Annotated in this window: 59 protein-coding genes and 1 pseudogene (2 of these 60 cut by a window edge); 33 read left to right on the top strand and 27 right to left on the bottom strand. The window is 35.8% G+C overall.

Annotated elements, in window-relative coordinates; genetic code table 11:
* The 3 genes in view from AYC65_RS12560 to AYC65_RS12550 are tightly spaced (at most 22 nt apart) and all read right to left on the bottom strand, a layout consistent with a single transcriptional unit that may run on beyond the window.
* Positions 1–303, bottom strand: the 5' portion of a protein-coding gene (locus AYC65_RS12560) for a VOC family protein (RefSeq protein WP_034866823.1). 66 nt of this gene lie to the left of the window's left edge; the window shows 303 of its 369 coding nt (coding positions 1–303); it begins with the start codon at positions 301–303; its stop codon lies off the left edge, out of view.
* Positions 304–305: 2 nt separating this feature from the next.
* Complete coding sequence (locus tag AYC65_RS12555) at positions 306–683, bottom strand: nuclear transport factor 2 family protein (protein WP_034866824.1); 378 nt, start codon at positions 681–683, stop codon at positions 306–308.
* Positions 684–705: 22 nt separating this feature from the next.
* Entirely contained in the window at positions 706–1,479 is a 774-nt protein-coding gene (locus AYC65_RS12550) for an MBL fold metallo-hydrolase (protein ID WP_034866825.1), read from the bottom strand.
* 196 nt (positions 1,480–1,675) lie between these two features.
* Between AYC65_RS12550 and AYC65_RS12545 the strand changes: the two genes are divergently transcribed.
* Positions 1,676–2,941, top strand: a complete 1,266-nt coding sequence (locus AYC65_RS12545) for a chloride channel protein (protein WP_034866827.1) — start codon at positions 1,676–1,678, stop codon at positions 2,939–2,941.
* A 14-nt stretch (positions 2,942–2,955) separates the two neighbouring features.
* On the opposite strand, the gene AYC65_RS12540 is transcribed toward AYC65_RS12545, so the two are convergent.
* From AYC65_RS12540 to AYC65_RS12530, 3 genes are all read right to left on the bottom strand, one after another.
* The gene (locus tag AYC65_RS12540) at positions 2,956–3,792 is read right to left on the bottom strand and encodes a GLPGLI family protein (RefSeq protein ID WP_034866828.1); all 837 of its coding nucleotides are present in this window, start codon (positions 3,790–3,792) and stop codon (positions 2,956–2,958) included.
* Between the two features lie 30 nt (positions 3,793–3,822).
* The gene (locus AYC65_RS12535; RefSeq protein ID WP_034866831.1) at positions 3,823–4,065 is read right to left on the bottom strand and encodes a hypothetical protein; all 243 of its coding nucleotides are present in this window, start codon (positions 4,063–4,065) and stop codon (positions 3,823–3,825) included.
* Positions 4,066–4,251: 186 nt separating this feature from the next.
* Positions 4,252–5,742 (bottom strand): aminotransferase-like domain-containing protein, encoded by a 1,491-nt coding sequence (locus tag AYC65_RS12530; RefSeq protein WP_034866833.1) that lies wholly within the window; start codon positions 5,740–5,742, stop codon positions 4,252–4,254.
* Positions 5,743–5,803: 61 nt separating this feature from the next.
* Between AYC65_RS12530 and AYC65_RS12525 the strand changes: the two genes are divergently transcribed.
* The 15 genes and pseudogenes from AYC65_RS12525 (at position 5,804) to AYC65_RS12450 (ending at position 20,060) form a co-directional block, all read left to right on the top strand.
* On the top strand, positions 5,804–6,433 hold the full coding sequence (locus tag AYC65_RS12525) for a hypothetical protein (protein ID WP_034866835.1): 630 nt from the start codon (positions 5,804–5,806) through the stop codon (positions 6,431–6,433).
* Positions 6,408–7,514, top strand: a complete 1,107-nt coding sequence (locus AYC65_RS12520) for an aminotransferase class I/II-fold pyridoxal phosphate-dependent enzyme (protein ID WP_034866837.1) — start codon at positions 6,408–6,410, stop codon at positions 7,512–7,514. The genes AYC65_RS12525 and AYC65_RS12520 overlap by 26 nt, the downstream gene beginning before the upstream one ends.
* Before the next feature lie 215 nt (positions 7,515–7,729).
* A complete protein-coding gene (gene bioD / locus AYC65_RS12515) occupies positions 7,730–8,350 on the top strand; it encodes a dethiobiotin synthase (RefSeq protein WP_034866839.1) in 621 nt (206 codons plus the stop codon).
* A 57-nt stretch (positions 8,351–8,407) separates the two neighbouring features.
* Positions 8,408–9,403 carry a biotin synthase BioB gene (gene bioB / locus AYC65_RS12510; protein WP_034866840.1) on the top strand — a complete coding sequence of 332 codons (996 nt, stop codon included), beginning with the start codon at positions 8,408–8,410 and terminating at the stop codon, positions 9,401–9,403.
* Positions 9,388–10,656 carry an adenosylmethionine--8-amino-7-oxononanoate transaminase gene (bioA, locus tag AYC65_RS12505; protein WP_034866842.1) on the top strand — a complete coding sequence of 423 codons (1,269 nt, stop codon included), beginning with the start codon at positions 9,388–9,390 and terminating at the stop codon, positions 10,654–10,656. The genes bioB and bioA overlap by 16 nt, the downstream gene beginning before the upstream one ends.
* Positions 10,657–10,831: 175 nt before the next feature.
* Complete coding sequence (locus AYC65_RS12500; RefSeq protein WP_034866844.1) at positions 10,832–11,719, top strand: alkaline phosphatase; 888 nt, start codon at positions 10,832–10,834, stop codon at positions 11,717–11,719.
* Positions 11,720–11,844: 125 nt separating this feature from the next.
* Positions 11,845–12,273, top strand: a pseudogene (locus AYC65_RS12495) (RrF2 family transcriptional regulator); the annotation flags it as partial.
* A 494-nt stretch (positions 12,274–12,767) separates the two neighbouring features.
* Positions 12,768–13,544 (top strand): class I SAM-dependent methyltransferase, encoded by a 777-nt coding sequence (locus tag AYC65_RS12485; RefSeq protein WP_034866850.1) that lies wholly within the window; start codon positions 12,768–12,770, stop codon positions 13,542–13,544.
* A gap of 23 nt (positions 13,545–13,567) precedes the next feature.
* Positions 13,568–14,602, top strand: coding sequence for a copper-containing nitrite reductase (gene nirK, locus AYC65_RS12480; RefSeq protein ID WP_034866852.1), 1,035 nt, complete (start codon positions 13,568–13,570; stop codon positions 14,600–14,602).
* A 38-nt stretch (positions 14,603–14,640) separates the two neighbouring features.
* A complete protein-coding gene (locus AYC65_RS12475; RefSeq protein ID WP_034866855.1) occupies positions 14,641–15,465 on the top strand; it encodes a formylglycine-generating enzyme family protein in 825 nt (274 codons plus the stop codon).
* A 14-nt stretch (positions 15,466–15,479) separates the two neighbouring features.
* A complete protein-coding gene (locus AYC65_RS12470) occupies positions 15,480–16,046 on the top strand; it encodes an SCO family protein (RefSeq protein WP_034866858.1) in 567 nt (188 codons plus the stop codon).
* 26 nt (positions 16,047–16,072) lie between these two features.
* Complete coding sequence (locus tag AYC65_RS12465) at positions 16,073–16,477, top strand: c-type cytochrome (RefSeq protein WP_034866859.1); 405 nt, start codon at positions 16,073–16,075, stop codon at positions 16,475–16,477.
* 85 nt (positions 16,478–16,562) lie between these two features.
* A complete protein-coding gene (gene ric / locus AYC65_RS12460; RefSeq protein ID WP_034866862.1) occupies positions 16,563–17,282 on the top strand; it encodes an iron-sulfur cluster repair di-iron protein in 720 nt (239 codons plus the stop codon).
* Positions 17,283–17,303: 21 nt separating this feature from the next.
* Entirely contained in the window at positions 17,304–19,547 is a 2,244-nt protein-coding gene (locus tag AYC65_RS12455; protein ID WP_034866864.1) for a nitric-oxide reductase large subunit, read from the top strand.
* Positions 19,548–19,607: 60 nt separating this feature from the next.
* Positions 19,608–20,060 carry a hemerythrin domain-containing protein gene (locus AYC65_RS12450; RefSeq protein WP_034866867.1) on the top strand — a complete coding sequence of 151 codons (453 nt, stop codon included), beginning with the start codon at positions 19,608–19,610 and terminating at the stop codon, positions 20,058–20,060.
* A 59-nt stretch (positions 20,061–20,119) separates the two neighbouring features.
* Here AYC65_RS12450 and AYC65_RS12445 read toward each other — a convergent pair whose 3' ends face one another.
* From AYC65_RS12445 to AYC65_RS12420, 6 genes are all read right to left on the bottom strand, one after another.
* Complete coding sequence (locus AYC65_RS12445; protein ID WP_034866868.1) at positions 20,120–21,766, bottom strand: alpha/beta fold hydrolase; 1,647 nt, start codon at positions 21,764–21,766, stop codon at positions 20,120–20,122.
* 170 nt (positions 21,767–21,936) lie between these two features.
* Positions 21,937–23,388, bottom strand: coding sequence for a TolC family protein (locus tag AYC65_RS12440; RefSeq protein WP_034866870.1), 1,452 nt, complete (start codon positions 23,386–23,388; stop codon positions 21,937–21,939).
* Positions 23,369–26,491 carry an efflux RND transporter permease subunit gene (locus AYC65_RS12435; protein ID WP_034866872.1) on the bottom strand — a complete coding sequence of 1,041 codons (3,123 nt, stop codon included), beginning with the start codon at positions 26,489–26,491 and terminating at the stop codon, positions 23,369–23,371. Before AYC65_RS12435 ends, AYC65_RS12440 begins: the two co-directional genes overlap by 20 nt.
* Before the next feature lie 32 nt (positions 26,492–26,523).
* Entirely contained in the window at positions 26,524–27,612 is a 1,089-nt protein-coding gene (locus AYC65_RS12430; RefSeq protein WP_034866874.1) for an efflux RND transporter periplasmic adaptor subunit, read from the bottom strand.
* A gap of 58 nt (positions 27,613–27,670) precedes the next feature.
* A complete protein-coding gene (locus tag AYC65_RS12425; RefSeq protein ID WP_009088791.1) occupies positions 27,671–28,000 on the bottom strand; it encodes a hypothetical protein in 330 nt (109 codons plus the stop codon).
* Positions 28,001–28,377: 377 nt separating this feature from the next.
* Positions 28,378–29,154, bottom strand: a complete 777-nt coding sequence (locus AYC65_RS12420) for a DeoR/GlpR family DNA-binding transcription regulator (protein ID WP_034866876.1) — start codon at positions 29,152–29,154, stop codon at positions 28,378–28,380.
* A gap of 189 nt (positions 29,155–29,343) precedes the next feature.
* On the opposite strand from AYC65_RS12420, the gene AYC65_RS21190 reads away from it, so the two are divergent.
* The 10 genes from AYC65_RS21190 (at position 29,344) to AYC65_RS12380 (ending at position 38,447) form a co-directional block, all read left to right on the top strand.
* Complete coding sequence (locus AYC65_RS21190; RefSeq protein WP_255025533.1) at positions 29,344–29,469, top strand: hypothetical protein; 126 nt, start codon at positions 29,344–29,346, stop codon at positions 29,467–29,469.
* A 168-nt stretch (positions 29,470–29,637) separates the two neighbouring features.
* Positions 29,638–31,839 (top strand): peptidase domain-containing ABC transporter, encoded by a 2,202-nt coding sequence (locus AYC65_RS12415; RefSeq protein ID WP_034866879.1) that lies wholly within the window; start codon positions 29,638–29,640, stop codon positions 31,837–31,839.
* A 74-nt stretch (positions 31,840–31,913) separates the two neighbouring features.
* The gene (locus AYC65_RS20765; protein WP_157757831.1) at positions 31,914–32,087 is read left to right on the top strand and encodes a hypothetical protein; all 174 of its coding nucleotides are present in this window, start codon (positions 31,914–31,916) and stop codon (positions 32,085–32,087) included.
* A gap of 246 nt (positions 32,088–32,333) precedes the next feature.
* Complete coding sequence (locus tag AYC65_RS12410; protein ID WP_108721193.1) at positions 32,334–32,537, top strand: hypothetical protein; 204 nt, start codon at positions 32,334–32,336, stop codon at positions 32,535–32,537.
* Between the two features lie 33 nt (positions 32,538–32,570).
* Entirely contained in the window at positions 32,571–32,768 is a 198-nt protein-coding gene (locus AYC65_RS12405; protein ID WP_034866883.1) for a hypothetical protein, read from the top strand.
* Positions 32,769–33,022: 254 nt separating this feature from the next.
* Positions 33,023–33,205, top strand: coding sequence for a hypothetical protein (locus AYC65_RS12400; RefSeq protein ID WP_034866885.1), 183 nt, complete (start codon positions 33,023–33,025; stop codon positions 33,203–33,205).
* Between the two features lie 94 nt (positions 33,206–33,299).
* Positions 33,300–34,604, top strand: a complete 1,305-nt coding sequence (locus AYC65_RS12395) for an HlyD family secretion protein (protein ID WP_034866886.1) — start codon at positions 33,300–33,302, stop codon at positions 34,602–34,604.
* A 61-nt stretch (positions 34,605–34,665) separates the two neighbouring features.
* Entirely contained in the window at positions 34,666–36,180 is a 1,515-nt protein-coding gene (locus tag AYC65_RS12390) for a vitamin K epoxide reductase family protein (protein ID WP_034866887.1), read from the top strand.
* Between the two features lie 201 nt (positions 36,181–36,381).
* The gene (locus AYC65_RS12385) at positions 36,382–37,914 is read left to right on the top strand and encodes a M20/M25/M40 family metallo-hydrolase (RefSeq protein ID WP_034866889.1); all 1,533 of its coding nucleotides are present in this window, start codon (positions 36,382–36,384) and stop codon (positions 37,912–37,914) included.
* A gap of 137 nt (positions 37,915–38,051) precedes the next feature.
* Positions 38,052–38,447 carry an RDD family protein gene (locus AYC65_RS12380; protein WP_157877530.1) on the top strand — a complete coding sequence of 132 codons (396 nt, stop codon included), beginning with the start codon at positions 38,052–38,054 and terminating at the stop codon, positions 38,445–38,447.
* Positions 38,448–38,477: 30 nt separating this feature from the next.
* Here AYC65_RS12380 and AYC65_RS12375 read toward each other — a convergent pair whose 3' ends face one another.
* The 10 genes from AYC65_RS12375 to AYC65_RS12330 form a co-directional block, all read right to left on the bottom strand.
* Positions 38,478–39,509: a serine hydrolase domain-containing protein gene (locus AYC65_RS12375; protein ID WP_052114600.1), complete on the bottom strand. Its 1,032-nt coding sequence runs from the start codon at positions 39,507–39,509 to the stop codon at positions 38,478–38,480.
* Positions 39,510–39,599: 90 nt separating this feature from the next.
* Positions 39,600–40,409: a glycoside hydrolase family 25 protein gene (locus AYC65_RS12370; RefSeq protein ID WP_059333902.1), complete on the bottom strand. Its 810-nt coding sequence runs from the start codon at positions 40,407–40,409 to the stop codon at positions 39,600–39,602.
* A gap of 44 nt (positions 40,410–40,453) precedes the next feature.
* Positions 40,454–40,918 carry a DUF2589 domain-containing protein gene (locus tag AYC65_RS12365; protein ID WP_034870419.1) on the bottom strand — a complete coding sequence of 155 codons (465 nt, stop codon included), beginning with the start codon at positions 40,916–40,918 and terminating at the stop codon, positions 40,454–40,456.
* Positions 40,919–40,923: 5 nt separating this feature from the next.
* Positions 40,924–41,121 carry a hypothetical protein gene (locus AYC65_RS12360; RefSeq protein ID WP_034870420.1) on the bottom strand — a complete coding sequence of 66 codons (198 nt, stop codon included), beginning with the start codon at positions 41,119–41,121 and terminating at the stop codon, positions 40,924–40,926.
* A gap of 4 nt (positions 41,122–41,125) precedes the next feature.
* Positions 41,126–41,659: a DUF2589 domain-containing protein gene (locus AYC65_RS12355; RefSeq protein WP_052114731.1), complete on the bottom strand. Its 534-nt coding sequence runs from the start codon at positions 41,657–41,659 to the stop codon at positions 41,126–41,128.
* A gap of 70 nt (positions 41,660–41,729) precedes the next feature.
* Positions 41,730–42,374, bottom strand: coding sequence for a DUF2589 domain-containing protein (locus AYC65_RS12350; protein WP_034870421.1), 645 nt, complete (start codon positions 42,372–42,374; stop codon positions 41,730–41,732).
* Positions 42,375–42,470: 96 nt separating this feature from the next.
* Positions 42,471–42,842, bottom strand: a complete 372-nt coding sequence (locus tag AYC65_RS12345) for a hypothetical protein (RefSeq protein ID WP_034870422.1) — start codon at positions 42,840–42,842, stop codon at positions 42,471–42,473.
* A 314-nt stretch (positions 42,843–43,156) separates the two neighbouring features.
* A complete protein-coding gene (locus AYC65_RS12340; protein ID WP_034870423.1) occupies positions 43,157–43,897 on the bottom strand; it encodes a LytR/AlgR family response regulator transcription factor in 741 nt (246 codons plus the stop codon).
* Positions 43,898–44,036: 139 nt separating this feature from the next.
* Positions 44,037–44,243, bottom strand: a complete 207-nt coding sequence (locus tag AYC65_RS12335; protein ID WP_131828163.1) for an ATP-binding protein — start codon at positions 44,241–44,243, stop codon at positions 44,037–44,039.
* A gap of 414 nt (positions 44,244–44,657) precedes the next feature.
* Positions 44,658–44,840: a hypothetical protein gene (locus AYC65_RS12330; protein ID WP_059333901.1), complete on the bottom strand. Its 183-nt coding sequence runs from the start codon at positions 44,838–44,840 to the stop codon at positions 44,658–44,660.
* A gap of 260 nt (positions 44,841–45,100) precedes the next feature.
* Here AYC65_RS12330 and AYC65_RS12325 point away from each other — a divergent pair, with 260 nt between their 5' ends.
* Positions 45,101–45,304 (top strand): hypothetical protein, encoded by a 204-nt coding sequence (locus tag AYC65_RS12325; protein ID WP_034870915.1) that lies wholly within the window; start codon positions 45,101–45,103, stop codon positions 45,302–45,304.
* A 58-nt stretch (positions 45,305–45,362) separates the two neighbouring features.
* On the opposite strand, the gene AYC65_RS12320 is transcribed toward AYC65_RS12325, so the two are convergent.
* Complete coding sequence (locus AYC65_RS12320; protein WP_034870916.1) at positions 45,363–46,271, bottom strand: type II CAAX endopeptidase family protein; 909 nt, start codon at positions 46,269–46,271, stop codon at positions 45,363–45,365.
* Positions 46,272–46,417: 146 nt separating this feature from the next.
* Between AYC65_RS12320 and AYC65_RS12315 the strand changes: the two genes are divergently transcribed.
* Both AYC65_RS12315 and AYC65_RS12310 read left to right on the top strand, forming a co-directional pair.
* Positions 46,418–46,990, top strand: a complete 573-nt coding sequence (locus AYC65_RS12315; RefSeq protein WP_034870917.1) for a helix-turn-helix domain-containing protein — start codon at positions 46,418–46,420, stop codon at positions 46,988–46,990.
* 87 nt (positions 46,991–47,077) lie between these two features.
* Entirely contained in the window at positions 47,078–48,574 is a 1,497-nt protein-coding gene (locus AYC65_RS12310; protein WP_034870918.1) for a serine hydrolase, read from the top strand.
* 73 nt (positions 48,575–48,647) lie between these two features.
* Here the strand turns inward: AYC65_RS12310 and AYC65_RS12305 are convergent, their stop codons facing one another.
* The gene (locus tag AYC65_RS12305; RefSeq protein WP_034870919.1) at positions 48,648–51,512 is read right to left on the bottom strand and encodes a TonB-dependent receptor plug domain-containing protein; all 2,865 of its coding nucleotides are present in this window, start codon (positions 51,510–51,512) and stop codon (positions 48,648–48,650) included.
* A gap of 291 nt (positions 51,513–51,803) precedes the next feature.
* Between AYC65_RS12305 and AYC65_RS12300 the strand changes: the two genes are divergently transcribed.
* Positions 51,804–52,322: a hypothetical protein gene (locus tag AYC65_RS12300; RefSeq protein ID WP_034870920.1), complete on the top strand. Its 519-nt coding sequence runs from the start codon at positions 51,804–51,806 to the stop codon at positions 52,320–52,322.
* A gap of 58 nt (positions 52,323–52,380) precedes the next feature.
* Here AYC65_RS12300 and AYC65_RS12295 read toward each other — a convergent pair whose 3' ends face one another.
* The 3 genes from AYC65_RS12295 to AYC65_RS12285 form a co-directional block, all read right to left on the bottom strand.
* Positions 52,381–52,896 (bottom strand): hypothetical protein, encoded by a 516-nt coding sequence (locus AYC65_RS12295; RefSeq protein ID WP_034870921.1) that lies wholly within the window; start codon positions 52,894–52,896, stop codon positions 52,381–52,383.
* Positions 52,897–52,978: 82 nt separating this feature from the next.
* Entirely contained in the window at positions 52,979–54,379 is a 1,401-nt protein-coding gene (locus AYC65_RS12290; protein WP_034870922.1) for an aminotransferase-like domain-containing protein, read from the bottom strand.
* Positions 54,380–54,513: 134 nt separating this feature from the next.
* A complete protein-coding gene (locus AYC65_RS12285; RefSeq protein WP_034870923.1) occupies positions 54,514–55,062 on the bottom strand; it encodes a hypothetical protein in 549 nt (182 codons plus the stop codon).
* Positions 55,063–55,262: 200 nt separating this feature from the next.
* Between AYC65_RS12285 and AYC65_RS12280 the strand changes: the two genes are divergently transcribed.
* From AYC65_RS12280 to AYC65_RS12270, 3 genes are all read left to right on the top strand, one after another.
* Positions 55,263–55,922 (top strand): tetratricopeptide repeat protein, encoded by a 660-nt coding sequence (locus AYC65_RS12280; protein ID WP_034870936.1) that lies wholly within the window; start codon positions 55,263–55,265, stop codon positions 55,920–55,922.
* Between the two features lie 63 nt (positions 55,923–55,985).
* Entirely contained in the window at positions 55,986–57,107 is a 1,122-nt protein-coding gene (locus AYC65_RS12275) for a lactonase family protein (RefSeq protein WP_034870924.1), read from the top strand.
* A 79-nt stretch (positions 57,108–57,186) separates the two neighbouring features.
* Positions 57,187–57,671, top strand: the 5' portion of a protein-coding gene (locus tag AYC65_RS12270; RefSeq protein ID WP_034870925.1) for a hypothetical protein. It continues 220 nt past the right edge of the window; 485 of the gene's 705 nt are visible here — the first part of the coding sequence; it begins with the start codon at positions 57,187–57,189; the stop codon falls past the right edge of the window.

The raw sequence follows: 57,671 nt of genomic DNA, 5'->3' as shown, positions 1-57,671 counted from the left end.
TTCATTGTAATGAATTTCTTTTTCTATTGCTGCATTCAGAATTTTGGCGTTTTCTAAGATGCTATTGATATTACTGACTCTGAAAAATAAAATAAGACCGTTGCCATTTTCTTTTTCTGCCTCCAGCATTGTAGGGTGGTCATGCTCACCCCATTTATGAAGACACAAGATTACGGTATCGTTATCTTTTAGTATTTCGAAAGTTTCTCCACCATGAGCGCTGCTACAGTTTAATAATTTCTGGTAGAACTGTGAACTTTTGGATACATTTTTTACGGCAATTATGGTTTCTGTTCTTACCATACTTAGCTTATATCTGTTAGTTCAATTATTCTGTCATCTGAAAATTTAAAAATGGATTTGCCCGTTAATTTGAGTTCATTTCCTTTTTTTAATCCGTTTGGCATATCTGTAGCCAAAACAGCGTAGTGATCTATTTCGATCTCAGTTTGATCTTCGGCGTGTTTTACAGATATGATATTTTGTTGTCTTTCGGTGAAGTAAGTTTTAGTAAGTTCAGCCTGTTGTCTGAACTCTTTTTTTCCTTGTAAAAGCAGGTTAGTTTCCCCATCCTGAATATTTTTAAAAATAATATTGTCGTGGAGGTTAGCTACCATTCCGGGAATGTCAAACTGGTTGTAAGCATTAATATAACTTCTGATAATATGTTCTTTTCTGCTCATATGATTGGGTGTTTCTCTTAGATTAGTGTACTGTTTCAGGGGTATAGCGTCTGAACTCTTCTATGTCATGATAGCCAAATACTTCAATTTCAGGATGTTCTTCAATTAGCTTTCGTATTTTGCTGATACTCACCAGACGCAGGTCATCATTTTCAGCACGCATTCTGGCTAATTCATTTACAGGATGACTGCTGTCGCTTAACTCTGCTCTCAGATAATAAGCATCTGCAATGTAAAATATCCATTTATTGTTCGCTTTTATAGCAATACCACAATGTCCTGTAGTATGTCCAAAAAGAGGAATGAGGTAAATTTCGGTTTCGGTATTTACATCAATTTTTCGTGCTTCAAAGCCATACCATTCATCGGTTTTTTCAGCATATGTTTTAACGGCTGGTTGATTAGCCATTGGCAATTTCAGGTATCTTGGATTTCCGGAATTAAAACTTTCATATTCTTCAGACCCTATATGTACAGTTGCCAGAGGAAAATCGGCAACACCGCCAATATGATCGTTATCCATATGAGATATAATACAATCGGTCACCTGTTTTGGATCAAAACCCAAACCTTCAATTTGTCGTATAACAGTCATATCTTCGCTAAAACGATAACCTACCATATCAATAAGCTGCTGACCTATTCTTTCCACGGGATTTTGTGTGTCCAAAAGCCCGATACCTGTATCAATAAGGATAAGTTTGTTGTTTTCTTTTATAAGCAAACAGTGTCCACATACATTATCATGAAGTGGAGAAACAATTCGTACACAGTTTAGGTGGTGTATTTCGGTCATATATTTTGCTTATTATTAAATGCAGCCGGCCATGTCTGACTGTATTTGCAATTTACTGAAAATTCATAAATTTTATGCAGTTATTTTTCTGAATAACAATGCTTTTGCTGAATATAGATATTGTTTCTGTATATTTTGAAAAAAAATATGATTGTTGTAATTTTGCAGAGCATTTTTCAATGCATAAATCTTTGACATGGAAAGAAAAAAGGTCATTATTCGACATTACTTCAGACTTGTATTATTATCATTGTTGGTGGGACTAATATGTGCATTGCTGGCTTTCTCTCTAAAGCATATTACTGAACATCTTGAAGAAAAACTTTTTTCTCTGGCAAAAGAGTATAACTCTTTATTATTTATTGTGCTACCTACTATTGGTATTACGGCAATTTATTTTCTTAGAAAATATTTTTTTCAGAACAGAAAAAATAAAGGGATTACAGAAATTTATAAAACACTGGATCAACGAAAAGATCATTTACCTTTTTTCAAAATACCATCTCATTATCTGAATGGTTTTCTTACGGTAATCTTCGGAGGTTCTACAGGTGTTGAGGTTTCCACTGTTGTTGCTACAGCGACTGTTGGTAATATGGCTTATGAACGAGGTTTTTCTGCAAAAATGTATAAACGCGAACTGATCTGTGCCGGAGTAACTGCCGGAGTAGCCATTTTGTTCGGGAGCCCACTGGCTGGTTGGTTATTTGCGATGGAAGTTATAGCCCGCAGGATCAATAAATCACTGGCAATAAGCTGCACAGCATCCGCTCTTATTGCAGGATTATTCATCTTTTTATTCGATAGTAAACCTTTACTGGATATTAGTATTAGTGGTTGGAAATGGTCGGCATTACCGTTTTTTGTGATACTAAGTTTACTGGGTGGGATTTTGTCAGTTTATTTTACCGTTTTGGTTATCCGTATCAAAGACTTTTTCTCAAAGATTGATAATAATTTTCTTCGCGTAAATCTGGGCGCTCTTATTGTGGGAAGTATGATTTTCTTTTTGCCTGTATTGTACGGTGATAGCTACCATGGACTTAAAGGTATTCTGAATCAGGCTTTACATCATAAAGAAGTATCCATGCTTTTACTTTTAGTTCTGGTATTTCTGAAGCCTGTAGCATCTTCTTTAACTCTTGGTGCTGGTGGCGATGGTGGTGTATTTGCACCGAGTATTGTTTCGGGTGCATTGCTGGGATTATTATTTGCTTTGGCATGTAATACTTACCTTCATACAGATCTTATTCTTATCAATTTTGTCTTGGTTGGGGCTGCAGCAACTTTGTCTGCATCAATCTATGCTCCATTAACAGCTCTTTTTCTGGTTTGCAGTTTAGTGCCTAATGGTTATTTATTATTTTTTCCTTTGCTGTTGGGAAGCTTTGTTTCGAAGTTTTTTGCACAGCGCTTACTACCTTACAATGTATATACTTATGGAATGAAAGCAGGTAAGTGATGGGTGTTTTGGATTTATTCAGGATAAGTAACAGCTTTGTCTAACTCCAAAGGGTTATAGTATTTCTTTATTCTGCTTTGTTCATTAGTCTTCGCCTCTCTTAATTCTTGTGTTTTTGTATATTCTTTTTTAATGGTAACGTCATAAAGACTGAAACTTTCACTACTCAACAAGTGTTTATAGGGTTCGATATAGTGGTCTAATAATAGTCTCTGATAAATAGCCAGTGTAATGTCTATTGGTTTTTTACCTCTTTGTCTCTCAAGTATATTAGTTGTCTCTGAAGCTTTTGAAAGCTTCGTTACTTTGGTTAGTTCATAGTGATAATGGTTCTGAGAATCATATATTTCTACAATCAGCCCAGGTAGACCGCTGAACTTATAGGGGCCTTCGGGAATGGGAATATTCTGTGTGAACCATGCTGTCCATTTCCTCCCTCCGAAATTGGTAACAGCTTTTTGTAATTGGTATCCCTTCTCATTCTTTTCTTCTTTTGTGATCTCCCAGTTGAACTGATCTTTAGACTGTAATCGATAAAAATCGTCATAGGCGATATTGTGAAAGGTCTGGTTGATTTGATCTGATTTTGATTTCAGTAAGTTCTGATCAAAACCTGTATTCATATATCCGCTTCCTCCTTTCTTGACCAGAATAGAATCATGTTGGTAAATATCCATATCATAAAACTTTTTTACACTTGGTGTTATTTCCAAGGCCGTATTGAATTTTTGAGGGTACTTGCTTAGTGTATCTTCTATCTGACTTAATTCATATTCAAAACGTATTGACTGAGCTTTAGTATGTATAGGAAAAATAATAACGGATAGTAAGAGTAGTAATACTTTTTTCATATTCAAAATAATAATGAAAAGCCATTTTTTCTAATAATCAATATCTTGATTTGCTTTCGTTTCTTTATTTTCTTTGTCTGTTTTAGGACAAATATTTGTTTCCCAGGAACCTCCACCATTACATCCAACATGTTTTCCATCTATGCTGGAACACCCTGCAGGGCATGTAACTTCAATGTTTTTACCATTAGAACATGTAGTAGAACAAGTCGAATTGAAACCTCCTATTACGGTTCTAAGGGCATTCCTTGAAAGAGATTTGAAATTTTCCATATCAAAATTTTTTCTGATTAATGATTTAAAATTAAATAATATTTTCAGATAAAAATGGTAAATTATTATTAATATTTTAATAATTAATGTAAAATAATCTTAATTTATGTATTTGCTGGGGATGTGAATAATAAACCTGGGAATGATATAGATGAAATGGGAATAGTGTATTAAATAATATGTTAATTATTTCTTCAGTGACTCATTTGCTTGGCGAAGGATTTGTAATGATTTATTCATTTCATCTTCTTCTAAATGGCCGTAGCCCAATCTGAGAGCAGTAAAGTCTTTGTTTTGATATAATAATGTACGGGGAATAAAAAGATCATGTTGCTGGCAGTGAGCACTTAGCTGAAAGAGATTGACTGGTGACTGCCATTCCATCCATACCGCCAGTCCGCCGGAAGGAATGCTGAACTTTATCTGACCTCCAAGATGTTCCTGAAGTAAGTTCGTGAACAAGTCTCTTCGTTCTTTATATATTTTCGCAGATTTCTTCAGATGCCGGTTAATTTCTCCTTCAGCAATCATTTCGCCCAACGCCTGTTCCATAATAATATCTCCTTGTCTGTCTATAATCCCCAGATATTTACGCATTTCTGTCATCAGGTTTTCAGGTGCTACAATAAAACCGGTACGGAAACCCGGGGCCAGAGATTTACCAAATGAACCTACATAGATTACCATGCCATCGGTATCCGAACTGGCCATAGGCAATATCGCAGAATTGTCATAATGAAATTCGAAATCATAGTCATCCTCTACAATGGCGAAACCATACTGTGAAGCCAGAGACAGTAATTCAATACGTCGCTGGGCACTAAGAGGTACTGTAGTCGGATAGTGGTGGTGAGGCGTAAGGTAAAGCATTCTAATCTTGGTCTTTTTACAAAGCTCTTCTATAAGGTCGGTACGAATGCCCTCCTCATCTACCGGAATAGTTTTAATAACAGCGCCGGATTTCTGAAAGATCATATTTACGGCAAAATAGCTGGGATCTCCTACAACGACCATATCGCCTTCGGATAGAAGAATTTCAGAGATAATGTAAATGCTCATTTCCGTACTTCTGGTAATGAGAAGATTGTTTTTACTGATATGAAGACCCCTGCTCAGGTTAAGATACTGAGCAAGATGTTCTTTAAAGTATTCGCTGCCTTCAGTATTATAATAACCTATTTTTTTATAACTACTTTTACGCTTCAGATTCGCACTGTAAAAGCTGGAATAGTTTCCAATCTGCGATAATCGTGTATCTGGTACACCATCGTTAAAAATATAAGTACACGACGAATGTTCAAAAGGATTGTCCAGAAGATTACTTTGGCGAAAACTAAAGCCTGTCTGTTGTGGATAAGTTGCAAGATCCTGTCTTTTCGGCGTCTTTATATTAATGTTTTTGGTGCTTCCGCTTTCAATGACGAATGTACCTTTGTTCGGAATTGTCTCTACCCATCCCTGTGCATCCAGTTCTTCATATGCGGCAATAACCGTTTTCCGGTGCACTTCCAGAATAATACTCATATTTCTGGTTCCCAGTAATTTCATTCCTTTCATCAGATAGCCCCGCTGGATAGCATTGATCATCTGATGAACAATCTGTAAATATACAGGTCGTGACGATTTTTTATCTATATAGATTATTTTCTTATATAAAAACTGATCCGGACTACTCATTATTTTAAATCTGGTACCATTTAAGGTCCGGCAAGATAATAATTTTGCTTCAAATAATAATATGCAAAAAATAATAGAAGCAATTATCCGGAACAATGAGATGCATGCGAAATGGCTGAATACACTTTCCTTTATGGAAAATGCTGGTGCCCGGAAAATATCTGCCTGTGAAGATCCGGTAACGGTAGATCTTATACAGCTAAAGCATGCTGCAGAAGAACACCGTCATGCTTATTATCTGAAAAAACAAATCCTGAAGCTGATACCGGACTACTGTATTAATTATAAAGCAGATGAAATGCTGGCACAGGGATATACCCGACAATATCTTCACAGATTGGATATGCAGGCCAGTCGTTTTCTGAAAGATACTTTTCAGTTAGACGGAAAAGCACTTCGATATGCCTCTTACCTGTTCGTAACTTATGCAATAGAAGTAAGAGCAGATGAGCTTTATCCTGTTTATCAGGAAGCATTGGATAAAGCGAAATCCAGAGTAATGGTGAAGTCTATTATTCTGGAAGAAGAAGGTCATCTGGAGGAAATGATTCAGCAGCTGGAACGTTTCCACGAGAACTGGGAAAGCTATGCCGATGAAGTTCTGAAAATAGAGAATGAACTATTTCAGGACTGGATCAATGCGGTGGGAAGAGAAGTATTATCTTATGAATCAGCCGGAGCATTGGCATAAGGTATTAGCGGACAGGCGGGAAAATGGAAATTACCGCAGTCTGAAAATACAGGAAGAAGGTGTTGATTTTTTTTCCAATGATTATCTGGGAATTGCAGGTAACAAAGCTTTTCAGCAACATTTACTCGAATTGTTAAATATAAATCCGGAACTGCTTTCCGGAGCTACAGGATCACGATTGATTAGCGGTAACAGTCTTGTTTATGTACAAGCGGAAGAGTTTATTGCCAAAATCCATCAGTTAGAAAATGCCTTATTGTTTCCGTCAGGATACAAAGCGAATCTCGCATTGTTTTCCTGTATTGCAGGCAGGAATCAGACCATATTGATAGATGAGCTGGTACACCGTTCTGTATACGATGGTTGTGCTTTGTCTTATGCTCAGAAAAAGAAATTCAGACATAATGATCTAAATCATTTAGAGTATTTATTATCCCGTGCAACAGGACCCGTATTTATCGCTGTGGAAAGTCTGTATTCCATGGATGGAGACTTTGCTCCGCTAGAAGAAATTGTTACACTGGCAGAACGATATGGTGCCTGGGTAATTGTGGATGAAGCTCATACAGTAGGAGTATTTGGAAAAGGATTAGTTCACCGGCATAATTTACAGAACCGTGTTCTTGCTACAGTGATAACATATGGAAAAGCTTTTGGAATGCAAGGCGCAGTAGTAGCGGGGAGCAGTGTACTAAAAGAATACCTTGTCAATTTTGCTTCACCATTTATTTATTCCACTGCAATGCAGGGATATCAGGTACAGGGGATTGTTGAGGCTTATCAGTTTCTTGAGACTTATCCACATTTAGAAAATGAATTACAAAACAATATAGAATACTTTCGGCAACACCAGATTCATTCTTTGTCTCAAAGTAAGAGTCCTGTACAAATTGTACAATTCCCTGCTGTGGAAAAACTTTGTAAAGCCACACAAGAGCTAAAACAACAAAAGATAAATACTTATCCCATCTTTTCTCCCACGGTAAAAACTGGAAGCGAGCGTTTGCGGATTACACTGCATCAGTTCAATTCAATTACAGAAATAGATGAATTGGCCAGGATAATTAAAAATAATTTATGAAAGTAATATCCAGGCTAATTTGATTACAAAAGAGATAAATGACTGTTTCAAACCACATAGAAACATAGATTTAATAATGAAGAATAAAGTTTTGCATAGAAAATAAATTTTTACACATCAGCTATGTATTCTATATCAGTATCGAAGATACCTTGGTATAACGGTACACGGCTATGTGTCTATGTGATTGAAAAAAATAACAAGAAAATAACAGAATGAATACTAAATATTTTATAACAGGAATTGGTACAGGAGTTGGCAAAACAATCACCTCTGCTATATTAAGGCAATACTTTCAAGCAGATTACTGGAAACCTGTACAGTCCGGAGATCTGGATCAGTCAGATAGTATGCTGGTGAGGGAATTGACCAGTGATGAATTGAGAATACATCCTGAGCGATTCCGTTTGCAATATCCGGCATCGCCACATCAGTCTGCGGCCATGGAAGGAATAGAGATAAAGATTAATGATTTTCAGTTACCTGTGGCAGAGAATATACTTTTGGTAGAAGGTGCTGGAGGGTTATTTGTTCCGCTAAACCACAGGGAATTTATAATTGACCTTATCGAACATTTTAATATCCCGGTTATTCTTGTCGTCAGAGATTATCTGGGTTGTATTAATCATACACTTCTTTCTCTGGAAGTACTAAAATTAAGGAATATCGAAGTTGCTTATGTTGTTTTCAACGGAAACTTTGTTCCGGAAACCAGAGAAGTCCTGCTGAAGCATATTCCGGAAAATTCAAGAATAATAGAGTTACCCGAGGTCAACGATCTTACAAGAGTATCGATTCAGGAAGTGGTTGACAGTATTCAGCGAAATTTAAAGTAAAAGAAACAAATACCGGTAAATACTGATATTAAAAAATAAAAGTAAAAATCAAACAAAATGGCTAAAGAAAGAACATTGCGTCACGACTGGACAAAAGAAGAGTTACTGGAGATTTATAATAAACCATTAATGGAGCTTATTTATGAAGCTGCAACGGTACATCGCGAATGGCATAAAGCAGATGAGGTACAGATATCAACATTGCTGTCAGTAAAAACAGGGGGCTGTCCTGAAGATTGTTCTTATTGTGGACAGGCAGCGCGATATCATACAGATATTAAAGTACAGGCACTTTTGCCTACCGCAACTGTAATGGCCCATGCACAAAAAGCAAAAGAAAGAGGAGCTTCCCGTTTCTGCATGGCAGCTGCATGGCGAGAAGTGAGAGATAACAGAGATTTCGACCGTATTATAGATATGGTAAAAGGGGTGAACGATCTGGGATTGGAAGTTTGCTGTACTTTAGGAATGCTTAGTGAGTCACAGGCTAAAAGACTACAGGAAGCAGGTCTATATGCTTACAATCATAATCTGGATACTTCGGAGGAATATTATGATGAGATTATTTCCACCCGAAAATTTGATAACCGTATCAATACGATAAACAATGTGCGAAAAGCAGGAATTACGGTATGCTCCGGTGGTATTATCGGCTTAGGCGAAACTCATGGAGACCGCGTGGCAATGCTGAGAACTTTGGCTAATATGGAGATACATCCCGAATCGGTTCCGGTAAATGCTTTGGCACGAGTAAAAGGAACACCGCTGGAAAATAATCCAAAAGTAGATATATGGGAAATGGTAAGAATGATTGCAACAGCTCGTATTGCAATGCCTGCCTCTATGGTACGCCTTAGTGCCGGACGTATAGAAATGACAGAAGCTGACCAGGCATGGTGTTTTATGGCCGGGGCTAATTCTATTTTTACCGGCGAGCGGGAAACTTTATTAGTAACTCCGAATCCGGGCGTATCGGAAGATATGCAGATGCTTCTGAATTTAGGGCTGAAGCCTATGGTTAAAGAAAGAGAAACAGTATGCAGCAAGAGTTAATAGATCGGGATCGTAAAGTGAACTGGCATCCTTATACCCAAATGAAAACTGCCAGCCATATTCCCATAGTAAGAGGTGAAGGTTCTTATATTTATGATGCGGACGGGAAGAGGTATATAGATGCTGTATCTTCTTGGTGGGTAACTCTTCATGGGCATGCACATCCTTATATCGCTGCAAAAGTATCCGAGCAGTTGCAAACTTTGGAGCAGGTGATTTTTGCAGGTTTTACCCATCCAAATGCTATTGAATTATCAGAAAGACTTCTGACATTGCTTCCGGATAACCAGGAGAAAGTATTTTATACAGATAATGGCTCCACAGCAATAGAAGTTGCTCTGAAAATGTGCCTGCAATTCCACTATAACCGCGGTGAAAAAAAGAATAAAATTCTTGCTTTCAGAAATGGCTATCATGGTGACACTTTCGGGGCTATGTCGGTAAGCGGACGCGGGTTGTGGACAAATCCTTTTGGTGAACAACTTTTTGAGGTTTTATTTATAGATGTTCCAACAAAAGAAAATCTGAAAGAAATAAAATCTTATATAGATCTGCATGCAAGGGAGGCAGCATGCTTTGTATATGAACCTTTGGTGCAGGGAGCTGGTGGAATGCTGATGCATGAAGCAGAAGCCCTTTCAGAACTGATGCAGTTTTGTAAATCCAAAGAAATTTTGTTGATACAGGATGAAATATTTGTAGGTTTTGGACGTACAGGAAAATTATTTGCTGTTGATCATCTGTCGGAAATTCCTGATATCATGTGTTTTTCAAAAGGGCTTACAGGCGGAACACTTCCTTTAGGGATAACGACCTGTACAGAAGAAATATATAATGCTTTTTATTCAGACGATAAAACAAAAGCATTATTTCACGGGCATTCATTTACGGCAAGCCCTTTAGCCTGTGCAGCAGCACTCGCCAGTCTGGACCTATTGCTGCTAAAAGATACGCAGCGGAATATAGAACGTATTGTCAAACAGCATAAGGAATTTGGAGAAGTATTAAAAAAACATCCAAAAGTAAAAGAGGTACGTCAGGCAGGGACAATCTTTGCTATGGAATGGAGAATAAATGAGGAGACTTCCTATTTCAGTGACATGCACGAGATATTATATCCTTATTTCTTGCAGCGCGGTATACTAATGCGTCCGTTAGGAAATATCATTTATCTGGTGCCTCCTTACTGTACTACTAAAGAAGATCTAGAAGAAATTTACCATGTTATTTTAGAGGCTCTGGATATATTATAAATTTATAATCAGTAAAACAATTAGCCTTGTCAGAGTTCAAAATTCTGACAAGGTTTTGTAAATCATTTTTAATTATCTTTTCTTTTTAAATTATGTTAACTCTTAATAATACAGAATTTCCATATAACTCTCATAGTTTGTGTATCTTTGGTCAATAACCATTAAAATAATTATCATGAGAAAATCTGTTCTGATGTTGATGAGTTTTTTCATTGCATTGACAGTGTTTGCACAACAAAAAGTAAAACATGTAGTTCTTATCGGGTGCGATGGCTTTGGCGCCTATGCTTTGCCGGAAGCGGATATGCCCAACCTGAAAAATTTAATGAAAGAAGGTTCCTGGTCATTAAAAGCACGTTCTGTACTGCCTTCGTCCAGTGCTGTTAACTGGGCATCTATGATTATGGGAGCAGGTCCTACATTGCATGGCTATACCGAATGGAACAGTGCAGTTCCGGAGATTCCTTCCTCAGATCTTACAAAAGAAGGAATGTTTCCTTCCATTTTCAGTATACTAAAAGAGCAGCAACCTTCTTTGATAACAGCATTGATATACAGTTGGCAAGGGATTGATCCGTTAGTTCAGAAAGGAACAACAGATATAAGAATTCCTGCAAAAGATAATGACGATTTCTGTACAGATTCTGCTGTAGAAGTTATCAAAACTAAAAAACCAACATTAACATTTGTGCATTTAGATCAACCTGACGGAGTAGGGCATGATATAGGACATCGTACACCTGCTTATTATGAAGAATTAAAGAAGGTAGATGCGCGTATCGGAAAAATTGTACAGGCTGTTAAAGATGCAGGTATTGCCAACGAAACTGTAATTATTGTAACAGCCGATCATGGTGGTAAGGACAAGGGGCATGGCGGAAAATCTTTGGATGAGGTTCAGATTCCATGGGTTGCTTATGGTAAAGGAGTTAAAAAAGGACAGGAATTAAAAAATACAATTATCACTTACGATACAGGAGCTACTATTGCATGGCTGTTAGGATTAAAAGCACCGGAAAGTTGGAGAGGTCTTCCGGTAAGACAAGCTTTTCTTACTAAATAATAATTAATAAACCTTCTTTCTAAAGGCAGTCTGAATAGGACTGAAAAAAATCATATTAAAATAAAAGAGTTTTTTATCTTTTATTAATCTTTTTACTGTACATTTGTCATAGAAAAAGTAGAGAAATGTTTTCAAAAACTTGTGAATATGCTATTCGTGCCCTGATTTTTATCGCCCAGCAGACAAAGGACGGTAGCAGGATTGGTATTAAAGATATTGCAAAAGGTATTGATTCACCGGAACATTTCATTGCCAAGATATTGCAGGATCTTAGTAGAAAAGGTTTAGTACAATCTGCAAAAGGACCTACAGGTGGATTTTATCTGGACGATTATAATCTGAACAGACCAATAGCGGATATTGTAAAGACAATGGATGGTGACCGTATCTTCAATGGCTGTGCTTTGGGGCTTAAAGAATGCTCCGAGTCTCATCCATGCCCAGTACATAATGAATTTAAGCATATCCGTAAAAATCTGAGAGAAATGCTGGAAAATGCTAAGATAGGTGAGTTTATCAATAAACTGGATGCTCATGAAACTTTCTTGAGGAGAAAAAAAAAATTTAAAACAATAAAAGATAAAAAGGTATTTAATTCTTTTAATATGAAAACACAAATCAGATATCCGTTTGTTTTTGCAGTTTTATGCTTTTGGCTGGGACTAATGCTGAGTATCAGTTTTCTGGAAACACCTTTAAAATTTCAGGTTCCGGGTATGACGCTGCCTGTCGCATTGGAACTGGGTAAACTAATGTTTGGAGTTTCCACCAATATCCAGCTATTACTTGCCGGGGCAGTTATCCTGAACTTTTTACTGGTAAAAAGATATTTGACTGCCGGAATTATAATCTCTTATATACTGCTGGTGATTCTGTTACTGCTTGAAAAGTTCTGGATGTTACCAATACTGAATGCCAGAGCAGATATGTTGGCTAGCGGAAAAGCAGTACAGCCAACTTCTTTGCATGACTACTTTATATATGCCGAGGTTGGAAAATTAATATTAATTGTTGGAGGAATATTTCTTCAGCTAAAAATGATAAAGAAATGAGAACGGGAAGTATAGAAAAAATGTCGGGACACTGGCTTTTGGCAAAAATTGGTAAAAAAGTGCTGCGCCCCGGAGGAAAAGATTTAACCCTGAAAATGCTGGAATTGCTGGCTATCAATAAAAAAGATCAGGTAACAGAGTTTGCACCGGGACTTGGATTCACAGCCAGAAAAGTAATGGAGTATCAACCTGAGGTATATACCGGAATCGATGCAGACGAAGAAGCTATAGAATTGCTGAAAAGGAAATTCTCAGAAACCAAAGCAATATTTCAGAACGATCATGCTGCACAAACAAGGCTGAATGATAACAGTCAGACTAAAGTTTTGGGAGAAGCCATACTTACCATGCAGGCAGATCACAGAAAATCTGAAATTGTAAAAGAAGCTTATCGTATCCTGAAACCAGGAGGTCTTTATGCCATACACGAGCTGGCGCTAATGCCGGAAGCATTGGATGAAAGTGTAAAAACTCACATTCAGCGGGAGCTGGCAGAAGTTATAAAAGTAAATGCCAGACCTCTTACTTCGGATGAATGGAAAAAGGTATTGGAAAAAGAAGGTTTTAGTATACTGAATATTGAGACAGCACCTATGCATCTTCTGGAACCTAAACGAATAATAAGTGACGAGGGCTTTTTAGGTTTCCTGAACATTGCTAAGAATATGGTTTTGCATCCGGGGATAAGGGAAAGGGTTTTGAAGATGAAAAGCATTTTTGCCAAATACAACAAAAACCTGTGTGCGGTAATTATTATTGCCAGAAAAGATTAGAAGTAAAATAAAAAAGTAAACACATGAAAAATTCTATTATGCTTGCTGTTGTTTTGTCTGCAATTTTCGCATTAAATGCGTGTAAACAAAATCCTTCTGAAGCCTCACAATCCGGAAATACTGAAAGTATTGCTGTCCAGGGAAATGCAGAAGAAGCCAAACTGACATCGCCTCCAATGGTGCCTGAACCAATAGGAAACAGAGCTGCAAAAAAGCTGATTGTGCGTCTGGAGACCATCGAAAAAACAGGTGAGCTGTCAGACGGCACTCAATATAACTTCTGGACTTTTGGCGGAACTGTTCCGGGAAGCTTTATTCGGGCGAGAGTAGGAGACGAAATTGAATTTCATTTAAAGAATAATGAGAACAGTACATTCCCGCATAATATAGACCTTCATGCTGTAAACGGTCCTGGTGGCGGTGCAGAGGCTACGTTTGTTGCTCCGGGAAAAGAAGCCGTATTTAATTTTAAAGCCCTGAATCCGGGTCTGTATGTATACCATTGTGCAACTGCTCCGGTAGGAATGCATATTGCCAACGGAATGTATGGATTAATACTGATAGAGCCAGAAGGCGGATTGCCGAAGGTAGATAAAGAGTTCTACATCATGCAGGGAGATTTCTATACCAAAGGTAAATACGGAGACAAAGGTCTTCAGGAGTTTGATATGGATAAAGCAATTGCAGAGCATCCGGAATATGTAGTGTTCAATGGTAAAACAGGAGCACTTCTGGGAGACAATGAATTGAAAGTAAAGGTGGGTGAAAATGTAAGATTCTTTGTAGGAAACGGAGGCCCTAATCTGACATCATCTTTTCATATCATCGGTGAAATTTTCGATAAAGTCTATATGGAGGGGGGAAGCAAAATCAATGAAAATGTTCAGACTACTGTAATCCCTCCCGGTGGAGCTTCAATTGTAGAATTTAAAGCAACAGTTCCTGGTGAGTATGTGATTGTAGACCATGCTATTTTCAGAGCTTTTAATAAAGGCGCTCTTGGTAAGATTAAAGTAGTAGGCGATGATAACCCTAAAGTATATAAAAAGAATAATTAATTGCAGAAGTCAGGCAGCAAAAGTCAGGAGCTCATATCATGCGAAATTTAATATACATATTGGTTATATTCTTTAGTATTTCCTGTTCCGAGAAACAAAATAAAAAACAACCAAAATCTGTTTCCCATGTACTCATGCCAGTTGTAGATACTAAAAAAATGCTGAAAATAGAGGGCGGGAGTTATAAACCATTTGTAGGAAAAGAAACTGACAGTCTGGTAAAAGTAAAGACTTTTTATCTTGATGAGACTGCCGTAACCAATGCAGAGTTTCTGACTTTTCTGAAAGCTAATCCTCAATGGACAAAGAGCAGAGTATTGCGACTATTCGCGGATTCCACTTATCTGAAGCATTGGAAAGGAGATTATGAGATCCCGGATGATGTAAGTCCGGAAGCACCTGTAACCAGCATATCGTGGTTTGCTGCAAAAGCTTATGCCGAGAGTGTAGGGAAAAGACTTCCGACAGTAGATGAATGGGAGTATGTGGCTAGGGCAGACGAAAATAATAAAAATGCCGCTGCAACTCCGGAATTTACACAGCGAATACTGCAACTCTATCAGCAAAAGTTAATGTATAAAAAGCCTGTAAAACAGTCAAAACCCAATGTATGGGGAGTATACGATATGTTTGGAACTATATGGGAGTGGACAGAAGATTTCAGTTCGGTTATGATGTCAGGAGAATCCCGAAAAGATAATACAACCAATGAGACTCTTTTTTGTGCCGGAGCGTCTGTTACTTCATCCGACTTGAAGAACTATGCTGCCTTTATACGTTTTGCTCTCCGGGGCAGCGTGAAAGCAGATTATACCATCAACAATCTTGGTTTCAGATGTGCCAGAGATGCTGAAAATCAATAAAAGTAAAAAGTAAAATGAGAACATTTATTATAAGCTTATTATCTGTTTTTATACTGGGTGGATGCCAGAAAAAACAGAACGAAAATATAGATCCCGATTCTATTTTCAACTTACAGTCATCCTGGGAAAAACCGGATGGTACTAAAATAAAATTAGAAGAGCTAAAAGGAAAGGTACTGACAATGGTGATGATCTATACCTCTTGTAAAACTGCTTGTCCACGATTAACGGCGGATATGAAAGATATAGAATCCAAAGTTGGAAAACAGAATTCAGACGAATTACAATATGTACTGGTCTCTATAGATCCTGAGCACGATACTCCGGAAAGAATGAGAGCTTTTATAAAAAACAACAAACTGGAAGGAAAGCAATGGGTATTTCTGCGGGGTAGTGAAGAAGATACACGGGAGCTGGCTAATGTACTGGCAGTGAAATACAAGAAGATAACACCAATGGACTTTTCGCATTCCAACATCATTAGTGTATTCTCTAAATCCGGTGTTCTGGCTTACCAGAAAGAGGGACTGAATATAGACATTAATACAACAGTGGATAAAATAAAGGAACAAATAAAATAAGTAAAATTTAATACCCCAAAGAAGAAATGAAAAAAATAGTATTTACCCTCGCATTAGCATCTTTAGCAATTATCTCCTGTTCCAAAAAAGAAGAAGCTCCGGAGCAGCCAAAAACTGAATCCAATGTCATGTTGGAAGAACCGAAAACTGCCCAGGAATCTGCAACTGCAGGGACTCCGGAAGAAGAAGGAAAGAAACTGGTAGAAGGAGCGGACTGTTTATCCTGTCATAAAGTAGATGCCAAACTTGTAGGCCCGTCATATCAGGACGTTGCAGCAAAATATACAGACGCTGATATAGATCATCTTGCCGGAAAAATTATTGAAGGCGGAAAAGGTGTATGGGGCGATATTCCTATGACACCGCATGCAGGGCTAAGTCAGGATAATGCCAAGTTAATGGTGAAATATATTCTTTCCCTGAAGAAATAAATAGACATACCTCACAGGCCTTAAAAACCTGTGGGGTTTTAATCAAAAAAATTTAAAACAATAAAAGATAAAAAGGTATTTTATTATGAACACAAAAACAGATTATATCGGAGCTATGGTAGCTGAGGATTTCAGAACAGCAGCTGTATTCAAAAAATATGGAATAGATTTCTGCTGCAAAGGAGGTAGAACAATCTCGGATGCTTGTGAGAAAAAAGGCATAGATGAACAAAAAATCTATGAAGAAATAGAGAATCTGCCTAAAAGCGGAGGTGCTAATATTGATTTTACTTCATGGCCTCTGGATTTATTAGCAGATTATGTCGAAAAAACACACCATCGTTATGTAGAAGAAAAAACACCGGTTTTACAGGCATTTCTGGATAAACTTTGTAAGGTGCACGGAGAAAGGCATCCGGAACTTTTTGAAATTCGTGAGTTGTTTGATGAGTCTGCGAAGGATCTTGCAGCCCACATGAAGAAAGAAGAGCTTATCCTTTTCCCTTTTGTCCGCAATATGATTAAAGCACAACAGACTGGTGAAGCTCTACGACAACCGCATTTCGGAACGGTAGAGAATCCTGTGAATATGATGCAGCATGAGCATACTGTAGAAGGAGAACGGTTTGAAAAAATAGCACAACTAACAGACGGGTATACACCTCCTGAAGATGCCTGTAATACATATAAGGTAGCATTTGCCATGTTACAGGATTTTGAAAATGATCTGCATACTCACATTCATCTTGAAAATAATATACTGTTCCCTAAATCTATCCATTTGGAAAAAGAATTTAGCGCATAATAACCGGAAAATAAAAAACACATGACACCTAAAAAACTATGGACCTGGCTGGCCGCTGTAATCATTACTTCATTTGCGGTACTTATATACTACGGCGTGGATATCTACCGCAAAATACCTCCGATTCCGGAAAAAGTAGTAACCACAGAAGGACAGGTATTGTATACAGGACAGGATGTAAAAGACGGACAGAATGTATGGCAGTCTATTGGCGGGCAAACGGTAGGAAGTGTCTGGGGACACGGCGCTTATATTGCTCCGGACTGGACGGCAGATTATCTGCACCGTGAAGCGGCATTACTTCTGGATGAACTGGCTAAAAAAGATAATAAAGTCTACCATAATTTACCTGATGAAGAGCAGGCCAGATATAAGATTTTATTACAAAAAGAATTACGGACTAATACTTTTGATGAGACTTCCAATACGATTGTAATTTCTCCTGAAAGGGCAAAAGTACAACGCGAGTTGGCGGTTTATTATGAGAAACTCTTTATGGGAGACCCTTCGATGAATAAGCTCAGAAATGCGTATGCTATCCCTGTAAATACTGTTAAAGATATCGGGCGTATGGAAAAGATGAATGCCTTTTTTGCATGGAGTACATGGGTATGTATTACGAGCCGCCCTGGGGATAATGTTACTTATACCAACAATTGGCCACATGATGAGCTGGTAGGAAATACACCGCCAAGCTCATTGCACATGTGGTCCGGATTCAGCATACTCATGCTATTAGCTTGTCTGGGGATTTTAGTATTGTACCATGCCCGGAACAAAGAAGAAGAAATAAAGGAGGAATTACCTTTGGAAGACCCTTTGCGTAATATGAAGCCTACACCTTCGATGAAAGCAACCCTGAAGTACATCTGGGTAGTAGCACTTTTAATTCTTGTGCAGATGTTAGCTGGTGTAGTAACAGCACATTATGGGGTAGAGGGCAGCGCATTTTATGGTATCCCTCTGGATCAGTATTTACCGCAATCTGTATCGCGAAGCTGGCATGTTCAGCTGGCTATTTTCTGGATTGCTACTTCCTGGCTGGCAACAGGACTATATATTGCTCCGGCTGTTTCGGGATATGAACCGAAATATCAGAAATTGGGAGTGAATATATTATTTGGAGCTTTACTTATTGTAGTGTTGGGATCCCTTACCGGACAATGGCTAGGTGTAATGCAGAAATTAGGACTTGTGGATAACTTTTTATGGGGGCACCAGGGTTATGAATATATAGAACTTGGCAGAATATGGCAGATTCTGCTATTAGTAGGATTGGTTTTGTGGCTTATATTAATGTTGAGAGCGTTGATGCCTGCATTGAAAAAGAAAGACGAAAACCGTCACATGCTTACACTCTTTGTACTGGCATCAGTAGCGATAGCCATGTTTTATGGAGCAGGATTGATGTACGGAAGACAAACACATATGGCTATTGCCGAGTATTGGAGATGGTGGGTAGTGCATCTTTGGGTAGAAGGTTTCTTTGAAGTATTTGCTACAGTAGTAGCTGCCTTCCTGTTTACCAGATTAGGTCTGCTGAGAATGAAATCTGCAACCAATGCGGTATTGTTCTCTACTATTATCTTTTTAGCAGGAGGGATTTTGGGGACATTCCACCATTTATATTTTTCGGCAACGCCTACAGCTGTTCTGGCATTAGGGGCAACCTTTAGTGCTTTGGAAATTGTACCGCTAGTGCTTATCGGTTACGAGGCCTATCACAATTATCAGCTAAGTAAATCTACCAAATGGATCAAAGCCTACAAATGGCCAATTTATTGTTTCATTGCAATGTGTTTCTGGAATTTTCTGGGAGCCGGAATATTTGGTTTTGCTATTAATCCGCCCATCGCATTATACTATATACAAGGGCTGAATACGACGGCTGTTCATGGTCATGCAGCATTGTTTGGTGTATATGGGATACTTGGTATAGGACTTATGATGTTTATGCTTAGAGGGCTATATCCGGAAAGGCAATGGAACGACAAACTGATAGGCTGGGCATTCTGGCTTATCAATATAGGTTTGTTGATCATGGTAACCATTAGTCTGTTACCTATCGGAATTATGCAGTCGATGGCTTCTATTAAAGAAGGCTATTGGTATGCGCGTTCTGCTGAATTTATGCAGACGGACATAATGCATTTTTTACGCTGGATGCGTGTGCCGGGGGATATCCTGTTGGCACTTGGAGAGTTGTTACTGGTTATATTTATTATAGGGCTGAAGTTCGGATGGTCGTTGAAAGAGAAAAGATAAACGTACTGAAGCAAATCTTCAGAGCAAAAGTGCTCTGAAGATTTTATAAAAACACATCGTATGAAACGTAATGAAAATATAGTTTTGCTGTCACACGACCACCATTTTGGACTGCTGTGTGCTTGGAAAATACGTCAGGGATTAAAAAAAGAAGCTGAAATTGAACGTATAAAGAATTATGTACAATACTTCTGGGCTTCTCATCTTAAGGAACACTTTCGGGAAGAAGAAGAAATTTTGTTTCCTTATGCTAATGATGAAATGGCTGATCAGATCAGAAGAGAGCATCAGTTAATCAAGACTCTTGCTTCTGATATTGAAACAACTGTAAGCATTGAGTTATTAACAGCTTTTGCAGATGCTCTGGAACAACACATCCGCTTTGAAGAGCGGACGTGGTTTCCTCATTTAGAAGAGATTTTGGATACCCAGACACTGGAAAAAATAGGAAAGGCTTTAGATCTTATTCATGAAACAGAAGCCGATACCTATCATGATGAATTCTGGAAATAATATTTTCAGAATCTGGTATTCCCGGAAGGATCAATATATAAACATTTGCTTCTATGAAATCAGGATTTGTTTTTCAGAAAGTTTAACATCAGTTCATTCAGTTTTTCAGGCTGCTCAAATGGAATATAATGTGTAGCATTTGGGATGATAGCCAATTCTGAATTGCGGATAAGTTTGTGGATAAGTCTGGTATGCTCATCTTTAATTACATCATCACTTCCGGCAACTATCAGAACAGGATTGGTAATAAGGCTGAGTTGATTAGATTTAATATCCGGATGATCCAGCATAAGCTGTATTAGCCGCTGATTGGTTTTAGGATCATTACCTGCTATTTGTTTTTTGAGTGATTCAATTAATTTTTCCTTTACACCAACAGGATTCATGTTAGCGCCAATAGCTACAACACGGTTAACCATTTCAGGATGCTCATAATTAAAAATCAGAGCAGTATTGCCACCGTCGCTCCAGCCTACAATATCAACCTGTTCCAGATTAAGACTTTTGGTAACCTGATACAAATCTGCAGCAAACTTCTGATAACTATAAGTATCTTGTGTAAGGTCTGTACTTCTTCCCTGACCTCTGGTATCTATAGCTATTACACGATAATGTTTGGCAAAAAAAGGAATCTGCTGAGAAAAATCGGAAATACTTCCGTTATTTCCATGCAGAAATAGCAATGGTTGCCCCTTTCCATATTCTTCATAATAGATTTTAGCATCTTTCAGATCTATATATTTTCCGTTTTTATTTTTGCCGTAAACTGTTTTTTGTGCTAGGTTTTTTTGTTTATAGTAATTAATGAGGGATTCTGTATCAGGATCGTTCTTTACTTCTGTTTCTTGTTCTTCAGTAATATCCTTTTCTCCTTTAACTTTATCATAACGGATGTCGAGGTTGGTAATAAAACTTCCTTCACTAGTTTCCCAGTTTCCCTGGCTCTGGTATCTGAATAGCAGATTTTTTGAAAGCGACTTTTTAGCAGAAACACCAAATACGAAATCTATATCGGGTAGCGCTTTATGATCTACTAATTGCAGAGTAACTGCTATCTTGTCCAGATTGTTGAAGCTTAATTTATATTCCGAAAGGTCAATTTTTTGCCAGCCTGTAGTTGAGGTTTTGTAGATGATGTTTTCCTGTAAAAGAGATCGGTCCGGTTCATTATTTGTTACACTGTAAATATTTAGCTTCATTGTTATCTGTTCGAATCTAGAACTTGGAATAATATAGAAGTTATAAGAAACAGGCCTGGTCTTTTGGTATACAGCGAAAATATTGCCCTGTTCTATAGTGGGAACATTCTGATCGAACATTTTAGAAAAAGTGAGGAAGGGACGGGACTTTTGACCAATTGTTTTTTCTTTCAGCTTCTTAGCGCCCATTACAACAGCCTCAATGGTTGTAACTTTGTAATCCATCACAATATTGCTGTTGGTTTTTAAATCGTTTGCAGGAATATTTCTGTCCGAATATCCGGCTGCAGCGAAAATGATTTCCTTGTTTTTTACTTCGTCAGGAATCTCCAGTTTGTAATTCCCATTCCCGTCAGTAATGGTTCCGGTTTTGGAATCTTTTATTCCTATTGAACAATAAGGGATTACTTTGTTATCCTGATTTTTTACATTCCCTGTAATAACAGACTGGGCATAAGCATTGATGCTCAATAAAGATAGTAGTGTTATACATCCAAATTTGTACATGTTTTTATGGTATTTATATATATGACACCATGTAGTGAGAAAAGTTTCACCAGATTTTAAACTTTAACTATTATTAACAGCTAATCAGAAATTAATAAAATACTTTCCCAACCGGATGAAATTTAATACATAAAAAAACAGCCTGATAAATTTCAGGCTGTTTTTATTATCTAATCGTCCAGATTTCCACCAAGTGCTTTGAATAAAAGAACATTGTTTCGGGTATTCTGATGCTGAAACTCCAGTAAATCCAGTTCAGCCTGTAGCTTATTCTTTTGAGAGTTAATTAACTCCAGATAATTGGCATAGCCAGTAACATATAAATCGTTGGACACTTCAATTCCTCTTTCCAGGAAGCCCACTTCTTCAGATTTTAATTTTAAAACTTTTTCGTAAATCTTAGTTTGCTTTAAAATAGACTGAAGCTCATTATATGCTGTAGTAATACTCTTCTGATAATTAAGGAAAGCGATTTCCTGTTCTTTGTCAGCGACATTGAATTCATGTTTTAGCTGACCTTTGTTGAATATAGGAACAACCAATCCGCCTAAAAGCTGGGCTGCCAATGAACTAGGCTTAAATAATGACTCTGCAGAAAATGAATTAAAACCTACACCTGCACCAATATCTATACGAGGATAGAATGCTGCCTTTGCAGCTTTTGCATCAGCATGTGTAGCTTCCAGTACATAATAATTTGAAGCAACATCCGGTCGGGAATGGATAATATTTTTTACATCTATAGATTTGTTGAGAATATCCATATTGCTTGTTATAAGTACTTTACTGCGTTTTACTTCACCGCCGCAAGATCCGGTAAGTGTCATTACAGCCTGTTCTACTGCTACGATTTCGGCTTTAATATGCTCCACTTCAGCCAGCCAGTTGTTGTTTTGTGCTCTGAATTGTTGTACAGCCAGCTCGGTTGCTTTTCCTACTGCTCGTTGTGCCGTAATAATTTCGAAAGCGCGTTGCTGGAGCTGATAGTTTTGTTTATAAATTGTTAGTTTATGATCCAGCGCTACAAGTTGATAATATAAATTGGCAATATCTGTAAACAACTCTACCTGTAGCAAACGCAAACCTTCTGTGGAAGCCAGATATCTTTTCTGTGCTGCTATCTTTTTATTTTTCAGCTTTCCCCATGCATCTATTTCCCAGCTGCTTCTTGCGCCCAGCCAGTAATTGGGTGTAAAGTCACGATTGATCTTCTGTTCATCTGTAATATTAGGAGAGAGGTTGGTATCGTAGTTACCAACACCCTCCATAGTATATTTACCATAATGATCTCCGGACACAGATGCTCCGATATCCAGTGAAGGCAGTAAATCCATTTTCGATCTTCTGAGGAAACTGTTCGCAATTTCTACACGCTGTTGTGCAATCTGAAAATCGGGATTAGCTTTAACAGCCTGATCGAACAATTCGATTAAGGACTGGTCGTTGAAATAGGTCTTTATATTCACTGGCTTAAATTCCGCTTGCTGATCTTTTCCAGACGGCAGAATATTGACGGGTAATGCTGGTGCTTTTTTTATTTCAGATACCTGCGGAGTAGTACATGAGTTTAGCCCCAGCACTACAAGAGGAATGTATATAATTTTATGAAACTTTTTGTTCATCTTTCTTCTTGTTTTCTAGTTTGGCAAAAAATATGTAAAGTCCGGGGATAATGACTAATCCGAAGATGGTTCCGATAAGCATACCACCAGCTGCTGCAATACCAATGGAACGGTTTCCTGTGGCTCCTGCACCCGTTGCAATACATAGCGGAATAAGTCCGGCTACAAACGCAAAAGATGTCATCAGGATCGGACGAAGACGCTGGCGTGCTCCTTCAATGGCTGCAGGAATAATGTCATAACCTTCTTTATTCCGGGCGATGGCGAATTCCACAATCAAAATGGCATTCTTAGCAAGTAATCCAATCAGCATGACTAGTGCAACCTGTGCATAAATATTATTGTCCAAGCCGACCAAAACCAAAGCAATATAAGATCCGAAAATACCTGTTGGTAAACTCAGAAGTACCGGCATTGGCAGCAGGAAACTTTCGTATTGTGCTGCAAGAAGCAGATAAACAAATAATAGACAGATTCCGAAGATATACACCGTCTGGTTACCAGAGAGAATTTCTTCCCGGGTCATACCAGACCATTCGATGTCGAAACCTCTCGGAAGTGTTTCAGCTGTTACACGTTCTACAGCTGCAATAGCATCTCCGGAACTGTAACCCTCAGCAGGTTCACCATTGATCATGGCCGACATGTACATATTATATCGGGTAAGAACTTCTGGCCCGTATACCCGTTCTATCGTAATAAATGTAGAGAACGGAACCATTTCACCGGCATCATTTTTCAGATACAGGTTCAGGATGCTTTCCGGTGTGTCACGGTGTTCCGGACTTGCCTGAACCATTACTTTATACATCTGGCTAAAGCGAATAAAGTTGGTGGCATAATAGGACCCAAGCATAGTCTGCAGGGTAGACATGGCATTGTCCACAGATACTCCTTTTTTAGCAGCCATGTCATAGTCAATATGGATCATATACTGCGGGAAGGTAGCGTCGAAACTGGTAAAGCTATTCTGGATTTCAGGAGCTCCATTTAGTTTTTTAATAAATTCCTTAGTGACTTTATCGGTATTGACAATGTCTCCGCCCGAACGATCTAATAATCGAAGTTCGAAACCACTGGTGTTACCAAATCCCGGAACTGTAGGGGGAGCAAAAATTTCGATCTGAGCATCGGAAATACCTTTTGTTTTTTTCGATAGTTCAGCAATGAATTCATTAACAGAAATATTCCGGTCTTTCCAGTCCTTCAGGTTAATCATTGCCATACCATATGAGGCCCCAGCAATTTCTGTAACAATACTATATCCGGCAAGGGTTGTTACGTTTTCTACACCTTCAATTTTTTTAGCAATTTCGGTAACTTCATCCAGAACTTTTTCAGTTCTTTCCACTGTAGCACCTTGTGGAGTTGTTACGCTTACATAAGCCATTCCCTGATCCTCCATTGGGATAAATCCGCTTGGTAAAAATTTGGATGTAGCCCAAGTAAGTCCAATAAACAGGAATAATAGTCCGAAAGTTACTGTTGTCCTTGTGGCGAATTTGGAAAGTACGTTAGTATAGCCTTTGGTTAGTTTATCAAATCCATTGTTAAATCGCTGGAAGAGTTTATCCACAACATTTTTCTTTTTATTGTGGTCGTGTGGTTTCAGGATAATGGCACAAAGCGCCGGTGTTAGCGTTAATGCATTGACTCCTGAAATAACAATACTAATAGCCAGTGTAAGAGAGAACTGTCTGTAGAATACACCTACAGGCCCGTCCAGAAATGCTACCGGAATAAATACTGCAGACATTACAATGGTAATAGCGACTACAGCACCTGCAATTTCCTTTGTTGCAGTAATGGTGGCATCCAGAGGACTGAGGCCTTCTTCCATTTTAACATGGACAGCTTCAACAACAACAATGGCATTATCCACCACAATACCAATGGCCAGAACCAGAGCGAATAGTGTTAGTAAGTTAATGGAGAAATCCAGCGTCTGCATAAATGCAAATGTTCCGATTAAGGCAACAGGTACAGCCAGAACCGGTATTAATGTAGAGCGCCAGTCTTGCAGGAAGATAAATACTACAATTCCTACAAGGATGAAGGCTTCAATCAATGTATGCAATACCGAGTCTATGGAGGCATCCAAAAATCGGGATACATCGTAAGCCATATTGTATTCCATGCCCGGAGGGAAAGAGGTTTCTTTCAGCTCCGCCATTTTTTCTTTTACGTTTTTAATAACTTCCGAAGCGTTGGAGCCTGGACGCTGTTTCATCATAATCGATGCAGATGGTCTTCCGTCGGTTTTGGATACCATTCCATAGTTCATGGCTCCAAATTCTACTTTGGCAATATCCTTTAATTTTAGGATTGTACCGTTGGCGTCCGCACGAATTGGTACTTCATCATATTGTTTAGGATCGAAGAATTTTCCGGTATATTTTATAACATATTGCAGCTGACTGGACGTCTTTCCGGATGTTTCACCTACTTTTCCGGGAGCTGCGGCAATATTCTGCTTTTGCAAAGAAGTAATAACTTCATCTGCCGAGATATGATAGGCTGCCATTTTCTGAGGATCCAACCATACCCGCATGGAGTATTCCTTTTGTCCCATAATTTCGGCACGGCCTACACCATCAATACGTTTTAGCTCCTGCAGAATATTGATATCCGTGAAGTTATAAATAAACTGCTCATCCTGACTTTCGTCCTTACTGGTGATGTTAAGATACATCAGCATACTGTTTACCTCTTTTTCAGTAGTTACCCCTGCGCGGATAACTTCTTCAGGCAATTCATCGAGAACAGTGGTTACTCTGTTCTGTACGTTGACGGCAGCTACATCGGGATCTGTTCCTACTTCAAAGAATACCTGAATAAGGGTTAGTCCATCATTGGAGGTTACTGTCGACATATAAGTCATTCCGGGCACACCATTGATGGCTCTTTCCAATGGAAGAGCAACTGCATTAGCCGATACTTCGGCGTTGGCACCTGTATACCTTGCTGTAACAGTTACAGAAGGAGGGACAATGTCCGGAAATTGGGTAATAGGTAATTTTAATAAAGCCATTACACCCAATAGGACAATAATTATAGAGATTACGAGCGAAAGAACCTTTCGCCTGATAAACATTTCTACCATTTCTAGTTGATTTTATAGGTTATGAAAGGATTTTAATAAGTCTTCTTTATACGGATAGATTCACCATCTCTTAAAGACTGTGTACCTTCATAAACGATAATATCACCAGTTTTTAGTCCGCTGTCCACAATATAAGAATCTCTAAGCGTTGATCCGATACCGATATTCCTCATTTTGACTTTATTCTGTGAATCAACTATAAAAACATAAGTTTTATCCTGAATAGAAAATGTAGATTTTTGCGGAATAAGTATAGCGTCCGGCTGGTCTTCTGAAATAATAAGCTTTCCGGAAGTACCGTGTTTGATGAGGTGGTCAGGATTTGGAAAAGATACTTTATATCTGATAGATCCTGTAGCCTTGTCAATTTCGCCCTCAGCAGTTCTTAGAGTCCCGTTGTATTGATATTTCATTCCGTTTGGCAGCATTAGCTCAATTTTCTGATGAGCTCCGATTTTGTCATTAGCCAGCATCTCAAAATACTTGTTTTCAGGAATAGAGAAATAAGCATAGATTTCATTAAGCTGGGATAATGTTGTAAGGAGAGAACCATTTTCTACAAGACTTCCTTCTTTGTATGGGATGACGTCTATAACCCCGTCGAATGGTGCTACAATATTGGTGAAGCTTATTTTCTGTAGAACAGTTTTACGCTCGGCATCTGCATAAGCTAATTTGGCTCTTGCGGAAGATAGCTTCGCTTTTACCATTTCCAGTTCGTTACCGGCAACAAACTTTTTGTCGTAAAGGCTCTGAATTTGTTTTACTTCTACTTCAGCAATACGGACATCTGCTTCTGCCTGTTTAAGGCTGGCGTTAGACTTTAAAAGTTCCATTTGTAATTCAGCATCGTTAATCTTGAAAAGTCGCTGACCCTGCTTTACGAATTGGCCTTCATTAACCGAAATATATTGCATGATTCCTGCAATTCTGGAATGTATTTCTACATTCTTTTTTGCCTGAATATCAGTTACAAACTGGTTGCTTACTAAGGTGTCTTTTTTGATAATTTTTAATACGGGTACATTTTTTACTTCTTTGTTAGCTGCATCTTTGGCCTTGCTACATGAAGCAATAAGTAATACTGTAACAATACAGATTATTACATGTTTTAAATACATTGTTGAATATTTTAGTTGAAAAGTGAATTTTATAAATCTGATTATAAGTCACTTATGTCTAAAATAATTGAAGTAAATGCAAAAAGGATTTAACGGAACATTTAATATGGACCGGAAGATCCGTAACGTAAACCTTCTTACCAACTTTAGAAGGGGCTAAGAGGCTGTAAAAATAGGAATCGTCGTAGAATACTTTTTTTAGAACATGAATCGTTCTGCTTGATACCAGAATACTAATATCCGTATCCTCACCGAGATCTATGGTGTGAACAACAATACTATCCTGAGTATTAGGAATATTTTTAGTGACAGAATCAGTCCAGTCATTGCTAAAAATACTTACAAAGGACAGAAAGAATAATAAGATGTATGAATTTATATTTTTCATATTAAATTCACTCAGTCGTAATAACTATTAGTTTCAGCTGCAAAAATAGTGAGTTTATTTTAATTTATCAGAATAAGTAAAAAGCTGTACAGAATTTAATTTGGCTCTTTCTGCATTTCAGAGCGTTCTGTTGGGGTTTCGATGAGGTAAAATTATTTTATTGAAATATATCATGTTCAAATACAGCATACCAGAATTTAAATAATTGCAAAAAAACGTATTCTGTAAAAATAGATATATGTGCTTATATTAAAAAATGAAAAAGCAGTTATGAAGAAAATATTATTTTCAATATTCAGAGATCATGGCTATTCAGAGAATGATATCAAAAATATTTTCCATCAAAACTGGATAAACTTTCTGATGAATAATTGGGATTAGATAAATGTAAGACTTGGAACTGCACTTTTGTAAGGCTGCAGTTTTTCGTTATCAGAATCAGTTTCTGTAATAACATAATCTACTTCGGAAAGATCAGCTATTTTCATTTTTAATACCGTATTTAGTTTCTCGGATATTGAAAGAATAGCTACTTTTTGTGAAGCTTTTATCATCATTTTTTTTACCTGGACTGTATCCCAGTCTGAATCTGAAAAACCGCCTTCTATGTCCAGTGCATTAGTGCCCAGAATCAATAAATCAGCTTTAATACTTCCTAATGTATTATAAACATCACCACTAATGCACATCTGGCTGTAGGGAGAGATTGCTCCACCTATCATAATTGTTTTAATATTAGGTTTGTCCAGTAATTCTATAGCTGAGATTACAGAAACCGTAAATACAGTAATATGCATGTCATTCGGAATTAAGCGAATAAATTCTCTTACTGTAGTGCCTCCGCCCATTAATAAGACCATACCGTCATGCAATAATTCAAGCGTTTTTTGAGCGATAATCTGTTTAGCTTCCCCGGAATATACCTGGGTAGCAGCAGAAGAGTGGTGATAAGCCTTTGTCATGGCACCACCTTTTATCTTTATAATTAGTGATTCTGCTTCCAGTTCGTTAATGTCTCTTCTTATGGTATCCTCAGAAACAAAAAGTTGATTGGAAAGTGTATCAAAACTAACACGGGTATGCAGGTTAATTTCTTTTAAAATATGAGCTTTCCTTTCTTCTTTGGTATAATTGGCTAAATGATTATGATCCATGTTTTTTTATTACATACAAATTTAAGTAATTCAGACTTGCTGAAAAACACCGATATAGAATTTTAGTCAATATTATTAATGTATAAGAGTGTTATTATATTTCCCTTTTTGGTGTTATTTTGTAAAAATACTTGCGCATGTCGTTTGAAAAAATCATATTTGTATACCAACCAAATAAAATATTATACAATGAAAAAGTTACAAAAAGACGAACTTAAAAAGGTTAATGGAGGAATGGCTCCAAAATGCTGTATTGACTGGGATCCTATAAAAAGAAGATGTGAAATGTGGGATGGCGGCTGTCTAAATCCTTAATACAAAACTGAAGGCAGGTATTTATATCTGCCTTTAATATTCAATTATACGCAACGAAAATATCTGAATGCATAGTCAGAATCAGATATAAATATCCAAAATAAAAAAATAGAAGAAGGAGTATAAGCTATATTCTTTATTTCTGTATTTAGTGAAAAAATATTAGTATTGAAAAAATTTCCATTCTATAAGCAGCCTGATGCCAAGGACTGTGGTCCTACATGTTTGCGGATTGTAAGTAAATATTACGGAAAAAGCATACCATTACAACAAATACGTGGTCTTTCTGAAACCACACGTGAAGGAAGTAGTCTGTTAGGGCTAAGTGATGCTGCAGAAAATCTCGGATACCGCACACTAGGTGTACAGATTAATTTTGATGATTTAGTGTCCGAAGTTCCGCTACCTTGTGTTGTTCACTGGAACAAAAACCACTTTGTTGTGGTTTATAAAATTGAAAAAAAGAAAAACGATTATACAGTATATGTTTCTGATCCAAGTTATGGGTTAATTACTTATACAAGGGAAGAGTTTATTAAATTCTGGATTGGGGAAAATGCAGATGAAAAAACAGAAGAGGGTATTGCTCTTATTTTGGAAACTACACCTGCTTTTTATCAGACTGAATGGGATGATAAAGAAAGTAAAGCCAGTTTTAAATTTCTTTCAAAGTACTTACTAAAGTATAAAAATCTGATTTTGCAGCTGGCAGTTGGGCTTCTGGCGGGAAGTTTACTTTCTTTGATTTTTCCATTTCTTACTCAAAGTATTGTCGATGTCGGTATTCAGAATCATGATATTAACTTTATTTATCTAGTGTTATTAGCACAGGTGATGCTTTTTGCAGGCAGGATGGGAATAGAAGTTATTCGCAGCTGGATCTTACTTCATCTTTCTACCCGGATTAATATTTCTATTATTTCTGATTTCTTTATCAAATTGATGAAGTTGCCGATTAGTTTCTTTGATACAAGGATGACCGGTGATATCATGCAGCGGATAAATGACCACCATCGTATTGAACAGTTACTAACGAACTCTTCTCTCAATACTTTATTTTCATTGGTCAATCTTATTATATTTAGTATTGTACTATTATTTTATGATTACCGTTTATTCCTAATTTATCTTTTAGGAGCAGTTCTTTATATTGGATGGATTACTTTTTTCCTGAAAAAAAGAAAAGAGCTTGATTATAAAAGGTTTTCACAGATTTCGCAGGAGCAGAGTAAGGTGATAGAGCTTGTTAACGGAATGCAGGAAATAAAAATGCACAATGCTGAAAAGCAAAAGCGTTGGGGATGGGAGTTTCTGCAAGTAAAATTATTCAAGCTTCGTATCAAATCACTTTCATTGGAGCAATGGCAATCTGTAGGAGGTAATTTTATCAATCAGATGAAAGATATTCTGGTTAGCTTTTTATCAGCAAAACTGGTATTAGATGGTAATTTGACTCTGGGGATGATGCTTTCCGTGCAGTATATCATCGGACAGTTAAACGGACCGTTGATGCAGCTTATTGATTTTATTCGCCAAACTCAGGATGCAAAAATATCATTAGAACGTTTGGGAGAAATTCATGATAAAGAAGATGAAGAAAATGCTGAAGAGCAGTATGCGTCAGAGATACCTCAACAGGACATAGAGGTTAAAAATCTTACTTTTCGCTATGTAGGCTCGGATGCTTATGTTTTTGAAAACCTTAATCTGAGTATTCCTTATCAGAAAACAACGGCAATTGTTGGAGCCAGCGGAAGTGGGAAAACAACATTGTTAAAATTACTGATGAAGTTTTATGAACCACAGGAAGGTGAGCTCAAAATAGGAAATACACCGTTAAAAAATGTTTCACCACGCTTTTGGAGAGATCATTGTGGTGTTGTGATGCAGGAAGGCTATGTCTTCAATGATACTATTGCCAATAATATTGCAGTTGGAGAAGATTATATAGATAAACAAAAACTTCGAAAAGCAGTTGATATAGCTAATATTAAGGAATTTATTGAAGGGCTTCCGTTAAGCTATAATACTAAAATAGGAAATGAAGGTATTGGTGTGAGTGGCGGACAAAAGCAACGTCTGTTTATTGCTCGTGCAGTTTATAAATCTCCCGAATATATCTTTTTTGATGAGGCGACCAGTGCATTGGATGCTAATAATGAAAAAGTTATCATGGAAAATCTGGAACAGTTCTTTAAAGGAAAAACAGCTATTGTTATTGCTCATAGATTATCAACTGTGAAGCATGCTGATAAGATTATTGTTCTGGACAAAGGAAAAGTGGTAGAAGAGGGGAATCATACAGAATTAGTTGCATTACAAGGAGAGTATTACAGATTAGTGAAAAACCAGTTGGAGCTTGGAAACTAAAAATTATTGATAAATAATTTGAGTGTTTATTGTTAAAAGTATTATTTTGGTAAATAACCAATTAAATATTTAATATGAAAAAACTAATTAGAAATCAGTTGAAAGAAATTCAAGGAGGAAAAGGAATTTGCAGACCAAGCGCAGGCTTTAACTGTGAAAATGGTTTTACTTGTTGTGCAAGATTTCAGGGGTATAGCGGATTGTGTTATGCTATAGGTGATGAACCTGCTGAATGTTGGCTACCATAATTGACTTTTGGATTGAAATATTTGAAAGGCCTATTTTAAATTAGGCTTTTCATTTTTACTGGGTATAATTAACCTTGGCAGGCTGGAAATGAATATAGTTTAATTTATTTTGTCTTGTCAATATTGTTATATAATTAATTAAGGAATGATTGATTAGCACTATAAATAATAAAATATTGACAAATAATTTTTCAATATAGTGTGAAAAATCCTATATTAGATTTACTAATCAATAAAATATTTATTATGAAAAAACTTGAAAGAAAAGAGTTGAAAAGTTTCTCAGGAAGCGGTTCTAAAGTATGTAACAATCATCTTGTTCCAGGAGATCAACTTCCGGAAGAAGGAGGGTACTATGATTGTCCTTGTAATACCCAGGTATTTTGCAGAAATATGGGAGCTTGTATAACAGTTTCGGCAAATGGTATTCCTGATTTTTGTGAAATCTAAGTCTCTAATTTAACCAAATTAAATATATTCAATATGAAAAAACTAGAAAGAAAAACGCTTAGAAATGTAAAAGGAGGAGCGGTTTTACCGGGAGGTCCTGAGGCATGTGGAGATTGGTGTTTTGGAATATGGCGTCCATGTGAAGCAGAACATTTAGCTTGTCCAGATGGTGGAAATGATCCTGTCTTTGGAGGTAATGATGTCTATCCTATAGGCTTTCCCGTAAAATAAGAATGCTTTTATAAAATCACCAAATTAAAACATTATGAAAAAATTAGTAAGAGACCAATTAAAGGTTATAACAGGTGGATTGGCATGTAATCCTGGTGCTGGCATCGATTGTCCCGGAAAATCAAAATGTTGTGCACTAAGCTTTGATAGTCCTTCGGGAATTTGTAGGGCATCAACATACGAAGGGGCATGTTGGGCTCCTAATCCTTAAAAATAAAATATAGACTAAATAAAACAACCAAATTATTTATATTATGAAAAAGATCGAAAGAAAAGGACTTAAAGAAATCGTAGGTGGCGGAGAACCATTACCAGAAGGATGGGGAATTTGTATTGTTAAAGGCGAACATATCCCAACACCTTGTAATGAGTATTGCCCGGATAAAATGAAAACTCAGCCTATCTGTATGGCTCCCAATCCGGGGAATCCCTTCTAATATTCATTAACAGAATATTAATCAAGAATAAGTAAAAGTATTCAATCTAAATAATTATGAATCCTTTTCAAGAAAGGATTCATAATTTTATTATATGGAAGTAAAGAGAGATATTTTAGACGAAATAGAATTGCGTTCTGAAGGTGTACAGGACATTTTAACCCGTCCGCCACACTGGATGATCCGATGGGGAAATACTATTATTTTTATTATTTTACTACTCATATTATTAATGAGTTATATTATAAAATACCCCGAATTTGTACCTTCTCAGGTTATAATCTCTACGCAGAATCCACCAGAGAAATTAGAATCAAGAATTAATAGTAAAATAGAAGCTCTTTTTGTAAAAGATCACCAAGTGGTTAATAAAGGGGAGCAATTATTAATTTTGCAGTCCACAGCACACTATCAGGATGTGCTAAAACTTCGGGATATAGTTAATAATTTAGACAACAGGCAGCTGCAGAATTTTCCTTTAGTAGAAACTTCCGGATTTAAATTAGGAGAAGTTCAGGGAGATTATAATGCTTTTGCCAAAGCTTTAACAGATGAACAGCTATATACACGTCTTCAGCCGTACGCTCCGGATAATGTAGCTGCAGAGCAGAGCCTTTCTGAATCCAGAAACAGGATTCAGGCGTTACAGCAGCAAAAAAGGCTGGAACAGGCGAAGTACGAATTGTCTAAAAAAGAATTTGAAAGATCACAACAGCTTTATAATCAGGGTGTGATTTCTGCATCTGAACTAGATCAGGAAAGAATCAAACTTCTGCAGGCAGGACAGAGTGTGGAAAATGTTAATATGTCAATCTCACAGCTACAGGAAGGGATTTCCGGAATACAAAAGACCAAAAGTGGTGTTTCTATTAATGCACAGAAAGATAAAGTTAACTATTCTTCCCAGGCAATTCAGCTGTTCGAGCAATTGAGAAAATCTCTTAACAACTGGGAACAAAATTATTTATTTACTTCATCTGCCAATGGAACGGTAAGCTTTCAGCAATATCTGGGAGAGCATCAGTTTGTGAAAGCAGGAGAAGTATTGATTACAGTGATGCCTAAAGAAAAGGAAACACTGATTGGCAGGCTGACAGTACCTTCAGTCAACTCCGGAAAAGTTAAACCGGGACAAAAAGTTTTAATAAAATTAGATAATTATCAGTTCCAGGAGTTCGGAATAGTAGAAGGTCGTGTGCGAAATATGTCCTCAGTGCCGGACAAAGATGGAAACTATTATGTAGATGTAAGTCTTCCTAAGGGGTTAACAACCTCTTTTAATAAAAAATTGTCTTTTGATAAAGAATTAAAAGGCAATGCAGAGATTGTAACACAAGATCTCCGACTGATAGAGCGTTTCTTCTATCAATTCAGAAAGCTATTAGGCTATCAGAGCTAAATAGCATATAACACAAGAAAAACACCAAAAAATTATACATTAAAATCACAACAATATTGATATGAATTTTGACCAGCTAATACACCAGTTAAAACTCGATAAAGAAGAATTTTATTTTCAATTTAACTCACATCCTGATTACCCATCAGCACTTGCGTTGAGTGATACACTGGGCTTTTTCAGAATAGAGAATGATGCTTATGAAATAGAAGAGGATATATGGGGAGAACTTCCTGATAAATATGTAGCGATAGTAAAGCAGGATGGACAGAGTAAATTTACATTGGTACAGCGCACAAAAGATGGCTATGATTTGTTTTCGGATAAAAAATACCATTATTCTGAAAAAGAATTTTTAGAAAATGTTGGTAATTTTGTGCTGATCATGAACGATCAGCACCAGGAGAAATCTGATAAAATAGAAAAAAAGAATATATTCTATATACTCATTGGACTGTTTCTGTTAATCAGTTTACCATTTAATACATGGTGGGTAAGCGCTTTTAATATTTTGAGTGTTATAGGAATTATGCTTTCCTATGAACTATTCTTTCAGGATCTGGGACAAACTTCCGCTATCATTAGTAATATTTGTGGTGGTGGGGCAGGTCAGGGCTCCGATGAGCGTTCTTCCTGTGATAAAGTAATTGGCTCAGGTACGTTTAGTTTGTTCGGATTAAAACTTCAGGATTATAGTTTTATCTATTTCCTGAGTTTATTTTTCATTGGTATACTAATTCCGTTTTCAGGAACCGTTTTATTTGTATTAAGTACAATATCCTTACTTGTAGTTGGATATTCACTATATATGCAGTCTGTAGTGCTTAAAGCTTTTTGTAAAGTATGTCTTTTTATAGCGGCAATTCTTATAGGACAGTTTGTATTAAGTCTCCTGAAATTAAATGGAGGGTACCATATTTATCCGTTCCTGATCTCATTGGTACTTATGGGAGGGATATTTGGACTTGTTTATTATCTTAAAAATTTAAATCTGAAATATGATGAACTGAAGAAGAATCATATGAAGAATATAAGATTTAAAAGGAATTTCCAGTTGTTTAAACGAGAGTTAGAAGCTGAGGAACCTATTACCTTTGAAAATCCTAAAGAATTATTCTTTGTAGGTAATCCTGGTGGTAAGCTTCATATGGCAATAATTTCCAATCCTTATTGTGGATTTTGTAAAGGAGGACATGAAATTATTCAGAAGTTATTGGAAAAATCAGAGGATATTTCGGTTCAAATAAGGTTTAATTATCGTGACTTCCGTGCAGATGAGAATTTTAAAAAGCTCTTATCCAAGCTGTATGAAATTTATTTAAAAGATCAGAAAGAGTTTTTGACGGCTTTACACTTCTGGTTTGAAAAAAGAGATCATGATCTATTTTTCAAGACTTATGGCGAAGCAGAAATTAATCAGCCATTCCTTCATGCATTGGAAATACAGACACTCGAAAATGATAAACATTCACTGAATTTTACACCAATATTTATTGTTAATAAGTATAAATATCCAAGCGTATATGAACGCGAAGATATTTATTATTTTATCGATGATTTGATGGAAGAACAATAGTTTCTAATCCAAAAATAATATAAAAGAGCCTCAATTTGGGGCTCTTTTGTTTAATTGCAGTACCCTAATTTTAATTATTTTGTGACTTTAATCATTGATGTGAAATAGATTGTTATTTGTGAATGAAATAATTATTTATTTTCTTAAATTCACAAAAATGGCTTTCAGAGCTTTTATAAATATTGACAAAATTAAAATAATATGAAAAAAATTATTTTAGGAATTATAACAGTACTTGTTCTTCTGGTTGTAATTGTATTGGTAAAGACTTATACTTATCCGTTTAAAAAAGTAAATGTAAATGCAAAGTCAGCAATGAATATTCCACAGAATGATTCAGCGATATATCGATTTTCGGAAGGATTGAAAATTCCGACTATTTCTACGGGGGAGTTAGGTGATTTTGACTATACCAGTTTTGACCAATTTAAAAAATATTTAAAAGAGACTTACCCTCTTATTTATCAGCATACAGAATACCAGGAAGTAAACGGTTACGGATTGGTTTTTAAGTTGAAGGGAAGTAATTCAGGTTTACAGCCTATTCTGTTTCTTTCCCATATGGATGTTGTGCCACCCGGCGATGCAGATGTTAAAAATAAAGGAGGAAATATTTTCAGACCACAGGATAAACCAGCTGCTTCTCCAAAAGAAGTAGCAGAGGACTGGGATTATGCACCTTTTTCGGGTGCTGTTGCAAACGGACGTATTTATGGAAGGGGAGCATTGGATATGAAGGGAATGCTTTTCTCTTTAATGGAATCTTTGACTACACTTATTAAAGAAAAGCATGTGCCACAGCGGGATATTTATCTTGCTTTTGGTTTTGATGAAGAAGTTGGCGGAAGAAAAGGAGCCGTAAAGATTGCCGAATATTTTAAATCGAAAGGATTGGAATTTGATGCTGTTTACGATGAAGGCGGAATTATTGTAGAAAAAGGCAGTATATCCGGAATTGATTCTGATGTCGCATTAATAGGATGTGCAGAAAAAGGCTTTCTTTCCGCCAGAATAAAAGTAAAAGGATTGGGAGGACATTCTTCCATGCCACCTATGGAAAGTGCAATTGGAAAAGCCGCTGTTATTATGCAGCGATTGGAAGATCATCAGATGAAACCAATGATTACTCCGTTAATACAGGAATTTTTTGACAATGTTGGCGGAGCAATGCCTTTTACTAACCGTATGGCTATTGCAAACCGTTGGCTGCTGAACCCTGTTTTGCTTTCACAGCTTACTAAAAATAATTCTACCAATGCATTAGTGCGCACGACTACAGCTCTTACAATGATGAAAGGGAGTGATGGGACCAATGTGCTCTCTCCTGAAGTAGAATTTGTAGTGAATTTCAGATTACTTCCCGGAAATACTGTGAAAGATGTTAAAAATCATATCGCTAAGGCTACTAAAGGCTTTGATGTGGAAATAGAAGAAGTTGATAATACCAGAGAAGCTTCTGCAGTGTCTTCTACAAAAACAAAAGCTTATAAAGTAATAGAATCGGGAATTAAGGAATTGTATCCGGAAGCTTTAGTTTCTCCTTACCTTACTGTAGGTGGTACAGATGCTTATAAATATCAGATTGTAAGTAAGAATATTTACAGATTTATTCCATTTAAAATAAATCATGCCGAACAGCAAAGTATCCACAGTACAAATGAATATATCAGTATTGAAAACTATATGCGGATGATTCGCTATTTCGAATATGTGATGAAAAATTATGATAAATAACGTATAGTCCTCAATATAGAATATATTACTCTTAAAAAGAATCTTCCGAAGGAAGGTTCTTTTTTTTAATAAATAAAACTAAATGTTATATTAGAGGTTTGAATTATACTCAAGTTTAAATATTAAAAATAATAAGATTGGAAGATAAAATTATTGATTTTTTTAGAAGAGGTTTGGCTTATATATTTGATATTTATTTTATTACAACATCTCAAATAATTATTTTTTCATTGTATAGATATATTTCTTCAGATCTTTTTCGATTAAGTTTGTTGTATATAATTCAAAATTTTAGATTTTTATTTTTAATTAATACTTTGTTATATTTCTTTTTGTGTGAATATATTTTTTCAAAAACATTAGGAAAGAAAATTTTTAAACTAAAAATAGTATATAATAAAAATCGGCTTTTATCAGCTATTATTCGCACACTTATAAGATTATTTCCATTTGATTTGTTCTTTATTCTTATTCCTAAATATAAACCTTTGCATGATATTCTGGCAAAAACTGAAGTTATTAAACGAGGTTGACAGAGTATTTATGAGAGTATTAATATTAAGTTATCTCCACAGGATATCTTCAAAAACTTTCTTCATGTCATTGCATTGGTCGGCATTAGTGAAAAATACATGACCGAACTCTTTTTCCGGGTTAATCATAAATGATGATGTAAAGCCAAGGTTATTTCCACCATGCCAGTAATTAATTGAATTTTTAATTTTGACCACAGCCAGTCCCAGTGTCCAGTTTTGTATTCCAAAGTAGCTTTTTATTGGGTCATTATCATCCAGACGGGATGCTGAGGTGAACATCTCTTTATATTCTTTTTTTTGCTTCATGAGTTTAATAAGGAATTGTGTATAATTTGATGTGTTGGCATAAAGTCCGCCAGCGGGGTCAAATATTGCTCGATCTCTGATATCTTTTACTTGTTGTCTATTTTGGTATCCAGTTGCCTGATTGTATTCCGCTTCTTTTGTTATCACAAAATGAAAATTTTCCAAACCAAGTTTTTTGGCAACCTTTTGTTGGAAAACCTGATCGAGATTCTGAAGATTGGTATTGGTAATTTTAGCAATGACTTTGGCCAGGTATACAAACGCTTCACCGGAATACGAGAATTTTTCACCAGGATTGAATAGTAATGGAATTGGTGTAGTTTCACTCCAGTTAGGCAAACCTGTTGTATGGCTCAGAACCATTCTGGCTGTAATTTTTTTATAACGTTCGTCACTGATATTATCAGCCGGTAAATATTTATACAAAGGTTCGTCTAAATTTAGTTTTCTCTCATGTACAAGCTTTAAAACAAAATAGCTGAAAACAGGTTTGGATAGAGAAGCGGCTTCAAAAAGGGTGTGATTGGTAACTTGTTTTTTCTGCTTAATGTCTGAGACTCCAAATCCTTTATTGTATACAATTTTACCATTATTAATGATTGCGACAGACATTCCAAGTACTTGCAGGGAATCCATAACCTTTTTAATTCTGTTTTCGAAATATGGTATGCTAAGATTTTTCTCAGTATAAGTTTTTATTTGGGCTGAATAAAATGTACAACTTAATAGAAATGAAAATATACTTATTTTCATAGTTCGTTTATACAAAATTAGGAAATAATTAATAGAACCCTTCTGCATATTTAAAGCAGAGGGTTCTATTATAAGTGTTTTTGGGTATTGTTATTTAAAATAAACATCAAGATCTGTTTCTGAAGAATTAATATGGTAATTGTCTGTTTTTTGCCAAATCATACAACCCGATTCTTTCCATGCTTCAGGAATTAGTGGTTTAGGATTGTGTGAATATTCGGCAAGCCATAGTGGATATTTAGAAAAGGCTTTATCATTCAGATATTTGCTTAAAAAATAATAATCTGAATATATAATAGGAGTTGTATTTGTTTTGTTTTCAATCCATTGTAAGAATTTTAACAAATCATTTTTAAGTCTTTTATTATCTATGTATTTTTTTGGGAGGCTTAGCTCCTCGATGTCTATAATGAGGGGAAAATCAGGAGATTTTGTTGCTCCAACGGTATTATAAAAATGGGAGGCTTGTTGAACAGGGTCCTGAGTATACATATAAAAATGATAAGCTCCTTTTGTGATATTATTTACTGTGAGAAATTTCCAGTTTTTTATAAAATCAGGATCAATATCTCTTTCGCCCTGAGTAGACTTGCAAATAACAAAATTTAGTTTGTCTATTTTTGGTAAATCTTCTATAATATTACCGTTCCAGTGGGATATGTCAATGCCTACTAGTGATGTGTTTTGTATCGTATTGCTATAAATACTGTCTTTATAATCTATTGCTTGTTTTGCTTTAATATTTGAATTGTTTGGAGTAAAACTATTTGTTTTTCCAGAAGCGATAAAATTGATATTTTCTTTTTTATTATCTGATTTTATGACTTTATAGGTTACAACTGTTAGTGCTAAAATATTGAATATTAGAAGTCCTAATACTATTCTTGATATAATGTTCATGATTTATATTTATAATTGAATTAATAATATTATTTTGATAATCTTTATCCTGGAATTTGAGCTCTTAATATTTTTTCATATCCTTCAATAATATTTTTAAGGCCTTCTGTATTTTCACCGGGCTTTAAAATGATTTCAAGTTTTGCTGTAGAAGATTTCCGTTTTTTTCCAAATAAATTTCCAGCCTTTAGCTCATCATTAGAAAAACTAACTAATAACTCATTATTATCTAAAGCTATTTCTAGATTTGTAGTTAATTTAACTTCATCTATTTTAGGTGAGTAGACAGGAATCAGTGTTATTATAGGAGTATTTACAGCTACATTTTTTATACTGCTATCTCCCATTTTTACTGGATAGTTCAACGAAACAGTTTTGGCAATCAAGCCTCCATTTTCAGATTGTTCAAAGTATGCATTAATAAAGTCATTGTGTGAACTCAATAAAGTATCATTAGCAATACTTATAGAATCATTAAGAGCTTCTATTAAGTTTTTTAAATTTACCATATTAGTTATTTTTGAGATATTTTGCTTTTTAATTTTGTGAAATTTTCATAGGCTTTCTTTACCTCTCCGATACTAGAAGTAGAAATTTTTATTTGTGCTTTACAGCCTTGGCACTCGAAACTTGCTCCTGCTATTAGTGCTTGTACATTATATATAATATTAGCGTTGCAATTTGGACATGGGAGTTTTTGGTTGATTGTCATAGTTTTAAGATTTTAGATGAATATTATGAGAGTAAAAATTTAGTAGTGTGGTTAACCCTATTGGTAATGGTATAGAACCTCCTGTAATTTCTACAGCTATTTTGGATTGGTTTCTCCTTTGAATAGAATTACTTTCTTCTTTGGAAGAAGATATACTTCCTCTCATTTGCATTTTTTTTTCATTTCCGGTTTCGTTGGTATTATTGCTGGGAGTTAAAGATGTAACCTCCATTTCAAATTTTACATTAATGTCTTTTACACATAGAGAGTTAAAAGGTAAAATGGTTATTAGAGGTAAACCAACGTTGATCGTTTCTACAGGTAAATAATCATCTTCGGATGGGTTGTTTTTTTTTATTATTAAGTTTACCATTTTAGGTATAAAGGAATCTTCATGAGTTTCAAAACAGGTTTCTATTAAGAATTTCACCTGTTCTTGAGCCATTTTAGAGTTTGCATTTGCTGCAGCTATAAATGGAGCAGCTAAAAGATCCTCTATAAGTGCTGCGTTGTGTTTGTATTCTTCTGGATCGCTCATTGTAATACTATTTATTGGTTGATAATATGTTTGGAGGGATTACCTCCAAACATTTATAAATTACTGTATATTATGCCTTTGTTGTTGGTACAGGCATCTGAATAGGTGTAATATTTTTACTATATGCTTCAATAATTGTAAGTACACCTTGTGGAAGAGGTAGTTGACCAGCATGTACTTTTACACTATACTTAGCACTGTTGCTTTTTTGATAGTGTGTTTCATTAGAAGATGATTCTTTAGAATCATAACTAACACTTCCATGTACTGTTACTGAAAGGGGACCCCAACCGACTTTTGCTTCAAACCCTCCTTGTCCGCTTAAATCTGTTTGTTTACTTAGATTTGTATCTTGTGAAAAACTGGATTTTACTTCCATTTCAAAGTCTACATCTACGTTATCTACAGCCAATGAGTTTAAGGGAATAATCGTTAAAATAGGTAGATTGAAAATTGTAGTGAATGGAGTAACTACAGCATCTTTCCCATCTGTTGCAGGAGTAATTGCATTGTTTTGTAACTCCATATTGATAATGATAGGAGTATAGTTATTGGTTTTGTCATCCTTGTTAAAGCATGTGTCTAATAAGAATTGTGTCTGTGTGTATGCCATATTGGCATTTGCTTTAGCAGCAGCCAATAATGGTCCCCCTATAAGAGAGTCTATAGGTAGCCCGGAGAATTGCTGGGCTATGGATAATAATTGATCGTCCATTTTATTAAAATTTTGTGATTTTTTACCTATTCTATACAGTTTTCGGCTTCCCTGTTAATTATTATTTTTTTGATAAAACATTTGTGGAGGACATGCTTATTTGTTGTAAGTGGTTAAGCCAGACCATCTGTTGCTGTAGCACCATGCCAAAATCAGAATACTATTAGTTTTCCCGAAATAATTGGCCCATGTGTTGGTCGGTGTTTTTTCATTTGCTCTTACAGCTTTAACAGTTTGTAATTCTACTAATTTGTCCTCCTGGTAGAAATCATCTTCTCCGACTAAATTACCTTGAGTGTCACCATGAGTTCCGGAAAGAATATAAATCATTACCTTATTCATAGATTGTGGACCAAGGTTCTTGCGAATGTATTTTACAAGTTCTGTAACCTCATCGCCATTTGTGATGTTATCAAAGCCATAGATTGGCTGAGGTCTGGATGGCTTGGAAATAATTACTGATGCCATAATTTATTTTTTTTAATTTCACCTACTCTATATAGTTTTCGGCTTCCCTATTTTTACATTGCATTTATTTTAGGATCAGATGGTAATTGTTTCATGTGAGCACATGTGGGTCTATTCCATTTAATAAACTTGTTGTAAATTGTAACTAAAAGTGCTAGCTTCTTTTGTTAATCTGAAGTGAAATTAGAAATATGAATAAGGAAAATAAGATATAATGTCATGAGGTAAATATTCTATGACATAAAGTTTAAAAAATTTGGTATGAGATTTAAGATGAAATTTTTTTTACATGATATAAATAATTTTCAAACCGCTTAGAAAATTTTGTAACAGGATAAAAAATCTTTATACTTATTACTCAGTACAATAGTGTGATTTCCATGTAATAAAATGATGTTTTCAGAGAGAGTAACTTCTATGATTTTGTCGATATTGGCAATGAAATTTCGATGAGTTCTAATAAATTTATCAGAATCTAGAATAGGTAAAATTTTAGTAAGGGATATTTGTATTAAAAATCTTTCGGTTATAGTAACTACATGGCAGTAGCGTTCTTCTACTTCTATATATATAATATCTTTTATCAAAACTTTTTTAAGACTTTTCCCTTTTTTTACAAAGATAGAATCAGTACCCATTATAGAATTATGCATTATACTAAAAGTATCTTCTTTTTGATAAAATTTTTCTATACCCATTTCTATAGCATACAGTATCTCTAACTCATTAAATGGCTTTAGTAAATAGCTAAATGGTTTGGTTAGTTTTGCTCTTTCAAATATCTGACGATCTGATGAACTCGTAAGGAAAACAAAAGGCTTAGCAGTTTTAGGATTGTTATTGATGGTTTGTGCTAGATTTATTCCTTGTGTGCTATTGTTTAAGAATATATCAATAATGACAAGATCTGTTGGATGGTTGTAAAAAAAATTTAGAGCGTCTTCGTAAGTGGATGCTATTCCAGTAATATTATAATTGTTTGCCACCAATACATTTGCTAGTAACAGACCTTCTTCTGCAGAGTTTTCTACAATTAGAATATTTATTTTATCCATTTTTATGTCTTTAATAAAAAGATAGTCACTTTAGTTCCTTTATTCTCTACTGATTTCAATTCTAGAAAATTATTGTTTTTTTTCTGATATTAATTCGCAGAATTGGAATCCTAAACTCTTATATTGATGATGATGATTTCTATGATTTGCATGAAATTTCTTTTTGTGGTTCTTTACTTCTACTTATTCCAATGTCTTCAATGGTAATAGAAAAATAATTATCAGTAAGTATGTTTTCATTGGTGCTTGTGTTTCCTTTAGGTAAATTATACTTAATTGTATTATCCAAAATATTTTTTAGAATAATTTTTAATGATTTCCAATCTGCATAAATTTTGATTTGCATGGATATCCCATTTTTATATGAAATGTCTTTTTTCACCATCAAAGAAATATAATTGTAAACTATCTGCTCTATGATGGTGTTTGAACAAAATGATTTTTGTTTAATATGTAATTGGTTTGTCTGAAGACGCTATCATCTAGTAGCCTTTCGAAATGTACAATTGTAAAATCGCATTCTTTATTAAAAAAATGAAGCTTTATGAAAAATAGAATTTATGGGAAAAGATGAAGTGGCTTCTTTTATTTTAATTTCTATAAAACTTTGTGTTTGCATTGTAATATAAATGCTAAATAATTAACCTATATAATATATTATTTAGGTTAATATTCTATATAGAATATAGTATATACTATATACTATTCTATTGATAACAGCTTTCTGGAATGATTTTGCTGATGTTGAATAATGAAAATATTATTTTGATTTATATAAATTTTTACCAATAATAAGAATGTTTGCACTTATTTGTACAAAGTTCCTGTCGTCATCAGAATAATTTGCTTGTAAAAGTTGCATTAAAGGATTTTCACCACTATTGTTTTTGAATTCTACAACGCTACCAGTAGTAAAGTTGAAAGGAATTGTTTTTTTTCTCATAAATATATAAATAGAAGTTGATTTGATATATGCAATTTAATAAAAAAATGATATTTAATTATTTATTCTTATAATAATATATAATTATTTGTAAAAATATAATTATATGTATTCTTATTTTTTTAATTAAATTCTAATCATTTTATATGATAAAAAAAGATGAATATTTTTATATTTATGAATGTTATTGTGGATAGATATTTTTAATCTGTCTAAAAAAAGCCTTTACTTTCCGGGAATAATAGTCGTATTTTTACAAAATGGAACTGGAAGAAACGATTATTGAGATTCTAAAAACAAAGAAAACCAAAACCGGCGGAAACTGTGGAACTTATGCTGCTGCAATGTGCTATGATCTGGATATTCCTTATCAGGATGTAAAGCCTATTCTGGAAAAGCTGGAAACAGAAGATAAAATCTTTTACCGCATCGGAGTTGCTGGTAAACTTATTTTCTGGAAATAGATTAGTATTATTCTATAAAAAATAAAGGAACTTTTCGAGTTCCTTTTATAATATAGTTTTATGCTGTAATATGAGTGTTTGAAGAAGAGTCTTCTTCCTGTAAGTTTGGTAATTCCTTTCGCCTTCTCCAGAAATAATAAGCCATAATTGAAGTGGCAATAGGCAGACCAATTCCAAATTCATCTATATAATACATCGTTTTTCCGTTGTCTATCGTAAGTGGTGTAAGTATAGCTTGTATAAATAGATTATGGCTTGCATGTAAAATAACACCAGTCCATAAGCTGCCAGATTTCATACGGAACCAGGTGAAAATAAAACAGCAGGCAAAGATCATAACTGTGAAACAAATTAATGCCAGCCATTTTGGACCACCTGTATTATAGTTGGAAAAAAGCAGAAGTGGATAATGATACAGAGACCATATAACACCCATCCATAAAGAAGTCGATGTATAGGAATTCATTTTTGCCAGTTGGGGAGTAAGAAATCCCCGCCAGCCAATTTCTTCCCCCAGTGCAGAGCTCATAGATCGGATCATTCCAAAACTACCCATTAACAAAATATATAAAAAGATTACAAGTCCGTCAGGTAAATTCCATCCCATTCCTTTGGCTGTTTCCGCTACAAATTCATGATTGTAAAAACCGCCAACACCACTAATCCAAACCACTAAATAAGGTATCAGAGAATAGAGTAATGGTATTGCAAAAGCCAACAATTGATATTTAGTAAGTCCCCATTTCCAGCCTAGAGACGCAATAGGGATTTTGCGGATACGACAGGTAAGCAGCGCTGCGATAGCAGGACACCACATAATAATCATAGCGTAAGATATGGCGCCACCACCGAGCTGCCCGGTTTGGATGCACATATAATAAACCGGAATACATAAAAGAAGAGTCAGCCCCAAGTAAGTGGCAACGTTTTTTCTGATCTCCGGTTTGGAGGTTAGAGTATTTTCCATAAACAGATTTGGTGTGATTAATTTTATTAAAATTACATTTATTTTATTGATTGACTTGTTTTTATATTAATGTTTTTCTGTTACACATATATCTGTCAGGAATATTGAAAAAACTGTAATTTAGTCTGCAGAAATATTTCTAAATTATGTCCAAATTAAAAGCTGCCAGAGAATTGAATAACCTGACACAGGAAGAACTGTCGGATAAATCAAAAATATCTGTCAGAACTATTCAGCGTATAGAATCCGGAACAGAACCTAAAGGACATACACTACGGGCTTTGGCTCAGGCACTGGATGTAGAACAGAGTTCATTACAGGAAAATATAGTTATTTCTGAAGTTGAAACTTCTAACGAAGAAACAAAAGCGAAAGAAGAACTCTCTGATGTAAATTATACTTCTATAAAAATTATTAACCTTTCATCTGTACTTTTTATTTTACTACCACCTCTCAATATTTTGGTTCCTTTACTATTAATGTATAAAATGAAGCAAAAAGACAATGTGGTGAAGCAGATTATCTCCATTCAGATTTTATGGACGCTTTTAGCTCCTGTTGTATTTATACTAGGAATTTTTTTTAAACCAGGGCCTCAGATTACTTTAGTAATTATGATATTTATTGTATTGTCCAATCTGTTTATGATTCTGCGGAATGCAGCAGAGATAGATCGTAAAAGAAAACTGTATTTCAGGCTGAATTTCAGTATGATATAATTTGTGTCAGGGCTTTGTCGGGTTTTTGTCAGGTTTGTTTTTAAAAGAAATTTATCCTGAAATATAATCTTTGTCAAAAAAATAACAATGACAAAGTGTACCCATTTTATCCTTTCTTTTTTTATTTTGTCCTTTAGTGTAATGCATGCACAAACAGAAAAAACAGATCCTCTTTATAAAACAATTATGTCAAAAGACAGTCTGTTTTTTTCAGTAGCTTACAATAGTTGTAATATGCTGCAGATGGAAAATATGTTAAGTGATAGCTTTGAATTTTATCACGATAAAGGAGGCTTCGCAAACAAAAAGAAATTTATAACTGATTTTAAAAACGGATTATGTAAATCTCCGGAGACCTATCAATTAAAAAGATTTCTGATTGGAAAAAGCACTGAGATCTATCCCATGTATAAAGATGGAAAGATATATGCTGCCATTCAGAATGGAGATCATCTGTTTTATGAAAAGATAGGAAATCAAGCTGAAAAATTGGTTGGAGAAGCCCGATTTACCCACCTCTGGATATTGGAAAACGGAGAATGGAAACTTAAGAACTCATTGAGCTTTAATCATCATCCAAAGCAAACCACTGATAGTGAAACAATGTTTGATAATGACCGGTCGATGGAAAGCTGGCTGAAAGAAAATAAAATTCCCAATCTGGGATTAGGAATTATCGAAGGAGGGGAGCTGAAGCACATTAAAGTGTTTGGCGAAATAAAAAAAGGATTTTCTGCACCCAATAATACCCTTTTCAATGTCGCATCTCTTACTAAGCCTGTAACAGCAATGGTGGCATTACGCCTGATCAGTCTCGGGAAATGGAAGTTGGATGAATCACTTGATCAATACTGGATAGATCCGGATCTTGTAAATGATCCGAGGCATAAGAAGCTTACTACAAGAATTGTGCTTTCGCACCAGACTGGTTTTCCTAATTGGAGATGGATGAATAAAGACAAAAAGCTGAATTTCCAATTCGATCCCGGAACAAAATATCAGTATTCAGGGGAAGGTTTTGAATATCTCAGAAAAGCTCTTGAAAAGAAATTTGGAAAAACATTGGAACAACTGGCGCAGGAACTTGTTTTTCAGCCTTTTCATATGAATGATACCCATTACATCTGGAATCAAAATACGGATGAAACCAGATTTGCTATTGGATATAATACAGAAGGGCAGCCTTATCCTATAGAAAAGAACAGAACAGTCAACGCAGCCGACGACCTGCACACTACCATATCAGATTATGGAAATTTTTTGGTGAATGTGATGAAAGGTAAAAATCTGAAACCGGAAGTCTATCAGGAAATGATAAAAAAGCAGGTGAAAACTGGAGGGAGAATCGGTAAATATTTTGGATTAGGTTTTGAAATATATGATCTCGGGAATGGTGAATTTGCTCTGTCACATGGCGGATCAGATAACGGAACTCGATGTCTTGTTTTTATATTACCAAAGACTAAACAGGGAATTCTGATATTTACAAATTCGGATGATGGTTATAAAGTATATGAAAAGTTGGTTACCCATTATCTGGGTGAAGAAGGAAAGAAAATTGTAGATATTGAAATGAAGAGATAACCATATAAAGATATAACCGCACAAATCACCAAGTATTTGTGCGGTTGTGTTAGTTAATCAGTCTAAATATTAATTAAAAAGTCAAATTAATTCTTGCGAAAAGATATCTTCCGTTCATACCGAACTGAGATACATTTCTGGAATAGACAAACTGATTCTGATTGGAGAGATCAATTGTTGTAGCTGTTGCCGGGTAAGTGATATTCCCGTTAGCATCAACGCCCGATGGTCTTTTTGCATTTACAGGGCCATAATTAAGATCCGGATAAATATCAAAAATATTATTAGCACCTACTGTCAGTCTTATAGATTTATTGAATTTATAACCAACAGATAAATCCGTTACAACCCTGCCGCCCCATACCGGATGTTCTGTTTCTACGGCCTGTCCGTTGATTACCTGAGCCTGAATAATACCATCACCATTAACATCAACAGTATTAGGATCTGTCACTTTTCCAAAATAAACATTTCGCATCAGGAAGCTTAGATTTCCTAAATCTAAAGTATTGTTCAGAGACATTTTCAACCTTGGAATAGCTTCTTCCAGATACACCCTGCTGGTTTCGGAGTAATATCTGTTGATTTGTCCGGCATTAACTAATATGTCCGATCCTTTAATGTCCCCGATTCTGTTTGTTTTGGCAACCATTAAAGCGAAATCCGAATTAAGCATTGTCTTGGCTCCAAGCCTCGCTTTATGAGAAATTACAGCTTCAATTCCCTTGGTTTGAGTATTAATAGCATTGGCAAAGAATGTTGCGGCATTGGCACCGGCCTGTTCGAAAGCATTGTAAAGTTTTTCCTGATTAGATCCCGGTGCACCAGGTGCCGAAGGTTTGGAAAACTGATCCGTAAGTACCACTCTGTCGTTAATCCGGATGTAATAACCGTCTACAGTAAACGTAAGATTGGCCTGCGGGATTTTAGCCGTAAACCCTACTGAGAAACTTTTAGATTCCTCCTGCTTCAGAGATGGGATTCCCAGAATTTTAGCTGCTTCAGAATCGTTAGAGAAAGTCCCCACTTCATAAGGAACACCGCCAACAAACTGAGTAGAAGTAGAGTTAAAATAAATCTGTTGTAAAGAAGGTGCCCGGAATCCGGTAGAATGAGCTGCTCTGAAGTTCAGATTATTTGTTATTTTGTAACGTGTTGCAATTTTATAATTGAAGGTAGAACCAAAGTCCGAATAGTTTTCAAATCTTAATGCAGCGCTCAGTAACCATTTGTCTGTAATATCCAGTTCCGAGTCCACATAAGCCGCGACTGATTGTCTTCCTTTATTCAAAGCGTTTTCCGGGCGGAATCCCGGAAATACCTGTGCCCCACCAGGTCTGCTGCTGCCATAAAAATCTGTTGGTTTTAAGGAAGACGCAGTTTTAGGTGTTACCAGATTACCATTGATATCATAACTCGCCCATGAAGATTCCTCACCTTGTGTTATTTTAAAATTCTCGAAACGGGCTTCTGCACCAAATGCGAGATTAAAACCTTTCAGCCAATTGAACTTGGTATCAAAATCAGCATTAATAGTATTCTGAGAAAAGCCTAACGAGCCAGCTTTAAACTCTGTTTTATCCGAGAAGGACATTGTAGAATTGGTAGTGTTTTTAATCGTATAATCAAATGTGTTTTGTCCGAAAGTATTACTTATATCATAGTTTACTTTGCCTATTTTTCCTTTAAATCCCGCAGCAAAAGAGATGTCGGTAACTGCAGAAGCAATTTCCGGTAAAAAGCCGTTAGGAAAGACAGACGTAAGTGTCCGACTTTGGTTAGGTCTTCTGAAGAAGCCGGCTGCATTCCCGTCTCTATATGAATAACCTCCGAATGCATAACCTCTTATACCGGAAGTGATGTCGAATTCGGAATTAACAAACAATTGACCGCTTTTTAGTTTAGATTGCCCGATTCTCATATTGAAGTCATTTCTTGTAAGTCCTCTGTAGGCCAGTTCGTTTTCGGTAACATCAAAATTAAGAGCTGATTGTAATGCTGATATAGTATTAGCCGATTGAATAGCCGATTGTTGCGCACTGGTGAAATAACCTACATTTCCGGCATACTGGTGTATGTAATCAATAATACGCTGGGAGTTTGTTGTATTGCTGATATTTGAAAACAGAGAATTGATATTTACTCCATTTTGCAAAGCCCTCTGTTCAATAGCGTTATAGGCATTAAAAATAGTTCCGGTGGCAGCATTAGCTCTTCTTGTATCACCACGACTCATTAATGATCCTGTAAAGTTGATAAAACCATTGGAACCTATTTTTGTCCCGTAGTTCAGGTCTAGCTGATATTTATCTCCATCCCATCCTTTCTGGTGGTCATTAGATCCTTTGGAATTGAATGCACCGGCGGTAATGGCTGCTATAAGCTGATTTGTATTTTTCTTCATTACCACATTAATAACTCCGGCAATAGCATCAGAGCCATACTGTGCAGATGCACCGTCTCTCAGTACTTCAACTCTTTCAATGGCAAAAGAAGGAATAGCATTCAAGTCAGTACCTACTGAGCCTCTTCCGGGAGTACCGTTGATGTTCACCAGTGATGAGGTATGCCGCCTTTTACCATTTAATAATACCAATACCTGGTCTGGTCCAAGACCTCTGAGCTGAGCCGGGTCGATGTGATCCGTTCCGTCAGCAACTGTGGAAGAATTAGAAGTGAAGGATGGTGCGGCATAATTCAGAATCTGTGTTAGATCTGTTTGAGGACTTAAAACCGATTGCTGACCAATATTAATAACATCAATAGGAACAGGTGTATCGGTAGCAACTCTGGCTTTGTTTCGGGAGCCAATTGTAATTTTTACTTCCTCAATTGTTTTGCTTTTCAAAGTATCCTTTTCCTGTGCGTAGATACAGAGGTTTCCGACGAGAAAGCATACGACCCCCAGGGCCATACTTTTTTTGTGATTGGTGTTCATCTTAGTGTAGTTTTAGATTATAATTGTATAAAAATATTAAAAAAATAATAAAATAAAATTTTTAATGCTGTTTTATCAAATAATTTTAGTTTTATTTATTTTTATTATGTTAAATTAATTCAATTGTTATTGATTTGTCTTTATTTGTTGTATAGTGTTTTTATACTAAAAGAAACAGGTAATTGTATTGGTTTGGTCCAATGAAAATATTGCAGACAGATATCAGATTTCTTAGTATTATTGTCTTAACATAAAAACAGATGATAAAGTAATTTTAATGCCTCACAGAATATGAGTTTAGAAGAAATTTTTCAGGACAAATCCATAAAAGCTAAGGCCAAAGTTGCACAAATTGGAGAATGGCTTATTAGTCGGGAATTACCAGTAGATGAATTATTGGCATTTGCAGACACACAATCTTCAACTAATAAAGCGACTTGTATAGAAGCTGTAGAATATGCTACCAAAAAATCTGTGATTACATCGGATGATTCCTTGTTAAGTTATGTTACAAAAACTTTGGCAGAGGAAGAACCTAGAATTAAATGGGAGAGTGCTAAAGTGATCGGAAATATTTCGAAGCAGTTTGCAGACCAATTAGCCCCGACAATAGCGGGGCTCTTAATAAATGCTGAAAATAAAGGAACCGTAGTTCGATGGGCTACAGCCTACGCACTGGCTGAAATCCTGAAACTAAAAATGGATTACAATAAAGTCTTACTTCCCAAAATCGAAATCTTATCCGAGAAAGAGGAAGACAATGGTGTAAAGAAAAAATACCTTGATGCACTAAAAAAAGTAAGGAAGTAAAATGCAGTTTACTCTAATTAAAATTCTGATAGAATATTACGTTGGGGGGGAGTACAGTTTAGTGTTTGTATTTTATTAAAATAACAGAAGCTTGTTCAAAAGGTTCCATAACCGACTTTTCATGTATAACAAATCCGGATTCTTCAAAAAACGAAATCAATGGATCATTTTCCAATGTTTCTATCCAGCAAGCTTCATCAAAAGTACGGGCAATGGAAAGGCATTTTTTCCACAAAGCCTGTCTTGTTTCCGGGCTATTATACTCAGGTAAAATATAGAAAAAAGCATAGTTAATCACTCTTTTTCCCTCCAGAACTGCGGGCCGTTGAAAAGAGTTTCGGATAATAGTATAACCTGCAGGTTTATCCTCGACAAACAAGATGAGCAACTGGGTACTAAGATCGTTTAGCTCATTAATTGTATTGCGATGATTCAGGTGTTCGTTAATATAATTTTTGAGTTGTTTAGTATCCACTGCATTTTCATACCGTTCTTTTATTTGTGCATTCTGAAGCATTAAAAGTTGGCTAACTCCTTCCTCAGAGCCGATAGTGAATCTTACCGCTATATTCATTCTTGTTCTATATTTTGATGTAAAAGTAGAGGAAGTCCTGTTTCGGTACAAGGTACAGAATGTTGCAAAATAATCGGTACAGTTAGTTGGATAATAAAGCTCCTATCTTTTGTATCGATTGAAGATCGGAATCAGTTATCCGTTGTGAGAAAATACTCCGGAAATGATGATCATAAATATTGGTAAAAGAAAATGTTTTTCCCGGAGTGAAATGCAATCGGTATTTTTCACAATAATTATAAAATTCTTTCATGTCAACCTTTGCAGGAAGTCTGCTCCATATACTATAGCCACCTTGCGGAATCGGGGTATAAGAGTCAGTCAAATATTGGTTAAAAGTATTTATCAATGCTAAAGCTTGTTGTTCTAGCTGAAACCGGAAAGATCTCAGGTGTTTGTCATAGCTGGAAGAATTAAGTAATTGACTGATTACTTCCTGATTAAACGGAGAAACAGACCTGCCGAGTGAAAACTTTACACGTTCGGCTTTCGGGAAAAATCTGCCGGCAGACATCCAGCCTAGCCGGATACCGGGCGCCAGACTTTTTGAAAATGAAGAGTAAGTAATGACGTTGCCTGTAGTATCAAAATTTTTGATATTAGAAGGCCTGGAATTGCCAAAATGCAGATCGCTATATATATCATTTTCTATAATTGGAATATTGTATTGATCAGTGATCATTAGTATCTCTTTCTTCCGGTCATCGGAGATTAAGATACCTGTAGGATTGTGAAAATTCGGGGTCAGCACAATAGCTTTTATGCTATTCTTTTTGCAGGCGCTTTCGAGATAACCGATATCGAAGCCGTTTTTGTAACTTACCGGAATTTCAATTGTTTTTAGCCGAAGATTGGCTATAACTTCCAGAACGGAAAATACACACGGACTTTCGATTGCAACAATATCTCCCGGCTCTGTCGTAGCGGCCAGTGCAATGTACAATGCCTGAAGAGCTCCGTCTGTAATGATTATTTCATCCGGGTTAATCATTGCACCATGTCGTGCAGACCGTCTGGATAGTAGGTTTCTTAACTGTTCCGATCCATTCGCCGGATAATACCGAAGTAAGGCGGCTCCTTTCTCACGAATTACTTTTTGCATTGTATTCAGCAAGAGCTTCTGAGGTACAAAAAGATCTGAAGGGGCAGCTGTATTCAATGGAGTAAATTCAGTATGGCGACCAGGGTCAGAAGTAAGGGTTATATTTTCATGAAAAACAGGATCTCTGGGAACAGGAGTAGGTATAGGATGTTGTTCATCTGCTTTAGATATATGCGCTACTTTATAGCCACGGCGCGGGAGACTAATTATAAGGCCCTTGAATACAAGATAATCATAGCCGCTTTGTACAGAGCTTGTACTCAGGCTAAATTCCTGTTTTATATTCCTAACGGAAGGAAGCCAGTCTCCTGGTTTTAATATTCCTTTGTTAATATTCTCTTCAATAGCAGATGTAAATATCTTATACTTATAATCCCTCATTCTACAGGCAAAAAGCTCCTAAGTGTAAATTTAGTAAATATAAATCCGTTTTGTACTCAGGAAATGGAAAGATTGAAAATAAAAACAGCAGCACAGATATTACTGTGCTGCTGTTTTCTGATATAATTTATTTTCTATTTTACTTTTTCCAGAAGATACAGTTTCGCTCCTGAGAAAGCCAGTTTAGGCATCAGGTTTCCTTCCAGTACCATAGTTTTGTTATTTACATCGATAACCGAAATATAATTACTGGAGTTGTATTCTATATAGTTTTCTTTTTCTTTGGTTACCGGATTCTTTCCAAATTTCATAGAGTATTTTTGCCACTCTTCTTTATCAGAACTGCAGTGTACCGGTTTGAATTTAGATTTTCGGCTGTTGAAAATAATCTGATCGAAGCTGTCGTTTGTACATTCTGTTGCAAAGTTACTTTCCGGATTCTGGTCTTTTGTAAAGTCTTCAAAAGAACCACGGTATACACCCACAACTTTCCAGGTACCGTCTATGCGATTTTCATCTATCTTTCCTTTTGCTTTGCTTACGGCCCAGCTAATTCCGTTTACTGTTCCTTTTACCGCTTTGTAGCTTACATTTACCGCTCCTTTTACCACTTTTGCTGCAGTAGATACTACACAGGAATTCAGTAAAAATGCAGCTGAAATTATGAATACAATCTTTTTCATCTTGTCTGATTTTTGTTTCCGGTTACGAAGATAATGTTTTATAAAAAACTCAATACAAATAATTATTTCTTAAATGGATTAATGACTTGTGAATGTTTTTCACTTATAGGTGAAAATAATATTAGGCTTAATAACAGGTTGTATTTGTGCAATGCTTAAATTAGTGATTTAATATCAAGATAAGTTTTAGAATAAAAACAATGGCCGATAAAGACTGGTATAGAAATACAACTTGGGATAGCTTCATTGAGGCTGAGTTTGAAGAAAGATTGAAACGTTCGAGAGGTGCTTTTCACAAGGCAGAATATCTAAGGATTCAAGCTATTTACTTGCTTGATAGTAATGATATAAGAATTCAATCAATAGGAATAAAGTTGATGGAAAGACTAATTAATGATTTTCCAACAGAAGAATTCAGTACAATTCAAGGGAATGAACAACTTGGTGATTATTATTTAAAAATAAATGATTTTGATAAGGCAGAGAAATATTTTTCTATTGTTAAAAATCATTATGAGATTAAAAAAACTAAAATTGAAGCAAGAGGCATGGCTGAATTAAAACTTGCAAAAACTTATATAATGGCTAATAGAGTGGATAAATATGTTGAAGCTTATAATATTTGTAAAGAGTACTCATTAACAAACCTGAGCTTTAATAGTACAAGATTTTATTATGCAGAACTTGTTGCTCATGTATGTGAAAGATTAAATAAATATGAGGAAGCAAAGCAGTATGCAAAAATAGCAATAGAAATTTCTAAAATAACAGAACCGGAATTTAAAAGGCACAAAACAGTTGGGCTAGTTAGTGTTACGGATAAACAATTAAAAAAGCTTCAACAGTTAATTAAACGATAGGTTTACTGTTCTATAGAATTCATAATGTTCAAAGTCTTTTAGCGAACTCATATATTAGTTTTAATGAAATTCAAATTAATAACTGCATTATTTATTGCTATTTTTGCATCTGCACATCTTTATTCTCAAAACACTTATGTATTTTTTGGTTCCTTCAACTGGGATAAGAAGGCTGAAGGTCTTTATGTATATCAGCTGAATACCAATAGTGGAAAACTTTCCAAAGTGACAAGTATAAGGGGGATTCTGAATCCGTCTTATTTAACCTTATCACCGGACGGGAAATATGTTTTTGCCTGTACCGAAAGTAAAACTGAAGATGCAGGGAGTGTAAGCAGTTTTGAATTTAACCCCGAGAAAAAGACGCTCACTTATATCAACAGTCAGAAAAGTGGTGGTGAAAATCCGGTATATATTACAGTTCACAAAAGTGGAAAATGGCTGATTAATGGAAATTATACAGAAGGTAGTGCTTCTGTATATCCGGTATTAGAAAACGGAATGATAGCGCCTTATGTCCAGAATTTTCAGTTTTCTGAGGGTAGTATGGATTCTGGCAGACAGGATCGTGCTCATATCCATTCAACAGTATTTTCACCAGATTATCGCTATGTTTTTATGCCTGACTTAGGTGCTGATAAAATCCGAGCTTACCGATTCGATCAGGATAAGAAAGAACCATTAACAGAAATTCCTTTTACTCAAACAGTTCCCGGAAGCGGGCCACGACATTTTGCATTTCATCCGAATGGTAAGTTTGCCTACTGTATTGAAGAAATGGGTGGTGCTGTAAGTGCTTATACCTATGAAGAAGGAAAGCTAAATAATCTGCAGAGAATTAATACCCATTCAGATCAGTATAAAGAAGGTTTTGAAAGCTCCGATATTCATATTTCCCCGGATGGTCGCTATTTGTATGCTTCAAATCGTGGTAAAGAAAATAATATTGCCATATTTTCTGTTCAGGCAGATGGTACACTCAAAACAATAGGCTATCAGTCAACCGGAGGAAAACATCCAAGAGTATTTACAATTGATCCTACAGGAAAATTTTTAATTACTGCGAATACAGGAAGTGGGAATGCTGTTGTATTCAGACGGAATGCTGAAACCGGATTGTTGACAAAAACAGGGAAGAGTGCTAAGATAAAAAATGTATCGACGGTACAGGTGAGGGAGTATTGATAAGTTTAAGGTTTTATATCTCGCAAACCTTGTCAAGGTTATTTACTAGTTTTATATTAACCTTGACAAGGTTGAATTGATGAAAAAAACAAATTCCATGACAAAAGAAGAATTAACTCATGTTATATTAGGAAAACAACTAATATGTGATTTTGATAGCAAGGATTTTGTAGACTGGGCAGTCACTATTATGCAACAGGGCTATGAAAGTGATAGTCTATTTATTCTTGCAGGCTTGGATTATGAGAGAACAGAAGTAAGAGAAAAATATTTCTATGATTCGATTCGCGATCTGAAGATTGATATTAATAAAACCAATCAAGAACTTATCGAAATTTATGCGAAATCTGTAGCCGGAAAAGCTGTAAATAATGAAATAGATATTGAAGATGCTTTTCGAAAGATGTGTACTATTGCATGTGAAACAGATTATGACCGGAGATATATAGGCTTTTATATTATAGAGGAAGATCTGGAGTGTTTGGAATATGCCAATAGAACATTCTTTACAACTGATCTGACTTTAGATAATTATAAAGAATATATTAAAAATGAATTTCAGAT

It is taken from the genome of Elizabethkingia bruuniana (assembly GCF_002024805.1).
Classification (GTDB): domain Bacteria; phylum Bacteroidota; class Bacteroidia; order Flavobacteriales; family Weeksellaceae; genus Elizabethkingia; species Elizabethkingia bruuniana.
This window is presented reverse-complemented; position numbering and strand designations above follow the sequence as displayed.

What these genes read in the sequence shown, in the direction of transcription:
- AYC65_RS12555 (WP_034866824.1), bottom strand. Translation starts at nt 683, where the DNA reads ATGAGCAGAAAAGAACATATTATCAGAAGTTATATTAATGCTTACAAC.
- AYC65_RS12550 (WP_034866825.1), bottom strand. Translation starts at nt 1,479, where the DNA reads ATGACCGAAATACACCACCTAAACTGTGTACGAATTGTTTCTCCACTT.
- AYC65_RS12545 (WP_034866827.1), top strand. Translation starts at nt 1,676, where the DNA reads ATGGAAAGAAAAAAGGTCATTATTCGACATTACTTCAGACTTGTATTA.
- AYC65_RS12540 (WP_034866828.1), bottom strand. Translation starts at nt 3,792, where the DNA reads ATGAAAAAAGTATTACTACTCTTACTATCCGTTATTATTTTTCCTATA.
- AYC65_RS12535 (WP_034866831.1), bottom strand. Translation starts at nt 4,065, where the DNA reads ATGGAAAATTTCAAATCTCTTTCAAGGAATGCCCTTAGAACCGTAATA.
- AYC65_RS12530 (WP_034866833.1), bottom strand. Translation starts at nt 5,742, where the DNA reads ATGAGTAGTCCGGATCAGTTTTTATATAAGAAAATAATCTATATAGAT.
- AYC65_RS12525 (WP_034866835.1), top strand. Translation starts at nt 5,804, where the DNA reads ATGCAAAAAATAATAGAAGCAATTATCCGGAACAATGAGATGCATGCG.
- AYC65_RS12520 (WP_034866837.1), top strand. Translation starts at nt 6,408, where the DNA reads ATGAATCAGCCGGAGCATTGGCATAAGGTATTAGCGGACAGGCGGGAA.
- bioD (WP_034866839.1), top strand. Translation starts at nt 7,730, where the DNA reads ATGAATACTAAATATTTTATAACAGGAATTGGTACAGGAGTTGGCAAA.
- bioB (WP_034866840.1), top strand. Translation starts at nt 8,408, where the DNA reads ATGGCTAAAGAAAGAACATTGCGTCACGACTGGACAAAAGAAGAGTTA.
- bioA (WP_034866842.1), top strand. Translation starts at nt 9,388, where the DNA reads ATGCAGCAAGAGTTAATAGATCGGGATCGTAAAGTGAACTGGCATCCT.
- AYC65_RS12500 (WP_034866844.1), top strand. Translation starts at nt 10,832, where the DNA reads ATGAGAAAATCTGTTCTGATGTTGATGAGTTTTTTCATTGCATTGACA.
- AYC65_RS12485 (WP_034866850.1), top strand. Translation starts at nt 12,768, where the DNA reads ATGAGAACGGGAAGTATAGAAAAAATGTCGGGACACTGGCTTTTGGCA.
- nirK (WP_034866852.1), top strand. Translation starts at nt 13,568, where the DNA reads ATGAAAAATTCTATTATGCTTGCTGTTGTTTTGTCTGCAATTTTCGCA.
- AYC65_RS12475 (WP_034866855.1), top strand. Translation starts at nt 14,641, where the DNA reads ATGCGAAATTTAATATACATATTGGTTATATTCTTTAGTATTTCCTGT.
- AYC65_RS12470 (WP_034866858.1), top strand. Translation starts at nt 15,480, where the DNA reads ATGAGAACATTTATTATAAGCTTATTATCTGTTTTTATACTGGGTGGA.
- AYC65_RS12465 (WP_034866859.1), top strand. Translation starts at nt 16,073, where the DNA reads ATGAAAAAAATAGTATTTACCCTCGCATTAGCATCTTTAGCAATTATC.
- ric (WP_034866862.1), top strand. Translation starts at nt 16,563, where the DNA reads ATGAACACAAAAACAGATTATATCGGAGCTATGGTAGCTGAGGATTTC.
- AYC65_RS12455 (WP_034866864.1), top strand. Translation starts at nt 17,304, where the DNA reads ATGACACCTAAAAAACTATGGACCTGGCTGGCCGCTGTAATCATTACT.
- AYC65_RS12450 (WP_034866867.1), top strand. Translation starts at nt 19,608, where the DNA reads ATGAAACGTAATGAAAATATAGTTTTGCTGTCACACGACCACCATTTT.
- AYC65_RS12445 (WP_034866868.1), bottom strand. Translation starts at nt 21,766, where the DNA reads ATGTACAAATTTGGATGTATAACACTACTATCTTTATTGAGCATCAAT.
- AYC65_RS12440 (WP_034866870.1), bottom strand. Translation starts at nt 23,388, where the DNA reads ATGAACAAAAAGTTTCATAAAATTATATACATTCCTCTTGTAGTGCTG.
- AYC65_RS12435 (WP_034866872.1), bottom strand. Translation starts at nt 26,491, where the DNA reads ATGGTAGAAATGTTTATCAGGCGAAAGGTTCTTTCGCTCGTAATCTCT.
- AYC65_RS12430 (WP_034866874.1), bottom strand. Translation starts at nt 27,612, where the DNA reads ATGTATTTAAAACATGTAATAATCTGTATTGTTACAGTATTACTTATT.
- AYC65_RS12425 (WP_009088791.1), bottom strand. Translation starts at nt 28,000, where the DNA reads ATGAAAAATATAAATTCATACATCTTATTATTCTTTCTGTCCTTTGTA.
- AYC65_RS12420 (WP_034866876.1), bottom strand. Translation starts at nt 29,154, where the DNA reads ATGGATCATAATCATTTAGCCAATTATACCAAAGAAGAAAGGAAAGCT.
- AYC65_RS21190 (WP_255025533.1), top strand. Translation starts at nt 29,344, where the DNA reads ATGAAAAAGTTACAAAAAGACGAACTTAAAAAGGTTAATGGAGGAATG.
- AYC65_RS20765 (WP_157757831.1), top strand. Translation starts at nt 31,914, where the DNA reads ATGAAAAAACTAATTAGAAATCAGTTGAAAGAAATTCAAGGAGGAAAA.
- AYC65_RS12410 (WP_108721193.1), top strand. Translation starts at nt 32,334, where the DNA reads ATGAAAAAACTTGAAAGAAAAGAGTTGAAAAGTTTCTCAGGAAGCGGT.
- AYC65_RS12405 (WP_034866883.1), top strand. Translation starts at nt 32,571, where the DNA reads ATGAAAAAACTAGAAAGAAAAACGCTTAGAAATGTAAAAGGAGGAGCG.
- AYC65_RS12400 (WP_034866885.1), top strand. Translation starts at nt 33,023, where the DNA reads ATGAAAAAGATCGAAAGAAAAGGACTTAAAGAAATCGTAGGTGGCGGA.
- AYC65_RS12395 (WP_034866886.1), top strand. Translation starts at nt 33,300, where the DNA reads ATGGAAGTAAAGAGAGATATTTTAGACGAAATAGAATTGCGTTCTGAA.
- AYC65_RS12390 (WP_034866887.1), top strand. Translation starts at nt 34,666, where the DNA reads ATGAATTTTGACCAGCTAATACACCAGTTAAAACTCGATAAAGAAGAA.
- AYC65_RS12385 (WP_034866889.1), top strand. Translation starts at nt 36,382, where the DNA reads ATGAAAAAAATTATTTTAGGAATTATAACAGTACTTGTTCTTCTGGTT.
- AYC65_RS12375 (WP_052114600.1), bottom strand. Translation starts at nt 39,509, where the DNA reads ATGAAAATAAGTATATTTTCATTTCTATTAAGTTGTACATTTTATTCA.
- AYC65_RS12370 (WP_059333902.1), bottom strand. Translation starts at nt 40,409, where the DNA reads ATGAACATTATATCAAGAATAGTATTAGGACTTCTAATATTCAATATT.
- AYC65_RS12365 (WP_034870419.1), bottom strand. Translation starts at nt 40,918, where the DNA reads ATGGTAAATTTAAAAAACTTAATAGAAGCTCTTAATGATTCTATAAGT.
- AYC65_RS12360 (WP_034870420.1), bottom strand. Translation starts at nt 41,121, where the DNA reads ATGACAATCAACCAAAAACTCCCATGTCCAAATTGCAACGCTAATATT.
- AYC65_RS12355 (WP_052114731.1), bottom strand. Translation starts at nt 41,659, where the DNA reads ATGAGCGATCCAGAAGAATACAAACACAACGCAGCACTTATAGAGGAT.
- AYC65_RS12350 (WP_034870421.1), bottom strand. Translation starts at nt 42,374, where the DNA reads ATGGACGATCAATTATTATCCATAGCCCAGCAATTCTCCGGGCTACCT.
- AYC65_RS12345 (WP_034870422.1), bottom strand. Translation starts at nt 42,842, where the DNA reads ATGGCATCAGTAATTATTTCCAAGCCATCCAGACCTCAGCCAATCTAT.
- AYC65_RS12340 (WP_034870423.1), bottom strand. Translation starts at nt 43,897, where the DNA reads ATGGATAAAATAAATATTCTAATTGTAGAAAACTCTGCAGAAGAAGGT.
- AYC65_RS12335 (WP_131828163.1), bottom strand. Translation starts at nt 44,243, where the DNA reads ATGCAAATCAAAATTTATGCAGATTGGAAATCATTAAAAATTATTCTA.
- AYC65_RS12330 (WP_059333901.1), bottom strand. Translation starts at nt 44,840, where the DNA reads ATGAGAAAAAAAACAATTCCTTTCAACTTTACTACTGGTAGCGTTGTA.
- AYC65_RS12325 (WP_034870915.1), top strand. Translation starts at nt 45,101, where the DNA reads ATGGAACTGGAAGAAACGATTATTGAGATTCTAAAAACAAAGAAAACC.
- AYC65_RS12320 (WP_034870916.1), bottom strand. Translation starts at nt 46,271, where the DNA reads ATGGAAAATACTCTAACCTCCAAACCGGAGATCAGAAAAAACGTTGCC.
- AYC65_RS12315 (WP_034870917.1), top strand. Translation starts at nt 46,418, where the DNA reads ATGTCCAAATTAAAAGCTGCCAGAGAATTGAATAACCTGACACAGGAA.
- AYC65_RS12310 (WP_034870918.1), top strand. Translation starts at nt 47,078, where the DNA reads ATGACAAAGTGTACCCATTTTATCCTTTCTTTTTTTATTTTGTCCTTT.
- AYC65_RS12305 (WP_034870919.1), bottom strand. Translation starts at nt 51,512, where the DNA reads ATGAACACCAATCACAAAAAAAGTATGGCCCTGGGGGTCGTATGCTTT.
- AYC65_RS12300 (WP_034870920.1), top strand. Translation starts at nt 51,804, where the DNA reads ATGAGTTTAGAAGAAATTTTTCAGGACAAATCCATAAAAGCTAAGGCC.
- AYC65_RS12295 (WP_034870921.1), bottom strand. Translation starts at nt 52,896, where the DNA reads ATGAATATAGCGGTAAGATTCACTATCGGCTCTGAGGAAGGAGTTAGC.
- AYC65_RS12290 (WP_034870922.1), bottom strand. Translation starts at nt 54,379, where the DNA reads ATGAGGGATTATAAGTATAAGATATTTACATCTGCTATTGAAGAGAAT.
- AYC65_RS12285 (WP_034870923.1), bottom strand. Translation starts at nt 55,062, where the DNA reads ATGAAAAAGATTGTATTCATAATTTCAGCTGCATTTTTACTGAATTCC.
- AYC65_RS12280 (WP_034870936.1), top strand. Translation starts at nt 55,263, where the DNA reads ATGGCCGATAAAGACTGGTATAGAAATACAACTTGGGATAGCTTCATT.
- AYC65_RS12275 (WP_034870924.1), top strand. Translation starts at nt 55,986, where the DNA reads ATGAAATTCAAATTAATAACTGCATTATTTATTGCTATTTTTGCATCT.